Source organism: Bacillus sp. jun7 (genome assembly GCF_051034795.1).
GTDB lineage: Bacteria > Bacillota > Bacilli > Bacillales > Bacillaceae > Bacillus > Bacillus velezensis.
This window is the reverse complement of the sequence record NZ_CP093219.1, coordinates 2,220,001-2,275,488: the sequence shown is the minus strand read 5'-3', so window position 1 is coordinate 2,275,488 and position 55,488 is coordinate 2,220,001. Positions and strand designations below refer to the sequence as shown.

General features: G+C 45.0%; 71 protein-coding genes, 2 rRNA genes, 1 pseudogene and 2 other annotated features (2 of these 76 cut by a window edge). Of the genes and pseudogenes, 71 read left to right on the top strand and 3 right to left on the bottom strand.

Features of this window, described 5'->3' with window-relative positions; translation table 11 throughout:
* The 65 genes and pseudogenes from disA to MJQ52_RS10645 form a co-directional block, all read left to right on the top strand.
* On the top strand, positions 1-658 hold the 3' portion of the coding sequence (gene disA, locus MJQ52_RS10965; RefSeq protein WP_003156401.1) for a DNA integrity scanning diadenylate cyclase DisA. It extends 425 nt beyond the left edge of the window; only the last 658 of its 1,083 coding nucleotides appear in the window; its start codon lies beyond the left edge, outside the window; it ends in the stop codon at positions 656-658.
* A gap of 113 nt (positions 659-771) precedes the next feature.
* Positions 772-1,872, top strand: a complete 1,101-nt coding sequence (locus tag MJQ52_RS10960) for a PIN/TRAM domain-containing protein (RefSeq protein ID WP_003156403.1) — start codon at positions 772-774, stop codon at positions 1,870-1,872.
* A gap of 12 nt (positions 1,873-1,884) precedes the next feature.
* Positions 1,885-2,583 (top strand): 2-C-methyl-D-erythritol 4-phosphate cytidylyltransferase, encoded by a 699-nt coding sequence (gene ispD, locus MJQ52_RS10955; protein ID WP_003156405.1) that lies wholly within the window; start codon positions 1,885-1,887, stop codon positions 2,581-2,583.
* Positions 2,576-3,052 (top strand): 2-C-methyl-D-erythritol 2,4-cyclodiphosphate synthase, encoded by a 477-nt coding sequence (gene ispF / locus MJQ52_RS10950; RefSeq protein ID WP_003156407.1) that lies wholly within the window; start codon positions 2,576-2,578, stop codon positions 3,050-3,052. Before ispD ends, ispF begins: the two co-directional genes overlap by 8 nt.
* A 91-nt stretch (positions 3,053-3,143) precedes the next feature.
* Positions 3,144-4,595 (top strand): glutamate--tRNA ligase, encoded by a 1,452-nt coding sequence (gene gltX, locus MJQ52_RS10945; protein WP_015388783.1) that lies wholly within the window; start codon positions 3,144-3,146, stop codon positions 4,593-4,595.
* A gap of 2 nt (positions 4,596-4,597) precedes the next feature.
* Positions 4,598-4,831, top strand: a binding site (T-box leader).
* Between the two features lie 74 nt (positions 4,832-4,905).
* Positions 4,906-5,559 (top strand): serine O-acetyltransferase, encoded by a 654-nt coding sequence (cysE, locus tag MJQ52_RS10940; protein WP_003156410.1) that lies wholly within the window; start codon positions 4,906-4,908, stop codon positions 5,557-5,559.
* The gene (cysS, locus tag MJQ52_RS10935; protein ID WP_003156411.1) at positions 5,556-6,956 is read left to right on the top strand and encodes a cysteine--tRNA ligase; all 1,401 of its coding nucleotides are present in this window, start codon (positions 5,556-5,558) and stop codon (positions 6,954-6,956) included. The genes cysE and cysS overlap by 4 nt, the downstream gene beginning before the upstream one ends.
* 4 nt (positions 6,957-6,960) lie before the next feature.
* Entirely contained in the window at positions 6,961-7,392 is a 432-nt protein-coding gene (locus MJQ52_RS10930; protein WP_003156412.1) for a Mini-ribonuclease 3, read from the top strand.
* Positions 7,376-8,125: a 23S rRNA (guanosine(2251)-2'-O)-methyltransferase RlmB gene (gene rlmB / locus MJQ52_RS10925; RefSeq protein ID WP_003156413.1), complete on the top strand. Its 750-nt coding sequence runs from the start codon at positions 7,376-7,378 to the stop codon at positions 8,123-8,125. The genes MJQ52_RS10930 and rlmB overlap by 17 nt, the downstream gene beginning before the upstream one ends.
* Before the next feature lie 6 nt (positions 8,126-8,131).
* Entirely contained in the window at positions 8,132-8,644 is a 513-nt protein-coding gene (gene rae1, locus MJQ52_RS10920; RefSeq protein WP_003156414.1) for a ribosome-dependent mRNA decay endonuclease Rae1/YacP, read from the top strand.
* A gap of 62 nt (positions 8,645-8,706) precedes the next feature.
* Positions 8,707-9,363, top strand: a complete 657-nt coding sequence (sigH, locus tag MJQ52_RS10915) for an RNA polymerase sporulation sigma factor SigH (protein WP_003156415.1) — start codon at positions 8,707-8,709, stop codon at positions 9,361-9,363.
* A gap of 85 nt (positions 9,364-9,448) precedes the next feature.
* Positions 9,449-9,598 (top strand): 50S ribosomal protein L33, encoded by a 150-nt coding sequence (rpmG, locus tag MJQ52_RS10910; RefSeq protein ID WP_003156421.1) that lies wholly within the window; start codon positions 9,449-9,451, stop codon positions 9,596-9,598.
* Positions 9,599-9,630: 32 nt separating this feature from the next.
* Complete coding sequence (gene secE / locus MJQ52_RS10905; RefSeq protein ID WP_003156422.1) at positions 9,631-9,810, top strand: preprotein translocase subunit SecE; 180 nt, start codon at positions 9,631-9,633, stop codon at positions 9,808-9,810.
* 164 nt (positions 9,811-9,974) lie between these two features.
* Entirely contained in the window at positions 9,975-10,508 is a 534-nt protein-coding gene (nusG, locus tag MJQ52_RS10900; RefSeq protein ID WP_003156423.1) for a transcription termination/antitermination protein NusG, read from the top strand.
* Between the two features lie 167 nt (positions 10,509-10,675).
* Positions 10,676-11,101, top strand: a complete 426-nt coding sequence (gene rplK, locus MJQ52_RS10895) for a 50S ribosomal protein L11 (RefSeq protein ID WP_003156430.1) — start codon at positions 10,676-10,678, stop codon at positions 11,099-11,101.
* A 94-nt stretch (positions 11,102-11,195) separates the two neighbouring features.
* Positions 11,196-11,894: a 50S ribosomal protein L1 gene (gene rplA, locus MJQ52_RS10890; RefSeq protein WP_003156431.1), complete on the top strand. Its 699-nt coding sequence runs from the start codon at positions 11,196-11,198 to the stop codon at positions 11,892-11,894.
* A gap of 48 nt (positions 11,895-11,942) precedes the next feature.
* Positions 11,943-12,085 (top strand) — a sequence feature (ribosomal protein L10 leader region).
* Between the two features lie 63 nt (positions 12,086-12,148).
* Positions 12,149-12,649 (top strand): 50S ribosomal protein L10, encoded by a 501-nt coding sequence (gene rplJ, locus MJQ52_RS10885; protein ID WP_003156433.1) that lies wholly within the window; start codon positions 12,149-12,151, stop codon positions 12,647-12,649.
* A 41-nt stretch (positions 12,650-12,690) separates the two neighbouring features.
* Entirely contained in the window at positions 12,691-13,062 is a 372-nt protein-coding gene (rplL, locus tag MJQ52_RS10880) for a 50S ribosomal protein L7/L12 (RefSeq protein ID WP_003156436.1), read from the top strand.
* Between the two features lie 91 nt (positions 13,063-13,153).
* A complete protein-coding gene (locus MJQ52_RS10875; protein ID WP_015388780.1) occupies positions 13,154-13,759 on the top strand; it encodes a class I SAM-dependent methyltransferase in 606 nt (201 codons plus the stop codon).
* Between the two features lie 244 nt (positions 13,760-14,003).
* On the top strand, positions 14,004-17,585 hold the full coding sequence (gene rpoB, locus MJQ52_RS10870; RefSeq protein ID WP_003156440.1) for a DNA-directed RNA polymerase subunit beta: 3,582 nt from the start codon (positions 14,004-14,006) through the stop codon (positions 17,583-17,585).
* Between the two features lie 62 nt (positions 17,586-17,647).
* Positions 17,648-21,247 carry a DNA-directed RNA polymerase subunit beta' gene (gene rpoC, locus MJQ52_RS10865; RefSeq protein ID WP_007410398.1) on the top strand — a complete coding sequence of 1,200 codons (3,600 nt, stop codon included), beginning with the start codon at positions 17,648-17,650 and terminating at the stop codon, positions 21,245-21,247.
* A gap of 168 nt (positions 21,248-21,415) precedes the next feature.
* The gene (locus tag MJQ52_RS10860) at positions 21,416-21,664 is read left to right on the top strand and encodes a 50S ribosomal protein L7ae-like protein (RefSeq protein WP_003156443.1); all 249 of its coding nucleotides are present in this window, start codon (positions 21,416-21,418) and stop codon (positions 21,662-21,664) included.
* A 115-nt stretch (positions 21,665-21,779) separates the two neighbouring features.
* Complete coding sequence (gene rpsL, locus MJQ52_RS10855) at positions 21,780-22,196, top strand: 30S ribosomal protein S12 (protein WP_003156445.1); 417 nt, start codon at positions 21,780-21,782, stop codon at positions 22,194-22,196.
* 42 nt (positions 22,197-22,238) lie between these two features.
* Positions 22,239-22,709 carry a 30S ribosomal protein S7 gene (rpsG, locus tag MJQ52_RS10850; RefSeq protein ID WP_003156447.1) on the top strand — a complete coding sequence of 157 codons (471 nt, stop codon included), beginning with the start codon at positions 22,239-22,241 and terminating at the stop codon, positions 22,707-22,709.
* 52 nt (positions 22,710-22,761) lie between these two features.
* Positions 22,762-24,840, top strand: coding sequence for an elongation factor G (gene fusA / locus MJQ52_RS10845; RefSeq protein ID WP_007410399.1), 2,079 nt, complete (start codon positions 22,762-22,764; stop codon positions 24,838-24,840).
* A gap of 119 nt (positions 24,841-24,959) precedes the next feature.
* Positions 24,960-26,150, top strand: a complete 1,191-nt coding sequence (gene tuf, locus MJQ52_RS10840) for an elongation factor Tu (protein ID WP_003156451.1) — start codon at positions 24,960-24,962, stop codon at positions 26,148-26,150.
* A 103-nt stretch (positions 26,151-26,253) separates the two neighbouring features.
* Positions 26,254-27,228: an alpha/beta fold hydrolase gene (locus MJQ52_RS10835; protein ID WP_434181816.1), complete on the top strand. Its 975-nt coding sequence runs from the start codon at positions 26,254-26,256 to the stop codon at positions 27,226-27,228.
* Between the two features lie 226 nt (positions 27,229-27,454).
* Positions 27,455-27,763, top strand: coding sequence for a 30S ribosomal protein S10 (gene rpsJ / locus MJQ52_RS10830; RefSeq protein ID WP_003156464.1), 309 nt, complete (start codon positions 27,455-27,457; stop codon positions 27,761-27,763).
* 39 nt (positions 27,764-27,802) lie between these two features.
* Positions 27,803-28,432 carry a 50S ribosomal protein L3 gene (rplC, locus tag MJQ52_RS10825; protein WP_003156465.1) on the top strand — a complete coding sequence of 210 codons (630 nt, stop codon included), beginning with the start codon at positions 27,803-27,805 and terminating at the stop codon, positions 28,430-28,432.
* 27 nt (positions 28,433-28,459) lie between these two features.
* A complete protein-coding gene (gene rplD / locus MJQ52_RS10820; RefSeq protein ID WP_003156466.1) occupies positions 28,460-29,083 on the top strand; it encodes a 50S ribosomal protein L4 in 624 nt (207 codons plus the stop codon).
* Complete coding sequence (gene rplW, locus MJQ52_RS10815; RefSeq protein WP_003156467.1) at positions 29,083-29,370, top strand: 50S ribosomal protein L23; 288 nt, start codon at positions 29,083-29,085, stop codon at positions 29,368-29,370. Before rplD ends, rplW begins: the two co-directional genes overlap by 1 nt.
* A 31-nt stretch (positions 29,371-29,401) precedes the next feature.
* A complete protein-coding gene (gene rplB, locus MJQ52_RS10810; RefSeq protein WP_003156470.1) occupies positions 29,402-30,235 on the top strand; it encodes a 50S ribosomal protein L2 in 834 nt (277 codons plus the stop codon).
* A gap of 57 nt (positions 30,236-30,292) precedes the next feature.
* Positions 30,293-30,571 carry a 30S ribosomal protein S19 gene (gene rpsS / locus MJQ52_RS10805; protein WP_003156472.1) on the top strand — a complete coding sequence of 93 codons (279 nt, stop codon included), beginning with the start codon at positions 30,293-30,295 and terminating at the stop codon, positions 30,569-30,571.
* Between the two features lie 16 nt (positions 30,572-30,587).
* Positions 30,588-30,929, top strand: a complete 342-nt coding sequence (rplV, locus tag MJQ52_RS10800) for a 50S ribosomal protein L22 (protein ID WP_003156475.1) — start codon at positions 30,588-30,590, stop codon at positions 30,927-30,929.
* 3 nt (positions 30,930-30,932) lie between these two features.
* Positions 30,933-31,589, top strand: coding sequence for a 30S ribosomal protein S3 (gene rpsC / locus MJQ52_RS10795; protein WP_003156476.1), 657 nt, complete (start codon positions 30,933-30,935; stop codon positions 31,587-31,589).
* Position 31,590: 1 nt separating this feature from the next.
* The gene (rplP, locus tag MJQ52_RS10790) at positions 31,591-32,025 is read left to right on the top strand and encodes a 50S ribosomal protein L16 (RefSeq protein WP_003156478.1); all 435 of its coding nucleotides are present in this window, start codon (positions 31,591-31,593) and stop codon (positions 32,023-32,025) included.
* Complete coding sequence (rpmC, locus tag MJQ52_RS10785; protein WP_003156482.1) at positions 32,015-32,215, top strand: 50S ribosomal protein L29; 201 nt, start codon at positions 32,015-32,017, stop codon at positions 32,213-32,215. The genes rplP and rpmC overlap by 11 nt, the downstream gene beginning before the upstream one ends.
* A gap of 22 nt (positions 32,216-32,237) precedes the next feature.
* The gene (gene rpsQ / locus MJQ52_RS10780; protein ID WP_003156484.1) at positions 32,238-32,501 is read left to right on the top strand and encodes a 30S ribosomal protein S17; all 264 of its coding nucleotides are present in this window, start codon (positions 32,238-32,240) and stop codon (positions 32,499-32,501) included.
* Positions 32,502-32,541: 40 nt separating this feature from the next.
* Complete coding sequence (rplN, locus tag MJQ52_RS10775) at positions 32,542-32,910, top strand: 50S ribosomal protein L14 (RefSeq protein ID WP_007410404.1); 369 nt, start codon at positions 32,542-32,544, stop codon at positions 32,908-32,910.
* 36 nt (positions 32,911-32,946) lie between these two features.
* On the top strand, positions 32,947-33,258 hold the full coding sequence (gene rplX / locus MJQ52_RS10770; protein WP_003156486.1) for a 50S ribosomal protein L24: 312 nt from the start codon (positions 32,947-32,949) through the stop codon (positions 33,256-33,258).
* A gap of 26 nt (positions 33,259-33,284) precedes the next feature.
* A complete protein-coding gene (gene rplE / locus MJQ52_RS10765) occupies positions 33,285-33,824 on the top strand; it encodes a 50S ribosomal protein L5 (RefSeq protein WP_003156487.1) in 540 nt (179 codons plus the stop codon).
* A gap of 22 nt (positions 33,825-33,846) precedes the next feature.
* On the top strand, positions 33,847-34,032 hold the full coding sequence (rpsN, locus tag MJQ52_RS10760) for a 30S ribosomal protein S14 (RefSeq protein ID WP_003156488.1): 186 nt from the start codon (positions 33,847-33,849) through the stop codon (positions 34,030-34,032).
* A gap of 31 nt (positions 34,033-34,063) precedes the next feature.
* Positions 34,064-34,462 (top strand): 30S ribosomal protein S8, encoded by a 399-nt coding sequence (gene rpsH, locus MJQ52_RS10755; RefSeq protein ID WP_003156489.1) that lies wholly within the window; start codon positions 34,064-34,066, stop codon positions 34,460-34,462.
* Between the two features lie 30 nt (positions 34,463-34,492).
* Entirely contained in the window at positions 34,493-35,032 is a 540-nt protein-coding gene (gene rplF / locus MJQ52_RS10750; RefSeq protein WP_003156490.1) for a 50S ribosomal protein L6, read from the top strand.
* Between the two features lie 34 nt (positions 35,033-35,066).
* A complete protein-coding gene (rplR, locus tag MJQ52_RS10745) occupies positions 35,067-35,429 on the top strand; it encodes a 50S ribosomal protein L18 (RefSeq protein ID WP_003156492.1) in 363 nt (120 codons plus the stop codon).
* 24 nt (positions 35,430-35,453) lie between these two features.
* Positions 35,454-35,954, top strand: a complete 501-nt coding sequence (gene rpsE, locus MJQ52_RS10740) for a 30S ribosomal protein S5 (protein WP_003328273.1) — start codon at positions 35,454-35,456, stop codon at positions 35,952-35,954.
* A gap of 13 nt (positions 35,955-35,967) precedes the next feature.
* Entirely contained in the window at positions 35,968-36,147 is a 180-nt protein-coding gene (rpmD, locus tag MJQ52_RS10735; protein ID WP_003156497.1) for a 50S ribosomal protein L30, read from the top strand.
* Between the two features lie 30 nt (positions 36,148-36,177).
* Positions 36,178-36,618 carry a 50S ribosomal protein L15 gene (rplO, locus tag MJQ52_RS10730; protein ID WP_003156499.1) on the top strand — a complete coding sequence of 147 codons (441 nt, stop codon included), beginning with the start codon at positions 36,178-36,180 and terminating at the stop codon, positions 36,616-36,618.
* A 1-nt stretch (position 36,619) separates the two neighbouring features.
* Entirely contained in the window at positions 36,620-37,915 is a 1,296-nt protein-coding gene (gene secY, locus MJQ52_RS10725; RefSeq protein WP_003156501.1) for a preprotein translocase subunit SecY, read from the top strand.
* A 51-nt stretch (positions 37,916-37,966) separates the two neighbouring features.
* The gene (locus MJQ52_RS10720) at positions 37,967-38,620 is read left to right on the top strand and encodes an adenylate kinase (RefSeq protein ID WP_007410407.1); all 654 of its coding nucleotides are present in this window, start codon (positions 37,967-37,969) and stop codon (positions 38,618-38,620) included.
* Entirely contained in the window at positions 38,617-39,363 is a 747-nt protein-coding gene (gene map / locus MJQ52_RS10715) for a type I methionyl aminopeptidase (protein WP_094247298.1), read from the top strand. The genes MJQ52_RS10720 and map overlap by 4 nt, the downstream gene beginning before the upstream one ends.
* 64 nt (positions 39,364-39,427) lie before the next feature.
* Positions 39,428-39,710: pseudogene (locus MJQ52_RS10710) on the top strand (KOW domain-containing RNA-binding protein).
* Entirely contained in the window at positions 39,688-39,906 is a 219-nt protein-coding gene (gene infA, locus MJQ52_RS10705) for a translation initiation factor IF-1 (protein WP_003156508.1), read from the top strand. Before MJQ52_RS10710 ends, infA begins: the two are co-directional and overlap by 23 nt.
* A 33-nt stretch (positions 39,907-39,939) precedes the next feature.
* Positions 39,940-40,053, top strand: coding sequence for a 50S ribosomal protein L36 (gene rpmJ / locus MJQ52_RS10700; protein WP_003156543.1), 114 nt, complete (start codon positions 39,940-39,942; stop codon positions 40,051-40,053).
* A gap of 22 nt (positions 40,054-40,075) precedes the next feature.
* The gene (gene rpsM, locus MJQ52_RS10695) at positions 40,076-40,441 is read left to right on the top strand and encodes a 30S ribosomal protein S13 (protein WP_003156545.1); all 366 of its coding nucleotides are present in this window, start codon (positions 40,076-40,078) and stop codon (positions 40,439-40,441) included.
* Between the two features lie 20 nt (positions 40,442-40,461).
* Positions 40,462-40,857: a 30S ribosomal protein S11 gene (gene rpsK / locus MJQ52_RS10690; RefSeq protein WP_003156547.1), complete on the top strand. Its 396-nt coding sequence runs from the start codon at positions 40,462-40,464 to the stop codon at positions 40,855-40,857.
* 176 nt (positions 40,858-41,033) lie between these two features.
* The gene (locus tag MJQ52_RS10685; protein ID WP_003156549.1) at positions 41,034-41,978 is read left to right on the top strand and encodes a DNA-directed RNA polymerase subunit alpha; all 945 of its coding nucleotides are present in this window, start codon (positions 41,034-41,036) and stop codon (positions 41,976-41,978) included.
* Positions 41,979-42,055: 77 nt separating this feature from the next.
* Entirely contained in the window at positions 42,056-42,418 is a 363-nt protein-coding gene (gene rplQ / locus MJQ52_RS10680; protein WP_003156550.1) for a 50S ribosomal protein L17, read from the top strand.
* 131 nt (positions 42,419-42,549) lie between these two features.
* On the top strand, positions 42,550-43,395 hold the full coding sequence (locus tag MJQ52_RS10675) for an energy-coupling factor ABC transporter ATP-binding protein (protein WP_007615256.1): 846 nt from the start codon (positions 42,550-42,552) through the stop codon (positions 43,393-43,395).
* Positions 43,371-44,240: an energy-coupling factor ABC transporter ATP-binding protein gene (locus tag MJQ52_RS10670; RefSeq protein WP_014416754.1), complete on the top strand. Its 870-nt coding sequence runs from the start codon at positions 43,371-43,373 to the stop codon at positions 44,238-44,240. Before MJQ52_RS10675 ends, MJQ52_RS10670 begins: the two co-directional genes overlap by 25 nt.
* The gene (locus MJQ52_RS10665; protein ID WP_014304219.1) at positions 44,237-45,034 is read left to right on the top strand and encodes an energy-coupling factor transporter transmembrane component T family protein; all 798 of its coding nucleotides are present in this window, start codon (positions 44,237-44,239) and stop codon (positions 45,032-45,034) included. Before MJQ52_RS10670 ends, MJQ52_RS10665 begins: the two co-directional genes overlap by 4 nt.
* 12 nt (positions 45,035-45,046) lie before the next feature.
* Positions 45,047-45,790 (top strand): tRNA pseudouridine(38-40) synthase TruA, encoded by a 744-nt coding sequence (gene truA / locus MJQ52_RS10660; RefSeq protein ID WP_015388779.1) that lies wholly within the window; start codon positions 45,047-45,049, stop codon positions 45,788-45,790.
* A 159-nt stretch (positions 45,791-45,949) separates the two neighbouring features.
* Positions 45,950-46,387, top strand: coding sequence for a 50S ribosomal protein L13 (rplM, locus tag MJQ52_RS10655; RefSeq protein WP_003156556.1), 438 nt, complete (start codon positions 45,950-45,952; stop codon positions 46,385-46,387).
* 20 nt (positions 46,388-46,407) lie between these two features.
* Positions 46,408-46,800 (top strand): 30S ribosomal protein S9, encoded by a 393-nt coding sequence (rpsI, locus tag MJQ52_RS10650; RefSeq protein ID WP_003225846.1) that lies wholly within the window; start codon positions 46,408-46,410, stop codon positions 46,798-46,800.
* Between the two features lie 137 nt (positions 46,801-46,937).
* Entirely contained in the window at positions 46,938-47,705 is a 768-nt protein-coding gene (locus tag MJQ52_RS10645; RefSeq protein ID WP_070081275.1) for a class I SAM-dependent methyltransferase, read from the top strand.
* Between the two features lie 13 nt (positions 47,706-47,718).
* Here MJQ52_RS10645 and MJQ52_RS10640 read toward each other — a convergent pair whose 3' ends face one another.
* Positions 47,719-48,192 (bottom strand): DinB family protein, encoded by a 474-nt coding sequence (locus MJQ52_RS10640; RefSeq protein ID WP_071392196.1) that lies wholly within the window; start codon positions 48,190-48,192, stop codon positions 47,719-47,721.
* 130 nt (positions 48,193-48,322) lie between these two features.
* On the opposite strand from MJQ52_RS10640, the gene MJQ52_RS10635 reads away from it, so the two are divergent.
* The 3 genes from MJQ52_RS10635 (at position 48,323) to MJQ52_RS10625 (ending at position 50,672) form a co-directional block, all read left to right on the top strand.
* Positions 48,323-48,766 carry a DUF2521 family protein gene (locus tag MJQ52_RS10635; RefSeq protein WP_003156564.1) on the top strand — a complete coding sequence of 148 codons (444 nt, stop codon included), beginning with the start codon at positions 48,323-48,325 and terminating at the stop codon, positions 48,764-48,766.
* 60 nt (positions 48,767-48,826) lie between these two features.
* Positions 48,827-49,540, top strand: coding sequence for an N-acetylmuramoyl-L-alanine amidase CwlD (gene cwlD / locus MJQ52_RS10630; protein WP_070081277.1), 714 nt, complete (start codon positions 48,827-48,829; stop codon positions 49,538-49,540).
* 79 nt (positions 49,541-49,619) lie between these two features.
* Complete coding sequence (locus tag MJQ52_RS10625; RefSeq protein ID WP_003156567.1) at positions 49,620-50,672, top strand: Mrp/NBP35 family ATP-binding protein; 1,053 nt, start codon at positions 49,620-49,622, stop codon at positions 50,670-50,672.
* Positions 50,673-50,704: 32 nt separating this feature from the next.
* On the opposite strand, the gene gerD is transcribed toward MJQ52_RS10625, so the two are convergent.
* The gene (gerD, locus tag MJQ52_RS10620; RefSeq protein ID WP_007615280.1) at positions 50,705-51,262 is read right to left on the bottom strand and encodes a spore germination lipoprotein GerD; all 558 of its coding nucleotides are present in this window, start codon (positions 51,260-51,262) and stop codon (positions 50,705-50,707) included.
* 107 nt (positions 51,263-51,369) lie between these two features.
* On the opposite strand from gerD, the gene kbaA reads away from it, so the two are divergent.
* Entirely contained in the window at positions 51,370-51,966 is a 597-nt protein-coding gene (gene kbaA, locus MJQ52_RS10615) for a KinB-signaling pathway activation protein (RefSeq protein WP_094247297.1), read from the top strand.
* On the opposite strand, the gene pdaB is transcribed toward kbaA, so the two are convergent.
* The gene (pdaB, locus tag MJQ52_RS10610) at positions 51,967-52,731 is read right to left on the bottom strand and encodes a polysaccharide deacetylase family sporulation protein PdaB (RefSeq protein ID WP_015388776.1); all 765 of its coding nucleotides are present in this window, start codon (positions 52,729-52,731) and stop codon (positions 51,967-51,969) included.
* Positions 52,732-53,072: 341 nt separating this feature from the next.
* Between pdaB and MJQ52_RS10605 the strand changes: the two genes are divergently transcribed.
* A 16S ribosomal RNA gene (locus MJQ52_RS10605) occupies positions 53,073-54,623 on the top strand.
* A gap of 175 nt (positions 54,624-54,798) precedes the next feature.
* Positions 54,799-55,488 (top strand): 23S ribosomal RNA (locus MJQ52_RS10600); it runs 2,240 nt beyond the window's last position.
* Together the 16S and 23S rRNA genes form the textbook arrangement of a ribosomal RNA operon.

Here is a 55,488-nt window from a genome sequence, read left to right as displayed (position 1 = left end):
GAAGTACACACTAAAGGACATAGGTTTTATTTTAACAAAGGCAAATCAGGCCATTCAAACGCTCGAGAAGTATAAAACCATTTTAGACAAAACAATTACGGCTCTAAACGCATTAGAGTTTGAGGAGCTTGTGACATTCAGTGACGTGCTGTCTGTCATGCATCGGTATGAAATGGTGCTCCGAATAAAAAATGAAATCAATATGTATATTAAAGAACTCGGAACGGAAGGCCACTTAATCCGTCTGCAGGTGATTGAACTGATTACGGACATGGAAGAAGAGGCGGCACTTTTCATCAAAGACTATGTCAAAGAAAAAATCAAAGATCCGTTCGTGCTGTTAAAAGAGCTCCAGGATATGTCCAGCTATGATCTGCTGGATGATTCCATTCTGTTTAAACTGCTTGGATACCCGGCTTCTACGAATCTTGATGATTATGTGCTCCCGAGAGGCTACAGGCTGCTGAACAAAATTCCGCGTCTGCCGATGCCGATTGTTGAAAATGTGGTTGAGGCGTTCGGATTTTTGCCAAGCATAACGGAAGCCACTGTAGAAGAGCTTGATGATGTCGAGGGTATCGGCGAAGTGCGCGCCCAAAAAATCAAAAAAGGCTTAAAACGCCTTCAGGAAAAACACTATATAGATAGACAGCTTTAAGTATCGCTTAAACCTGTCGGAATCCGGGTATATTATTGTTAGTTTTTGTTTATTCTGAATTTGTAGGCTCTGACAGTCTGCTGAAAAAATGCTACTTAAAAGGAGGTGGAGGTATGTTAAAACGAATAGTTCAGGCGTTCTTCATTATTGTGGGCGGCGTTGTCGGTATCTTTTTAATACCTGAATTGTTTGTGCTGTCAAATATACAGGACATACCTTTAATAACAAACGCATATACGTCTGCTGCAATTGGTGCTATTATCTTTTTTCTCATCAGTATATGGACGACAGAATATGTGATTAATTGGGTAAAATGGATTGAAGATTCTTTGCTGAGAGCTCCGGTGCCGGATCTGTTATTCGGGAGTCTCGGATTGGTTTTTGGACTTATCATCGCATACCTCATTGTAAACGTGATTCCGCTGGACAATATTCCGTACCGTATATTCAGCACCATCATTCCGGTCTTTCTGGCTTTCTTTCTCGGTTATCTGGGATTCCAAGTCGGATTTAAGAAAAAGGATGAACTGATCAGTCTTTTCTCCATTTCTGCAAGAATGCAGAAGAAAAAGGGAAGTGCTGATGAGGAGCAGGAAGAACAGGATAAAAGGCTGAAAATCTTGGATACAAGTGTTATTATTGATGGGAGAATTGCAGATATTTGTCAGACGGGCTTTTTAGAAGGCGTCATTGTCATTCCTCAATTTGTGCTGGAGGAATTACAGCATATCGCTGATTCTTCAGATGTTTTAAAACGTAACAGAGGACGCCGCGGACTGGATATCTTGAATCGCATTCAAAAGGAACTGGATATTACGGTTGAAATTTATGAAGGCGACTTCGAAGACATTCAGGAGGTTGACAGCAAGCTTGTCAAACTTGCGAAGCTGACATCCGGTGTCGTTGTGACGAATGATTTTAATTTAAATAAAGTATGCGAGCTTCAAAAGGTTGCGGTACTGAATATTAATGACCTTGCAAACGCGGTGAAGCCGGTTGTGCTTCCGGGCGAAGAGATGAATGTGCAGGTGATTAAGGACGGGAAAGAGCATAATCAAGGTGTGGCTTACTTAGATGACGGCACAATGATTGTTGTGGAAGAAGGCCGCAATTATATAGGGAAACATATTGATGTGCTCGTAACCAGCGTACTGCAGACAGCGGCGGGACGAATGATTTTTGCCAAGCCCAAGCTGCTTGAGAAAGCTCTTTAAGAGGGAGTTCATATGGAGTATGTTGTCGTTATTCCGGCTGCCGGACAAGGAAAACGGATGAAGGCCGGGAAAAATAAGCTGTTCATCAGCTTAAAAGGTGCGCCCGTTATTATACACACACTGCGGGTTTTTGAAAGCCACGCACCCTGTCAGAAAATAATCCTGGTGATAAACGAGAGTGAACGGGAAGATTTTCGCCAGCTGCTGGCCCAATTTCCGATTCAGACGGAAATTGAGCTTGTTACCGGAGGTGCGGAGCGTCAGCACAGTGTATACGAAGGACTGAAAGTGATTGATAAGGAATCGGTCGTGCTTGTTCATGACGGAGCGCGCCCGTTTGTCACTCATCAGCATATCGATAAGCTCGTTGAAACAGCAGAGGAGGCGGGAGCGGCTGTCCTGGCTGTTCCTGTGAAAGACACGATAAAACGGGCGGAAGGCTCCCGGGCTGCGGAGACCTTTGATCGTTCAAGCTTGTGGGCCGTTCAAACGCCGCAAGCTTTTCGTCTTTCTTTATTGAAGACGGCGCATATGGAAGCGGAAAACAAAGGCTTCTTAGGTACGGATGACGCCAGCCTCGTCGAGCGTCTTGATGGATATCAGGTGAGTATCGTTGAAGGCAGCTATACCAATATTAAGCTGACAACGCCGGATGACCTGATATTTGCGGAAGCAATCATGAAAGCGGAAAGTGGGAATCATAATGTTTAGAATCGGACAAGGATTTGATGTGCATCAATTAACGGAAGGCCGTCCGCTCATCATCGGCGGAATTGAAATTCCTTATGAAAAGGGACTGCTCGGACATTCAGATGCTGATGTATTGCTGCATACAGTCGCAGACGCGTGTCTTGGAGCGGCAGGTGAAGGAGATATCGGCAAGCATTTCCCGGATACTGATCCGGAATTCAAGGATGCGGATTCTTTTAAGCTGCTTCAGCATGTCTGGAACATTGTAAAAGAAAAAGGGTACGTACTCGGAAATATAGACTGCACGATTATTGCGCAAAAGCCGAAAATGGCGCCGCATATTGATGCTATGAGAAAACGGATAGCGGAAGGCCTTGAGGCGGACGTCTCTCAAGTAAACGTAAAAGCGACGACGACTGAAAAGCTCGGGTTTACCGGAAGAGCCGAAGGAATTGCCGCTCAGGCAACCGTTCTGATTCAAAAAGCCTGATCATTGTTTTGATGCCGGGTCTATTTGGTGGTAGAATAGATACATATATTCGGCTAGAGGCTACAGACGAGATGAAAGGAAGTATTTGAACATGGGAAATGAAGTACGCGTTCGTTATGCACCGAGTCCGACCGGACATTTGCATATCGGTAACGCCAGAACGGCGCTTTTTAACTATTTATTTGCCCGCAGCCAAGGCGGAAAGTTTATTATCCGGATTGAGGATACGGACAAAAAGCGAAATATTGAAGGCGGAGAGCAAAGCCAGCTCAACTATTTGAAATGGCTCGGCATGGACTGGGATGAAAGTGTGGATGTCGGCGGAGAATACGGCCCGTACCGCCAGTCTGAGCGTAACGACATTTACAAAGAGTACTATGAAGAGCTTCTTGAAAAAGGGCTTGCTTATAAATGTTTCTGTACGGAAGAAGAACTTGAGAAAGAACGTGAAGAGCAAATCGCCCGTGGGGAAATGCCGCGCTATTCCGGCAAACACAGAAACCTGACTCAGGAAGAGCAGGAGCAGTTTTTAGCCGAAGGCAGACAGCCGAGCATCCGTTTCCGCGTGCCGGAAGGGAAAATCATCGCATTTAACGATATCGTAAAAGGCGAGATTTCTTTTGAATCAGACGGCATCGGCGACTTTGTCATCGTCAAAAAAGACGGAACACCGACGTATAACTTTGCTGTCGCGATTGACGATTACTTAATGAAAATGACGCACGTGCTCCGCGGTGAGGATCACATTTCAAATACACCGAAACAGATCATGATTTTCCAGGCATTCGGCTGGGATATTCCTGTCTTCGGACATATGACGCTTATCGTAAACGAAAGCCGCAAAAAATTAAGTAAACGTGATGAATCAATTATCCAGTTTATTGAGCAGTATGATGAGCTGGGTTACCTGCCTGAAGCGCTGTTTAACTTTATCGGACTTCTCGGCTGGTCTCCCGTCGGTGAAGAAGAGCTTTTCACAAGAGAACAATTCATTGAAATTTTTGATGTAAATCGTTTGTCTAAGTCACCGGCTCTGTTTGATATGCATAAACTGAAATGGGTCAACAACCAATACGTCAAAGCGCTGGATCTTGATCAAGTGGTTGAGCTGACCCTGCCGCACCTGCAAAAAGCAGGAAAAGTCGGCACTGAGCTTTCTGCCGAAGAACAGGAATGGGTTCGTAAATTAATCTCTCTTTACCATGAGCAATTGAGCTACGGCGCTGAAATTGTCGAGCTGACTGATTTGTTCTTTAAAGATGAGATCGAGTATAATCAAGAGGCAAAAGCCGTTCTGGAAGAAGAACAGGTGCCTGAAGTGCTCAGCGTATTTGCTGCGAAGCTTGAAGAGCTTGAAGAATTTACGCCTGAGCTGATCAAAGCCTCAATCAAAGCTGTTCAGAAAGAAACAGGCCATAAAGGCAAAAAGCTGTTCATGCCGATTCGTGTAGCGGTTACCGGTCAGACACACGGTCCGGAGCTTCCGCAGGCCATTGAGCTGATCGGCAGAGAAACAGCCGTCAGACGCCTGAAAAGCATTTAAATATACGATTGTTGACAGGGAAGAGTATAAAACAATGACCATTACAGAAAGAATCTTCGTCGGCTGAGAGAGATTCATGCGTCATGTTTTAGAAGTGCGCCCTTAAGACCTTTGAAGAACATTTCTGCGGAAATCAGTATTTAAAGGCGGCCGCCGCCGTTACCGGCTTTTAAGTTGGGAAAACAGTGACTTGTTTTTCAAACAGAGTGGAACCGCGCGGTAAAAGCGTCTCTGTCATGTTTACATGCAGAGGCGCTTTTTTTATAGGCGGAAAAACAGACTGGAGCGGGGAGAGAATGGGGGGAAGCATGTGTTTTTTAAAATGCTAAAAGAAGACATAGATACAGTGTTCGATCAAGATCCGGCAGCAAGAAGCTATTTCGAAGTTGTTTTAACTTATTCTGGTTTACATGCTATATGGGCGCATCGGATTGCACATGCTTTATATAAACGGAGATTTTTCTTCCTGGCGCGCCTGATATCACAGATTGCCCGTTTCTTTACCGGAATTGAAATCCATCCCGGCGCGACCATCGGGAGAAGGTTTTTCATTGATCACGGTATGGGGGTCGTCATAGGGGAAACATGTGAAATCGGCAATAACGTGACGGTATTCCAAGGTGTCACTCTTGGTGGGACGGGAAAAGAAAAGGGAAAGCGGCATCCGACCATAAAAGATGATGCTTTAATTGCAACCGGAGCGAAGGTGCTCGGCTCTATTACGGTCGGGCAGGGTTCTAAAGTAGGGGCCGGCTCCGTTGTGCTTCGTGATGTTCCCGACTTTTCGACCGTTGTCGGCATACCGGGGAAAGTCGTCATTCAGAACGGAAGAAAAATCAAACGCGATCTCAATCACCAAGACTTGCCCGATCCGGTTGCTGACCGGTTTAGAGCATTGGAGCAGCAGATTTTTGAACTGCAGGCTGAACTGGAAGATAAAAAAGAAAGGATCAACCAAAAATGACCATTACACTTTATAATACATTGACACGGAAAAAAGAAACATTCGTTCCTCTTGAGGAAGGCAAAGTAAAAATGTACGTGTGCGGACCGACTGTATACAACTATATTCATATCGGAAACGCCCGTCCGGCGATTGTGTATGATACCGTACGCAACTATTTGGAGTATAAAGGATACGATGTTCAATACGTATCGAATTTCACCGATGTTGACGACAAACTGATTAAGGCGGCCAACGAGCTCGGCGAGGACGTCCCGACCGTTTCTGAACGGTTCATTAAAGCGTATTTTGAAGACGTGGGCGCCCTCGGATGCCGGAAAGCGGATCTTCACCCCCGGGTCATGGAAAACATGGACGCCATTATTGAATTTGTCAGCGAGCTGATTAAAAAAGGTTACGCTTATGAATCAGAAGGCGACGTCTATTTCAAAACAAGGGCCTTCGAAGGCTACGGCAAGCTATCTCAGCAATCAATTGATGAACTCAGATCAGGCGCGCGTATCCGTGTCGGCGAGAAGAAAGAGGATGCGCTGGACTTTGCGCTTTGGAAAGCTGCTAAGGACGGAGAAATTTCATGGGATAGCCCTTGGGGAAAAGGCCGCCCGGGCTGGCATATTGAATGCTCCGCAATGGTGAAAAAGTATTTGGGTGACGAAATCGATATTCACGCCGGCGGTCAGGACCTGACATTCCCGCACCATGAAAACGAAATCGCGCAATCTGAAGCATTAACAGGCAAGACATTCGCAAAATACTGGCTTCATAACGGATATATCAATATCGATAATGAGAAAATGTCAAAATCGCTCGGCAACTTTGTTTTGGTGCACGATATCATTAAGCAATATGACCCGCAGCTTTTGAGATTTTTCATGCTGTCCGTTCATTACCGCCACCCGATCAACTATTCGGAAGAGCTGCTTGAGAAAACAAAAAACGCGTTTAACCGCCTGAAGACGGCATACAGTAATTTAAACCATCGTTTGATTAGCAGCACGAATCTGACTGACAATGATGAGGAATGGCTCGCTAAAATCGAAGAGCACCGCACTGCGTTTGAAGAAGCAATGGATGATGATTTTAATACGGCGAATGCGATTTCCGTTTGGTTTGATCTGGCGAAGCTCGCCAATTACTACATGCAGGAAGACAATACGGCGGATCACGTGATTAAAGCCTTTATCAGCATGTTTGACAGAATCGGATCTGTTCTCGGACTTACGCTCGGCGAAGAAGAGCTTGTCGACGAAGAGATTGAAGAGTTGATTGAGAAGAGAAATGAAGCCCGCCGCAATCGCGATTTTGCTTTGTCAGACCAGATTCGCGATCAGCTGAAAAGCATGAATATCATTCTTGAAGATACGGCCCAGGGAACTCGCTGGAAGCGGGGAGAATAAGCGGATGCTTCAATTTGAACAAATCAAAGATTCAAAGCAGTTAAACGGTCTTGCGCTCGCTTATATGGGTGATGCCATTTTTGAAATATACGTCCGGCATCACCTGCTTAAGCAGGGCTTTACGAAACCGAATGACCTTCATAAGAAGGCGAGCCGGATTGTATCGGCAAAATCACAGGCAGACATATTGTTCCGCCTTCAGGACGAATCCTTTTTCACGGAGGAAGAGGAAGCCGTGCTGAGAAGAGGCAGAAACGCGAAATCAGGGACGACGCCTAAAAACACAGATGTACAGACGTACCGCCATAGTACAGCTTTTGAGGCTTTACTCGGATACCTTTTTCTTGAGAAAAGAGAAGAAAGACTGAATCAGCTGATTGCTGAGGCTATACAAGTCGGGACGTCAGGGAGGAAAACAAATGAGTCAGCAACATGATTACGTCATAGGAAAAAACGCTGTGATTGAGACGTTAAAGTCAGATCGCAAGCTGTATAAGTTATGGATGGCGGAAAACACAGTAAAAGGACAGGCGCAGCAAGTTATGGAGCTTGCTAAAAAGCGCGGCGTCACCATTCAATTTGTACCGAGGAAAAAACTCGATCAGATGGTGGAAGGGCAGCATCAGGGTGTCGTCGCCCAGGTGGCGGCATATGAATATGCACAATTAGACGAATTATATAAAAGAGCGGAAGAGAGAAACGAACAGCCTTTCTTTCTCATATTGGACGAGCTGGAAGACCCTCATAATCTCGGTTCCATCATGAGAACGGCTGACGCTGTCGGTGCACACGGCATTGTGATTCCGAAACGCAGAGCGGTCGGACTGACGTCGACGGTCGCAAAAGCTTCGACCGGTGCGATTGAACACATCCCCGTCGTGAAGGTGACCAACCTTGCCCGGACACTTGATGAAATGAAGGAGCGGGGGATTTGGGTCGTCGGAACGGATGCATCCGCCCGGGAAGACTACCGCTCTATGGACGGCAAGATGCCTTTGGCGCTCGTTATCGGAAGCGAAGGCAGAGGAATGGGCCGGCTTGTGAAAGAGAAATGTGATTTTCTCATTAAACTTCCGATGGCCGGAAAAGTCACGTCTCTGAATGCGTCGGTAGCGGCCGGCCTTCTCATGTATGAAGTCTACCGGAAGCGCAATCCTTTAGGGGAATGAAGACAGATGGACATCCTGTTAGTAGACGGATACAACATGATTGGAGCTTGGCCGCAGCTAAAGGATTTAAAAGCGAACAGTTTTGAAGAAGCGAGAGATGTACTGATCCAGAAGATGGCGGAGTATCAGTCCTACACGGGAATCAGAGTCATTGTGGTGTTTGACGCACATCTGGTAAAAGGCATAGAGAAAAAACAAACGAATCACAGAGTCGAAGTGATTTTTACACGGGAGAATGAGACGGCGGATGAGCGGATCGAGAAGCTTGCCCAGGCACTGAATAATATTGCGACACAGATTCATGTCGCAACCTCCGATTATACGGAGCAGTGGGCGATTTTCGGACAGGGGGCTCTCCGCAAATCCGCCCGGGAGCTTCTGAGGGAAGTGGATACGATAGAACGGCGGATTCAAAGGCGGGTTTCAAAGATCACTTCTGAAAAACCACCGGGGAAAATCGAGCTGTCCGAAGAGGTTTTGAAAACGTTTGAAAAGTGGCGCCGAGGCGGTCTGGATTAGGTTGACGCTTTTTCGCCCATTAATGTATAATATTTCTATCTACGTGCGCCGGGGGGATCGCAGTGAATCTACAGAACAGCAAGGGAAAGTTCAACAAAGTGCAATTTTGCCAGTTGGAGGACGAGCAGGTCATTGAAAAGGTTCATGTTGGGGACAGTGATGCGTTAGATTACTTGATTACGAAGTACCGTAATTTTGTACGGGCGAAAGCAAGGTCTTATTTTTTAATAGGGGCCGACAGAGAAGATATTGTACAGGAAGGGATGATAGGCTTATATAAGTCTATCCGAGACTTTAGAGAGGACAAGCTTACTTCATTTAAAGCTTTTGCAGAATTATGCATTACCCGCCAGATTATTACCGCAATAAAGACAGCTACCCGTCAGAAACACATTCCTTTAAATTCCTATGTTTCTTTAGACAAACCTATTTTTGATGAAGAATCTGACAGAACACTGCTTGATGTCATTTCAGGCGCTAAAACGTTAAATCCTGAAGAGATGATTATTAATCAGGAAGAATTTGATGATATCGAAATGAAAATGGGAGAACTGCTGAGCGATCTGGAGAGAAAGGTGCTTGTTCTGTACTTGGACGGAAGAAGTTACCAGGAAATTTCAGATGATTTAAACCGACACGTAAAATCAATCGATAATGCCCTGCAGCGCGTGAAGCGCAAGCTTGAAAAGTATTTGGAAATAAGAGAAATCAGTCTGTAGCGGGTTTCTGTGTCATATTGACAGAATTTTTCTGACTGTGCTATTTTATTAAGATAAATGATTGTTTAGGAAAAGGTGTAACGACATGAGAAAAAAGATTACGCTGGCATGCAAAACATGCGGAAATCGTAATTATACGACAATGAAAAGCTCTGCATCAGCGGCTGAGCGGTTAGAAGTTAAGAAGTACTGCAGCACTTGCAATTCACATACAGCTCATTTAGAAACAAAATAGTGTTCGCTTTTTAAATTGTGGAGGTCTTTTACATGCGCATGATGAGTTTCTTTAAAGATGTTGGGAAAGAAATGAAAAAGGTTAGCTGGCCTAAAGGCAAAGAGTTAACGCGCTATACGATCACGGTGATTTCAACGGTTATCTTTTTTGTTATCTTTTTTGCCCTCCTTGATACAGGAATTTCTCAATTAATTCGTTTAATAGTTGAATAATGATCAGCAATACGTGCTATAATAGATCATAATATCGTTTGCCAAAACCCGTTCAGCGGGTTTTTTATTGTGTTGAAAAAAGGATTCATAGGCTCTGAGCCTATTTTTTGTTTTACACTTCATTTTTAAATGCGGGGAGGGAAGGACTGCAGAGTCCTGATAGAATGGAAAAGAATTGGTATGTTGTTCATACGTATTCCGGTTATGAAAACAAAGTAAAAGCGAACCTTGAAAAACGTGTGGAATCAATGGGAATGCAGGATAAAATTTTCCGCGTTGTCGTCCCTGAAGAGGAAGAGACTGATATTAAGAACGGCAAGAAAAAAGTAGTCAAAAAGAAAGTGTTCCCGGGTTATGTGCTTGTTGAAATCGTCATGACTGATGATTCCTGGTATGTGGTCCGCAACACGCCGGGCGTTACCGGATTCGTCGGATCAGCCGGTTCAGGCTCAAAGCCGACTCCGCTTCTTCCTGGCGAAGCGGAAACCATCTTAAAACGCATGGGCATGGATGAGCGGAAAACCGACATTGATTTTGAATTGAATGAGACAGTCAAAGTCATAGACGGACCTTTCGCCAACTTTACAGGATCAATTGAAGAGATTGATTATGATAAGAGCAAAGTGAAAGTATTCGTTAACATGTTCGGCCGTGAAACGCCGGTTGAGCTGGAATTTACCCAGATCGACAAATTGTAATGTGAAAAAACTTGAAATTGCTATATATTAATGATAATATAGCAAAGGTACGTCTTGGACTAATCCAAGGCAGCTAGCTTGATATTTCGTCATTCATATAAAGAATGAAACCTTGAGTGGGAGGGTTTACCCTATTACCACATCACGGACTTAAGGAGGTGTGTCTCGTGGCTAAAAAAGTAGTAAAAGTTGTAAAATTGCAAATTCCTGCTGGAAAAGCTAACCCAGCGCCGCCAGTTGGACCTGCACTAGGTCAAGCCGGTGTAAATATCATGGGATTCTGTAAGGAGTTTAACGCTCGTACAGCTGACCAAGCTGGTTTAATCATTCCTGTTGAAATTTCGGTTTACGAAGACCGTTCATTTACATTTATTACAAAAACTCCGCCTGCTGCAGTATTGCTTAAAAAAGCAGCTGGAATTGAGTCTGGTTCTGGTGAACCAAACCGTAATAAAGTGGCAACCGTTAAGCGCGATAAGGTTCGCGAAATCGCTGAAACGAAAATGCCTGACTTAAACGCAGCAGACGTTGAAGCGGCAATGCGCATGGTTGAAGGTACTGCCCGCAGTATGGGTATCGTTATCGAGGATTAATTTGTTTCTTGTCGGGTTGCGAGTTTTCACAAGTTCGCAACCCTTATTCGTGGGAGGTTATTCCGCTATAACCACATAAGGAGGAAATTTTAAAATGGCTAAAAAAGGTAAAAAGTACGTTGAAGCTGCGAAGCTTGTAGACCGTGCGAAAGCTTACGACGTCGCTGAAGCAGTGGCGCTTACTAAAAAAACAAACACAGCTAAATTCGACGCTACAGTTGAAGTTGCTTTTCGTTTAGGGGTTGACCCTCGTAAAAACGATCAGCAAATCCGCGGTGCAGTTGTACTTCCTAACGGAACTGGTAAAACTCAGCGCGTGCTTGTATTCGCTAAAGGCGAAAAAGCAAAAGAAGCTGAAGCTGCCGGTGCAGACTACGTCGGCGATTCTGATTACATCGCGAAAATCCAGCAAGGCTGGTTCGAATTCGATGTAATCGTTGCGACTCCTGACATGATGGGTGAAGTCGGTAAAATCGGCCGTGTGCTTGGACCAAAAGGTCTTATGCCAAACCCTAAAACAGGAACTGTTACATTCGAAGTAGAAAAAGCAATCGGCGAAATCAAAGCTGGTAAAGTAGAATACCGCGTTGACAAAGCTGGTAACATCCATGTTCCGATCGGAAAAGTTTCTTTCGAGGATGAAAAACTTGTTGAGAACTTCACAACAATGTATGATACAATCCTGAAAGCAAAACCGGCTGCGGCTAAAGGTGTTTACGTGAAAAACGTTGCCGTTACTTCTACTATGGGCCCTGGTGTCAAAGTAGACGCTTCTACTTTCAACGTAAAATAATATTTGACTTTAGATCAGCATTCTGATATGATTCAAAATGTTGTAAAATATAATATGTCATTTATACCGTAGACAGCAGGGGCCGTTGAGGCTTAATATCCTGCCGAGGTGTATATATATCACAGCTATTACGTTACGTATGCTTGTATATACAGCCTCCATGTCCACATGGAGGCTTTTTATATGAAATCGTCGTCACAGTCGTGATCACCTAGCGGTATAAGTGTTACACAAAATCTACAGGAGGTGTAACCATGAGCAGCGCAATTGATACAAAAAAAGTTGTTGTTGAAGAGATTGCTTCTAAACTGAAAGAAAGCAAATCAACGATCATCGTTGACTACCGCGGACTTAACGTTTCTGAAGTAACTGAACTCCGTAAACAGCTTCGCGAAGCTAACGTAGAGTTCAAAGTGTACAAAAACACAATGACTCGCCGTGCGGTTGAACAAGCTGAACTTGATGGTTTGAATGATGTCTTAACTGGACCGAATGCGATCGCATTCAGTACTGAAGATGTTGTCGCTCCGGCAAAAGTTCTTAACGAGTTCGCGAAAAATCACGAAGCTCTGGAAATCAAAGCGGGCGTTATCGAAGGAAAAGTATCTTCTGTTGAAGAAGTGAAAGCTCTTGCTGAACTTCCTTCACGCGATGGCTTACTTTCTATGTTGCTTAGCGTACTTCAAGCTCCAGTTCGCAACCTTGCACTTGCGGCTAAAGCAGTTGCAGACCAAAAGGAAGAACAAGGCGCTTAATCTGATTTTACCCTAAAATAAAACAAATGGAGGAATTTCAAATGGCTTTAAATATCGAAGAAATCATTGCTTCCGTTAAAGAAGCAACTGTACTTGAATTGAACGACCTAGTAAAAGCAATCGAAGAAGAATTTGGCGTAACTGCTGCTGCTCCTGTAGCTGTAGCTGGCGGAGCTGCTGCTGGCGGCGCTGCTGAAGAGCAAAGCGAATTCGACCTTATCCTTGCTGGTGCAGGTTCTCAGAAAATCAAAGTTATCAAAGTTGTTCGTGAAATCACTGGTCTTGGCTTGAAAGAAGCTAAAGAACTTGTTGACAACACTCCAAAACCACTTAAAGAAGGTATTGCGAAAGAAGAAGCTGAAGAGCTTAAAGCTAAACTTGAAGAAGTTGGCGCTTCTGTAGAAGTTAAGTAATCTTCACTTGCCTGTAGGGGAAGCTCGCTTTTATGAGGCGGGCTTTTTCTTTGCTTTTCTTTAAGTGCAATTAAAAAAGGAGGTTCTAATAATGAGTGAACACTATTATTCAGAAAAACCTTCAGTTAAAAGCGATAAACAGACATGGTCATTTACACTGCGGAACAGATCTTATACATTCACAAGTGACAGCGGCGTTTTCTCGAAAAAGGAAGTTGATTTCGGTTCGCGTGTCTTAATTGAAGCGTTTGAAGAGCCGGAGATCGATGGTGACTTCCTGGATGCAGGCTGCGGTTACGGCCCGATCGGTCTGTCGCTCGCCGGTGCATTTACAGACCGGACCGTGCACATGATTGACGTGAATGAAAGAGCCGTAGAGCTGTCAAATGAAAATGCAGAAAAAAACGGAATAAAAAACGTTCGGATTTATCAGAGTGATTTATTTTCAAATATTGATTCTGCTCAAACATTTGCTTCTATTATTACAAACCCCCCAATCCGCGCCGGAAAAAAAGTTGTCCATGCCATTTTTGAAAAAAGCGCTGAGCATTTAAGGGCTTCAGGTGAATTGTGGATCGTTATACAGAAAAAACAGGGCGGGCCTTCTGCCATTGAAAAACTGAAGGAGCTTTTTGACGAAGTTTCTGTGGTTCAAAAAAAGAAAGGCTATTATATCATAAAAGCAAAAAAAGTTTGACTTGAATTTTCAGCTATGTTAATATTGTAAAATGCCAATGTATATATTTTGCATGATATGCTCAAATAATCATAGTGCATGTATAAATTATACAAACATGGAAATGCTAATAAAATCGGTATTTGTTTTTGGATGTGGTTTTCTTAATTAGAAACCCTTTTTTCTTTTGTCTTGTAAAAGTATTTCTTTATCGTAAGAGATGCTTATTACACATATAATACGCATGATTTGAGGGGTGAATCAGTTGACAGGTCAACTAGTTCAGTATGGACGACACCGCCAGCGCAGAAGCTATGCTCGCATTAGCGAAGTGTTAGAATTACCAAATCTCATTGAAATTCAAACCTCTTCTTATCAGTGGTTTCTTGATGAGGGTCTTAGAGAGATGTTTCAAGACATATCACCAATTGAGGATTTCACTGGTAACCTCTCTCTAGAGTTCATTGACTACAGTTTAGGAGATCCTAAGTATCCCGTTGAAGAGTCAAAAGAACGTGATGTGACTTACTCAGCTCCGCTAAGAGTGAAGGTTCGTTTAATTAACAAAGAAACTGGAGAGGTAAAAGACCAGGATGTCTTCATGGGTGATTTCCCTATTATGACAGATACCGGTACTTTTATCATCAACGGTGCAGAACGTGTTATCGTATCTCAGCTTGTTCGGTCTCCAAGTGTATATTTCAGTGGTAAAGTAGACAAAAACGGTAAAAAAGGTTTTACCGCGACTGTCATTCCAAACCGTGGCGCATGGTTAGAATACGAAACTGATGCGAAAGATGTTGTGTATGTCCGCATTGATCGCACACGTAAGTTGCCGGTTACGGTTCTTTTGCGTGCTCTCGGCTTCGGTTCCGACCAAGAGATTCTCGATCTCATTGGTGAGAACGAATATCTCCGCAATACACTGGATAAGGACAACACCGAAAACAGTGACAAAGCGCTTCTTGAAATCTATGAGCGCCTTCGTCCCGGAGAGCCGCCTACAGTAGAAAACGCAAAAAGCTTGCTGGATTCCCGTTTCTTCGATCCGAAGCGATACGACCTTGCGAATGTAGGACGCTATAAAATTAATAAAAAGCTTCATATCAAGAACCGCCTGTTTAACCAGCGCCTTGCAGAAACACTGGTGGATCCGGAAACTGGTGAAATTCTCGCTGAAAAAGGGCAGATTCTTGACAGAAGAACACTTGATAAAGTACTGCCATACTTAGAAAATGGAATCGGCTTCAGAAAGCTTTATCCTAACGGCGGCGTTGTCGAGGATGAAGTGATGCTTCAATCCATTAAAATCTATGCTCCTACTGATGCAGAAGGAGAGCAGACGATCAATGTGATCGGCAATGCTTACATCGAAGAGGCGATTAAAAACATTACGCCTGCTGATATTATTTCTTCTATCAGCTACTTCTTCAACCTCCTGCACGGAGTGGGCGACACTGATGATATCGACCATCTCGGAAACCGCCGTCTGCGTTCTGTAGGTGAGCTCCTGCAAAACCAATTCCGTATCGGTTTAAGCCGGATGGAACGTGTCGTACGTGAAAGAATGTCTATTCAAGACACGAATACAATTACGCCGCAGCAGCTGATTAACATCAGACCTGTTATTGCGTCTATTAAAGAGTTCTTCGGAAGCTCACAGCTTTCTCAATTCATGGATCAGACGAACCCGCTTGCTGAATTGACGCACAAACGCCGTCTGTCAGCTCTCGGACCGGGCGGTTTGACACGTGAGCGCGCAGGTATGGAAGTACGTGACGTTCACTACTCTCACTACGGCCGTATGTGTCCGATTGAAACGCCTGAGGGCCCTAACATCGGTTTGATCAACTCATTGTCATCATTTGCGAAAGTAAACCGCTTTGGTTTCATTGAGACGCCATACCGCCGCGTTGATCCTGAAACAGGAAAAGTAACGCCTAGAATCGACTACCTGACTGCTGATGAAGAGGATAACTATGTCGTAGCCCAAGCGAATGCTAAGCTGAGCGATGACGGTTCTTTCTTGGATGACAGCATCGTAGCGCGTTTCAGAGGGGAAAACACCGTTGTAGCCCGCAACCGCGTGGATTACATGGACGTATCTCCTAAACAGGTTGTATCTGCTGCGACAGCATGTATTCCGTTCTTGGAAAACGATGACTCGAACCGCGCCCTCATGGGAGCGAACATGCAGCGTCAGGCTGTGCCTTTGATGCAGCCGGAAGCTCCGATCGTCGGAACGGGTATGGAATACGTATCCGGTAAAGACTCCGGTGCAGCCGTTATTTGTAAACACCCTGGTATCGTAGAACGGGTGGAAGCGAAAAACGTATGGGTGCGCCGCTATGAAGAAATTGACGGTCAAAAAGTAAAAGGCAACCTGGATAAGTACAGCTTGCTGAAATTCGTCCGCTCCAACCAAGGTACGTGCTACAACCAGCGTCCGATCGTCAGTGTCGGCGATGAAGTAGTCAAAGGAGAAATCCTTGCTGACGGACCTTCAATGGAGCTTGGTGAACTTGCTCTCGGCCGCAACGTAATGGTCGGCTTCATGACATGGGACGGTTACAACTATGAGGATGCCATCATCATGAGTGAACGCCTTGTGAAAGATGATGTATACACATCTATTCACATTGAAGAATATGAATCAGAAGCACGTGATACAAAGCTTGGACCGGAAGAGATCACCCGCGATATTCCAAACGTAGGGGAAGACGCGCTTCGCAACCTTGATGACCGCGGAATTATCCGTATCGGCGCGGAAGTCAACGACGGAGACCTTCTCGTAGGTAAAGTAACGCCTAAAGGTGTAACTGAGCTTACGGCTGAAGAACGCCTTCTTCATGCGATCTTTGGAGAAAAAGCGCGTGAAGTCCGTGATACTTCTCTCCGTGTGCCTCACGGCGGCGGCGGAATTATCCACGACGTAAAAGTCTTCAACCGTGAAGACGGCGACGAACTTCCTCCGGGAGTGAACCAGCTTGTACGCGTATATATCGTTCAGAAACGTAAGATTTCTGAAGGTGATAAAATGGCCGGACGTCACGGAAACAAAGGGGTTATCTCGAAGATTCTTCCTGAAGAAGATATGCCTTACCTTCCTGACGGCACGCCGATCGATATCATGCTTAACCCGCTGGGTGTACCATCACGTATGAATATCGGTCAGGTATTAGAACTTCACATGGGTATGGCTGCCCGCTACCTCGGCATTCACATCGCGTCACCTGTATTTGACGGCGCGCGTGAAGAAGATGTGTGGGAAACACTTGAAGAAGCAGGCATGTCAAGAGACGCTAAAACAGTTCTTTATGACGGCCGTACGGGAGAACCGTTCGACAACCGTGTATCTGTCGGAATCATGTACATGATCAAACTGGCGCACATGGTTGATGATAAACTTCATGCCCGTTCTACAGGTCCTTACTCACTTGTTACGCAGCAGCCTCTCGGCGGTAAAGCCCAATTCGGCGGACAGCGTTTCGGTGAGATGGAGGTTTGGGCGCTTGAAGCTTACGGCGCAGCTTACACGCTTCAAGAAATCCTGACTGTGAAGTCTGATGACGTGGTCGGACGTGTGAAAACATATGAAGCCATCGTCAAAGGCGACAATGTTCCAGAGCCTGGTGTTCCGGAATCATTCAAAGTATTGATCAAAGAGCTTCAAAGCTTAGGTATGGACGTAAAAATCCTCTCAGGCGATGAAGAAGAAATAGAAATGAGAGATCTAGAAGACGAGGAAGATGCGAAACAGGCTGACGGCCTTGCATTATCAGGTGATGAAGCGCCGGAAGAAACAGCATCTCCAGACGTTGAACGTGACGCAGTAACGAAAGAATAGTCTCTGATTGATAAAGGCAAGTGACATCGGTTAATCCGAAGATAAAAAGGGAGGTAGGCCCCTTGCTAGATGTGAACAATTTTGAGTATATGAACATCGGTCTTGCTTCACCGGATAAAATCCGTTCATGGTCTTTTGGTGAAGTGAAAAAGCCTGAAACGATAAACTATCGTACGTTGAAACCTGAAAAGGACGGCCTGTTCTGCGAACGCATTTTCGGACCGACTAAGGACTGGGAATGTCATTGCGGCAAGTACAAGCGGGTTCGTTATAAAGGCGTAGTTTGTGACCGTTGCGGAGTTGAAGTAACGCGGGCTAAAGTCCGTCGTGAGAGAATGGGGCATATTGAACTGGCTGCCCCGGTTTCTCACATTTGGTATTTCAAAGGTATTCCGAGCCGTATGGGTCTTGTATTGGATATGTCACCGCGTGCGCTGGAAGAAGTTATTTACTTTGCTTCTTACGTCGTAACTGACCCGGCCAATACACCGCTCGAAAAGAAACAGCTTTTATCTGAAAAGGAATACCGTGCGTATCTGGATAAGTACGGAAACAAATTCCAAGCCTCTATGGGTGCGGAAGCCATTAATAAACTTCTGCAGGACATCGACCTTGTCAAAGAAGTTGATATGTTAAAAGAAGAGCTGAAGACTTCTCAAGGACAGCGCCGTACACGTGCGATCAAACGCCTTGAAGTGCTTGAAGCCTTCCGTAATTCAGGAAACAAGCCGTCTTGGATGATCCTCGACGTGCTTCCGGTTATTCCGCCTGAATTAAGACCGATGGTTCAGCTTGACGGCGGACGTTTCGCAACGTCTGACCTGAACGACCTTTACCGTCGTGTCATCAACCGTAATAACCGTTTAAAACGTCTGTTAGACCTCGGCGCGCCAAGCATCATCGTTCAGAACGAAAAACGTATGCTTCAGGAAGCAGTCGACGCTCTGATTGACAACGGACGCCGCGGCCGTCCGGTTACCGGACCGGGTAACCGTCCGCTTAAATCTCTTTCTCATATGCTGAAAGGGAAACAAGGGCGTTTCCGTCAGAACCTTCTCGGTAAACGTGTAGACTACTCAGGCCGTTCCGTTATCGTCGTAGGCCCGCACCTGAAAATGTATCAGTGCGGTTTGCCGAAGGAAATGGCGCTTGAGCTCTTCAAGCCTTTCGTCATGAAAGAGCTTGTTGAAAAAGGCCTTGCTCACAATATCAAGAGCGCAAAACGCAAAATCGAACGCGTGCAGCCTGAAGTATGGGATGTACTTGAATCTGTCATTAAGGAGCATCCGGTCTTACTGAACCGTGCCCCTACTCTTCACAGATTAGGTATCCAGGCTTTCGAACCGACGCTTGTTGAAGGACGCGCCATCCGTCTTCACCCGTTAGTATGCACAGCTTATAACGCTGACTTTGACGGTGACCAAATGGCGGTTCACGTACCTTTATCAGCTGAGGCTCAAGCTGAGGCGCGCATTCTGATGCTTGCGGCCCAAAACATCTTGAACCCTAAAGATGGTAAACCGGTTGTTACGCCGTCTCAGGATATGGTATTAGGAAACTACTACCTGACGCTTGAGCGCGCTGGAGCAGTCGGCGAGGGTATGGTTTTCAAAAATACGGACGAAGCGCTTCTTGCTTATCAAAACGGTTATGTTCACCTTCATACGAGAGTAGCTGTTGCAGCGAACTCCCTTAAGAATGTGACATTTACTGAAGAACAGCGTTCAAAATTGTTAATTACAACTGTCGGTAAGCTCGTCTTCAATGAAATTCTTCCGGAATCATTCCCTTACATGAATGAACCAACGAAGAGCAACATTGAAGAGAAGACACCTGACCGTTTCTTCTTAGATAAAGGTGCTGACGTAAAAGCTGTGATTGCTGAGCAGCCGATCAACGCACCGTTTAAAAAAGGCATTTTGGGTAAAATCATCGCGGAAATCTTTAAACGATTCCATATCACGGAAACGTCTAAAATGCTTGACCGCATGAAAAACCTCGGTTTCAGATATTCAACGAAAGCCGGCATCACAGTAGGGGTTTCTGATATCGTCGTTCTCGATGATAAACAGGAAATCCTTGAAGAAGCACAAAGCAAAGTGGATAATGTTCTGAAACAGTTCAGACGCGGTTTAATCACCGAAGAAGAACGTTATGAAAGAGTCATTTCAATTTGGAGTTCAGCGAAAGATGTTATCCAAGGCAAACTGATGAAATCATTAGACGAAGTCAACCCGATCTACATGATGAGTGACTCAGGAGCCCGTGGTAACGCATCTAACTTTACACAGCTTGCGGGTATGCGCGGTCTGATGGCCAACCCGGCTGGACGAATCATTGAATTGCCGATTAAATCAAGTTTCCGTGAAGGTCTGACAGTATTGGAGTACTTTATCTCCACTCACGGTGCGCGTAAAGGTCTTGCCGATACCGCCCTTAAAACTGCTGACTCAGGTTACCTTACACGCCGTCTTGTTGATGTTGCGCAGGATGTTATCATTCGTGAAACAGATTGCGGAACAGACCGCGGTATTCTTGCAAAACCGCTCAAAGAAGGCACGGAAATCATCGAGCGTCTGGAAGAGCGTCTGATCGGACGTTTCGCCAGAAAACAGATCAAACATCCTGAAACGGGTGCTGTGCTCATTAACGAAAATGAATTGATCGATGAAGATAAAGCGCTGGAAATCGTTGAAGCCGGAATCGAAGAAGTGTGGATCCGTTCCGCGTTCACATGTAACACTCCTCATGGTGTATGTAAACGATGCTACGGACGAAACCTTGCAACCGGAACTGATGTTGAAGTCGGCGAAGCAGTAGGTATTATCGCCGCTCAATCTATCGGTGAGCCTGGAACACAGTTAACGATGCGTACGTTCCACACAGGCGGGGTTGCCGGAGACGATATCACACAAGGTCTTCCGCGTATCCAAGAGCTTTTCGAAGCGCGTAATCCTAAAGGTCAAGCGACGATTTCTGAGATTGACGGTACAATTGCCGAAATCAATGAAGTCCGCGACAAACAGCAGGAGATTGTTGTTCAGGGCGCTGTTGAGACCCGTTCATACACGGCACCTTACAACTCACGCCTGAAAGTGGCTGAGGGTGATCAGATTACCCGCGGTCAAGTGCTGACAGAAGGTTCAATCGATCCGAAAGAACTTCTTAAAGTCACTGACCTGACGACGGTTCAGGAATATCTTCTGCATGAGGTTCAGAAGGTTTACCGTATGCAGGGGGTTGAAATCGGCGATAAACACGTAGAAGTAATGGTTCGCCAGATGCTTCGCAAAGTCCGTGTAATCGATGCCGGAGATACTGATGTTCTCCCTGGCACATTGCTTGATATTCACCAATTTACAGAAGCGAACAAAAAAGTGCTGCTTGAAGGCAATCGACCTGCTACAGGCCGTCCTGTCCTTCTCGGTATCACGAAAGCTTCACTCGAGACGGATTCATTCTTGTCTGCCGCATCATTCCAGGAAACAACACGCGTTCTTACAGATGCTGCGATTAAAGGCAAGCGCGATGAACTTCTCGGCCTGAAAGAGAATGTTATCATCGGTAAACTGGTTCCTGCCGGTACCGGTATGATGAATTACAGAAAAGTAAAACCTGTTTCAAACGTTCAGCCTTCGGAAGATATGGTTCCGGCTGAATAACAGAAACTGCTGCAGGAAAGGCTGTTTCGACAGCTTTTCCTCAGTATTACAATTATTCTGGCGGGGGACTGCACTAAAAAATGTCATACGTTGTTGACATCCGTCCCGCAGAGTGATAATATAACCAAGGTGCTCGAAATAAAACCTGTTACTTTGGAGGATATGTTTATGTCTTATGATAAAGTATCACAGGCCAAATCAATTATTATTGGTACGAAGCAAACAGTGAAAGCTCTAAAACGAGGTTCAGTGAAGGAAGTCGTCGTGGCAAAAGACGCGGATTCAGTTCTTACGGCTGGCGTTATCCAGCTTGCAAAGAACCAAAATACCGCTGTCTGTATGGTGGATTCCATGAAAAAGCTCGGCAAAGCCTGCGGAATTGAAGTGGGAGCAGCAGCTGTTGCCATTATGTTATAGCGTACTTTTTGTTTTTATATAAGATATCAGTCTTGTGTAAAGACATTGTTTTTTGCCTAATGATGAACCACCTGGGTATGTGGGTTATAAAACGTAATGAAGGGAGGAACACAACATGCCTACAATTAATCAGCTAATTCGCAAGGGACGCGTGAGCAAAGTTGAAAACTCTAAGTCACCTGCACTAAACAAAGGATACAACAGCTTTAAAAAAGAGCACACTAACGTATCTTCTCCACAAAAACGCGGGGTATGTACTCGTGTGGGTACAATGACACCGAAAAAACCGAACTCAGCACTTCGTAAATATGCTCGTGTTCGTTTGACTAACGGAATCGAGGTTACTGCCTACATTCCTGGTATCGGTCACAACCTGCAAGAGCACAGCGTTGTACTGATCCGCGGCGGACGTGTAAAAGACTTACCGGGGGTACGCTACCACATCGTTCGTGGCGCGCTTGATACTGCCGGAGTTGAAAACCGTGCGCAAGGCCGTTCTAAATACGGTACGAAACGTCCTAAAGCAAAGTAATCAAATAATAAATCATTAAAACTATGAAGGGAGGATATTCAGATGCCACGTAAAGGTCCTGTAGCAAAAAGAGATGTTTTACCTGATCCGCTTTACAACTCTAAGCTGGTATCCCGCCTGATCAACAAAATGATGATCGACGGTAAAAAAGGTAAATCTCAAACAATCCTATACAAGTCATTCGATATCATTAAAGAACGCACTGGCAATGATGCAATGGAGGTTTTCGAACAAGCATTGAAAAACATCATGCCTGTACTTGAAGTAAAAGCACGCCGTGTAGGTGGAGCTAACTACCAAGTGCCTGTAGAAGTTCGTCCTGAACGCCGTACAACTCTTGGTCTTCGCTGGTTGGTTAACTATGCGCGTCTTCGCGGAGAAAAAACAATGGAAGAGCGCCTGGCTAACGAAATTCTTGATGCAGCTAACAACACTGGTGCTGCCGTTAAGAAACGTGAAGACACTCACAAGATGGCAGAAGCGAACAAAGCATTTGCTCACTACCGCTGGTAGGATTCATATAATCAAAATAATAATTCCCTAATAAGGAAGGAGAAATTACCCAATGGCAAGAGAGTTCTCCTTAGAAAAAACTCGTAATATCGGGATCATGGCTCACATCGATGCCGGTAAAACGACTACTACAGAACGGATCTTGTTCTACACAGGCCGTATCCACAAAATTGGCGAAACTCACGAAGGTGCTTCGCAAATGGACTGGATGGAGCAGGAACAAGAACGCGGTATCACAATCACTTCTGCAGCAACGACTGCACAGTGGAAAGGTTACCGTGTAAACATCATCGATACACCGGGACACGTAGACTTCACAGTTGAAGTTGAACGTTCACTCCGTGTACTTGATGGTGCGGTTGCCGTACTTGATGCTCAATCAGGTGTTGAGCCTCAGACAGAAACAGTATGGCGCCAAGCAACAACTTACGGAGTACCGCGTGTTGTATTTGTCAACAAAATGGACAAAATCGGCGCAGACTTCCTTTACTCTGTAGGCACTTTAAGAGACCGTCTTCAAGCTAACGCTCACGCAATTCAATTGCCGATCGGCGCTGAAGACAACTTCGAAGGTATCATCGACTTAGTAGAAAACGTTGCGTATTTCTACGAAGATGACCTTGGAACTCGTTCAGATGCGAAAGAAATCCCTGAAGAGTACAAAGAGCAAGCTGAAGAGCTTCGCAGCAGCCTGATTGAAGCTGTAGCTGAGCTTGATGAAGAGCTTATGGAAAAGTACCTTGAAGGTGAAGAAATCACTATCCCTGAACTGAAAGCTGCTATCCGTAAAGGTACACTGAATGTTGAATTCTACCCTGTACTTGTTGGTTCTGCTTTCAAAAACAAAGGTGTTCAGCTTGTACTTGATGCTGTTCTTGACTACCTTCCTGCGCCAACTGATGTTGCTGCAATCAAAGGTGTACGTCCTGACACAGATGAAGAGATCGTTCGTCATTCTTCTGATGAAGAGCCGTTCTCTGCACTTGCATTTAAAGTTATGACTGACCCTTATGTCGGTAAGCTGACATTCTTCCGCGTATATTCCGGTACACTTGATTCCGGTTCATATGTAAAGAACTCTACAAAAGGCAAGCGTGAGCGCGTAGGACGTATCCTTCAAATGCACGCTAACAGCCGTGAAGAGATCTCTACTGTTTACGCTGGAGACATCGCAGCTGCTGTAGGTCTAAAAGATACTTCTACTGGAGATACTCTATGTGATGAAAAGGATCTTGTAATCCTTGAATCAATGGAATTCCCAGAGCCTGTTATCGACGTAGCGATTGAGCCTAAATCAAAAGCTGACCAAGATAAAATGGGTATCGCTTTAGCGAAACTTGCTGAAGAAGATCCTACATTCCGTACACAAACAAACCCTGAAACGGGTCAAACAATCATCTCTGGTATGGGTGAGCTTCACCTTGATATCATTGTTGATCGTATGAAGCGTGAGTTCAAAGTTGAAGCTAACGTTGGTGCTCCTCAAGTTGCGTACCGTGAGACATTCCGTACCGGTGCAAAAGTTGAAGGTAAATTCGTACGTCAATCAGGCGGACGCGGTCAGTTCGGTCACGTTTGGATCGAATTTGAACCGAACGAAGAAGGCGCTGGCTTTGAATTCGAAAACGCAATCGTCGGTGGTGTTGTTCCTCGTGAATACATCCCAGCCGTACAAGCAGGTCTTGAAGACTCTCTTGAAAATGGTGTCCTAGCCGGATTCCCGCTAATCGACATCAAGGCGAAACTTTTTGATGGATCTTACCATGATGTTGACTCAAACGAAATGGCGTTTAAAGTCGCTGCTTCTATGGCATTGAAAAATGCAGTCAGCAAATGTAACCCAGTTCTTCTTGAACCAATCATGAAAGTTGAAGTTGTTATTCCTGAAGAATACATGGGAGACATCATGGGTGATGTTACTTCTCGTCGCGGACGCGTAGAAGGTATGGAAGCTCGCGGTAACGCTCAAGTTGTGCGTGCGATGGTACCTCTTGCTGAAATGTTCGGTTACGCTACTGCCCTTCGTTCTAACACGCAAGGACGCGGTACGTTCACAATGTTCATGGATCACTACGAAGAAGTGCCGAAGAGCATCGCTGAAGAAATTATCAAAAAAAATAAAGGCGAATAATTGATTTTGCCACTTAACTCAAGTATAACTACTATTGTAAGATGAGGAAGTGAGAGCTTGCTTTCACTTTCTATCACTCTATACATTACTAATTAAAAGCTCTTAAGGAGGATTTTAGAATGGCTAAAGAAAAATTCGACCGTTCCAAATCACATGCCAATATCGGTACAATTGGACACGTTGACCATGGTAAAACAACATTAACTGCTGCTATCTCAACAGTACTTCATAAGAAATCTGGTAAAGGTACAGCTATGGCGTACGATCAAATTGATGGTGCTCCAGAAGAACGTGAGCGCGGTATCACAATCTCTACTGCACACGTTGAGTACGAAACTGACACTCGTCACTATGCACACGTTGACTGCCCAGGACACGCTGACTATGTTAAAAACATGATCACTGGTGCTGCGCAAATGGACGGAGCTATCCTTGTAGTATCTGCTGCTGATGGCCCAATGCCGCAAACTCGTGAGCACATCCTTCTTTCTAAAAACGTTGGTGTACCATACATCGTAGTATTCCTTAACAAATGCGACATGGTAGACGACGAAGAGCTTCTTGAGCTTGTTGAAATGGAAGTTCGCGATCTTCTTAGCGAATACGACTTCCCTGGTGATGATGTACCAGTTGTTAAAGGTTCTGCTCTTAAAGCTCTTGAAGGCGATGCTGAGTACGAAGAAAAAATTCTTGAACTTATGGCTGCAGTTGATGAGTACATCCCAACTCCAGAACGCGACACTGAAAAACCATTCATGATGCCAGTTGAGGACGTATTCTCAATCACTGGTCGTGGTACAGTTGCTACTGGCCGTGTAGAACGCGGACAAGTTAAAGTCGGTGACGAAGTTGAAATCATCGGTCTTCAAGAAGAAAACAGCAAAACAACTGTTACAGGTGTTGAAATGTTCCGTAAGCTTCTTGACTACGCTGAAGCTGGAGACAACATCGGTGCACTTCTTCGCGGTGTAGCTCGTGAAGACATCCAACGTGGACAAGTACTTGCTAAACCAGGTACAATCACTCCACACAGCAAATTCAAAGCTGAAGTTTACGTTCTTTCTAAAGAAGAGGGTGGACGTCATACTCCATTCTTCTCTAACTACCGTCCTCAGTTCTACTTCCGTACAACTGACGTAACTGGTATCATCAATCTTCCAGAAGGCGTAGAAATGGTTATGCCTGGAGATAACACTGAAATGATCGTTGAACTTATCTCTACAATCGCTATCGAAGAAGGAACTCGTTTCTCTATTCGTGAAGGCGGACGTACAGTTGGTTCAGGCGTTGTTTCTACAATCACTGAGTAATCGACTCGTTCATTAATGCGGGGTCCCTTATGGGGCCTCGTTTTTTTGTTTCCCCGCTGATTCCATGTATAATAGAACGTATACAAATTTTAGGAGAAGACCGATGGACGATAACTTCAAGAAAACCAATCGTATTTCAATGCTTCAGCAATTGCTGATTAATGGCAGTGAACAAACCATTATGATTAATGGTGATGACAGGAGTAATCCGCTGCTTTTGTTTTTGCACGGCGGTCCCGGCACGCCTCAAATCGGCTATGCGAGAAAATACCAGAATAAGCTGGAAAAGCATTTCACCGTTGTGAACTGGGATCAGAGAGGGGCGGGTCTCTCTTATTCAAAGGAAATTCCGGGTTCATCTATGACTTTGGATCAGCTGACAGCTGACACCATTCAGCTGACCGAACGCTTATGCGAGCAATTCAGCAGGCAAAAAATATATATCGCCGGCTATTCGTGGGGCTCAGTTCTGGCGCTTCATGTTCTTCAAGAGAAACCTGATTTGTATTATGCGTATATCGGTATCAGTCAGGTGGTTAATATTCAAAAGGAAGAAACGGAAGCTTACCGGCTGATGATGGAATGGAGCAGGCAACACAAACATATCCTGCTGGAAAAGACGCTGAGCTTTATCGGAGCACCTCCATGGGAGAAAATGCTGCAGCGAACGTTGTTTCTGCTTTGTATCGAGATGAGGGGAGGGGGCTTTACCCATCATCCGATCGGCGCTCTTAAAGCAGGGGGGCGAATGCTGTTTGGTGAACCGTACGGTGTGAGAGGGAGCTTCTTAGCCGCGCGGGGACAAATGTTCAGCCTGAAACACCTGTGGGAGGATCTCATTTCCTTTGATGCAGGGGAATCAGTTTCTTCTATTGTAATACCGTGCTGTTTTATGTCAGGGAGATACGATTTGACGGTTCCGGGGACGACTTCTTATGAATATTATCAGAAGGTTGATGCGCCGTATAAAGAATGGCATTGGTTTGAGAACTCAGCCCATTCGCCTCACTTGGAGGAACCGGATCGCTTTGCCGAAGTTCATCGTTCCATCTCTGAAAGAAAACAGTCATATCCTTGATTAATCATGGTATCACCTGTATAATAATCAAAGTGTGAAAACCACAAGGTTCTTTAAATAAACCTTGCAACATGCGTCTATTTTCTGTATAATAGTGTATGTTGGTCTTTGACTGCGATGAAGTGAGAGGTTGCTGACACACCCGGCCGCTTTGCCATGGCAAGGTGATCAGGTTTTTCTCACGGAGAACTGTCTAACGTGATGTAGGCGAAAAGGAGGGAAAATAATGGCAAAACAAAAAATTCGTATTCGTTTAAAAGCATATGATCATAGAATCCTTGATCAATCTGCAGAGAAGATTGTTGAAACGGCAAAACGTTCTGGTGCCAGCGTATCTGGTCCGATTCCGTTGCCAACTGAAAAATCAGTTTACACAATCCTTCGTGCGGTGCACAAATACAAAGATTCTCGTGAGCAATTTGAAATGCGTACACATAAACGTTTAATCGACATTGTGAACCCAACACCACAAACTGTTGATGCTCTCATGCGATTAGACTTACCATCTGGTGTCGATATCGAAATCAAACTTTAATTCTAAAATATAGAATGATCTTAATAGGAGGTGTGACGAATGACCAAAGGAATCTTAGGAAGAAAAATTGGTATGACGCAAGTATTCGCAGAGAACGGTGATCTTATCCCGGTAACTGTTATTGAAGCAGCTCCAAACGTTGTTCTTCAAAAGAAAACAGCTGAAAATGATGGCTATGAAGCGATCCAGCTTGGTTTTGACGATAAGCGCGAAAAGCTTTCAAACAAACCGGAAAAAGGACACGTTGCAAAAGCGGAAACTGCTCCTAAGCGCTTCGTTAAAGAATTACGCGGCGTGGATATGGATGCGTATGAAATTGGTCAGGAAGTCAAGGTTGAAATTTTCTCTGCAGGAGAAATCGTAGATGTAACAGGAGTATCTAAAGGTAAAGGTTTCCAAGGTGCAATCAAGCGCCACGGACAATCTCGCGGACCTATGTCTCACGGTTCACGCTACCACCGTCGTCCTGGTTCAATGGGACCTGTAGATCCTAACCGTGTATTCAAAGGTAAACTATTACCTGGACGCATGGGCGGAGATCAAATCACTGTCCAAAACCTTGAAGTCGTAAAAGTAGATGCTGAGCGCAATCTTCTTTTGATTAAAGGTAACGTACCTGGTGCGAGAAAAGCTTTAATCACTGTTAAAAGTGCTGTTAAATCTAAATAAGTCTCTTAGGAAAGGAGGAAATTGATCATGCCAAAAGTAGCATTATACAACCAAAACGGTTCTACTGCTGGTGATATCGAATTAAACGCTTCTGTATTTGGAATTGAGCCAAATGAGAGCGTAGTATTCGACGCTATTCTTATGCAAAGAGCTTCCTTACGTCAAGGATCTCACAAAGTAAAAAATCGTTCTGAAGTACGCGGCGGAGGTCGCAAACCATGGCGTCAAAAAGGTACAGGTCGTGCCCGTCAAGGTTCAATCCGTTCACCGCAATGGCGCGGAGGTGGTGTCGTATTCGGCCCAACACCACGCAGCTATTCTTACAAATTACCTAAAAAAGTTCGCCGCTTGGCAATCAAATCAGTATTGTCTTCTAAAGTGAACGACAACAACATTATTGTTCTTGAAGATCTTACTCTTGATACGGTTAAAACAAAAGAAATGGCAGCTGTCCTTAAAGGATTATCTGTTGAGAAAAAAGCTTTAATCGTAACTGCGGATGCAAACGAAGCAGTATCTCTTTCTGCACGCAACATCCCTGGAGTTACAGTTGTTCAAGCTAACGGAATCAACGTGTTAGACGTTGTCAACCACGAGAAGCTTCTGATTACAAAAGCTGCGGTTGAAAAAGTAGAGGAGGTGCTTGCATAATGAAAGATCCTCGTGATGTTCTTAAGCGCCCCGTCATTACTGAACGTTCTGCTGATTTAATGACTGAAAAGAAATATACTTTTGAAGTTGATGTAAGAGCTAATAAAACAGAAGTGAAAGATGCAGTTGAAAGTATCTTTGGAGTGAAAGTTGACAAAGTCAACATCATGAACTACAAAGGGAAATCAAAACGTGTCGGCCGCTATACTGGTATGACTAGCCGTCGCAGAAAAGCGATCGTAAAACTTACTGCAGACAGCAAAGAAATCGAAATTTTTGAAGCTTAATTATCTGTAAAAAGAAGGAGGGAAATTCAAAATGGCGATTAAAAAGTATAAACCGACCTCTAACGGACGTCGTGGCATGACAACTTCAGATTTTGCTGAAATCACGACTGACCAGCCGGAAAAATCCTTGCTTGCGCCCCTTCACAAAAAAGGCGGACGTAACAACCAAGGTAAATTGACTGTACGTCACCAAGGTGGCGGACACAAACGCCAATACCGTGTTATCGACTTCAAACGCGATAAAGATGGTATACCTGGACGCGTTGCTACAGTTGAGTACGATCCAAACCGTTCAGCTAACATTGCACTAATCAACTATGTAGACGGAGAAAAACGTTACATTCTTGCACCAAAAGGAATTCAAGTAGGTACTGAAATCATGTCCGGCCCTGAAGCTGACATCAAAGTAGGTAACGCACTTCCGCTTATCAACATCCCTGTTGGTACAGTTGTGCATAACATTGAATTAAAACCTGGTAAAGGCGGACAGCTTGTACGTTCAGCTGGTACATCTGCTCAGGTTCTTGGTAAAGAAGGCAAATACGTTCTTGTACGTCTTAACTCTGGTGAAGTTCGCATGATCCTTTCTGCTTGCCGCGCTTCTATCGGTCAAGTAGGTAACGAGCAGCACGAACTTATCAACGTTGGTAAAGCAGGACGCTCTCGCTGGAAAGGCATCCGCCCTACAGTCCGCGGTTCTGTAATGAACCCTAACGATCACCCGCACGGTGGTGGTGAAGGTCGCGCGCCAATCGGACGTAAATCACCAATGTCTCCTTGGGGCAAACCGACTCTTGGATTCAAGACACGTAAGAAAAAGAACAAATCTGATAAATTTATCGTACGTCGTCGTAAAAATAAATAACGGGGTTGTCTACGGTTCATTTCGGACCGTAGTGCAATCACGAAGGGAGGTTCCAAAATGGCTCGCAGCTTGAAAAAAGGACCATTTGTCGATGGACACTTGATGACAAAAATCGAGAAATTAAATGAAACGGACAAGAAACAAGTTGTAAAAACTTGGTCTCGCCGTTCAACTATTTTCCCACAATTTATCGGTCACACTATCGCAGTATATGACGGACGTAAACACGTGCCTGTATTCATTTCTGAAGACATGGTAGGCCACAAGTTGGGCGAATTCGCACCGACTCGTACTTACAAAGGCCACGCCAGTGACGATAAAAAAACAAGACGCTAAGAGAGGAGGCTTTTAAATGCAAGCTAAAGCTGTTGCAAGAACAGTCCGTATTGCTCCTCGTAAAGCACGTCTAGTAATGGACCTGATTCGAGGTAAGCAAGTAGGCGAAGCAGTATCTATCTTGAACCTAACTCCGAGAGCTGCTTCTCCGATCATCGAAAAAGTTTTAAAATCTGCTATCGCAAATGCTGAGCACAACTACGAGATGGACGCTAACAATCTGGTTATTTCTCAGGCATTTGTTGACGAAGGCCCAACGTTAAAAAGATTCCGCCCGCGTGCTATGGGACGTGCGAGCCAAATCAACAAACGTACGAGCCACATTACAATCGTTGTATCAGAAAAGAAGGAGGGATAAGTAGTGGGTCAAAAGGTAAATCCAGTCGGTCTTCGTATCGGAGTCATTCGTGATTGGGAATCTAAGTGGTACGCTGGTAAAGATTACGCTGACTTCCTGCACGAAGATTTAAAAATTCGTGAATTCATTAGCAAACGCCTTTCTGACGCTTCTGTTTCTAAAGTAGAAATCGAGCGTGCAGCAAACCGCGTTAACATTACGATCCACACTGCTAAGCCTGGTATGGTAATCGGTAAAGGCGGATCTGAAGTTGAAGCACTTCGTAAAGCCCTTAACAGCCTTACTGGCAAGCGTGTACACATTAACATTCTTGAAATCAAAAGAGCAGATCTTGATGCTCAGCTTGTAGCTGACAACATCGCTCGTCAACTAGAAAACCGTATTTCTTTCCGCCGTGCGCAGAAACAACAAATCCAACGCACTATGCGTGCTGGAGCACAAGGTGTGAAAACAATGGTTTCCGGCCGTCTTGGCGGAGCTGATATCGCTCGTTCTGAATACTACAGTGAAGGAACTGTTCCATTGCACACTTTACGTGCTGACATCGACTATGCAACATCTGAAGCTGACACAACTTACGGTAAGCTTGGTGTAAAAGTCTGGATCTATCGTGGAGAGGTTCTTCCTACTAAGAAGAAAACTGAGGAAGGAGGAAAATAATATGTTATTACCAAAACGCGTTAAATATCGCAGAGAGCATCGCGGAAAAATGCGCGGTCGCGCTAAAGGCGGTACTGAAGTACATTTTGGTGAGTACGGTATCCAGGCTCTTGAAGCTTCTTGGATCACGAACCGCCAAATCGAAGCTGCACGTATTGCGATGACTCGTTACATGAAACGTGGCGGTAAAGTTTGGATTAAAATTTTCCCTTCAAAACCTTACACTGCTAAACCGCTTGAGGTACGGATGGGTTCCGGTAAAGGGGCTCCTGAAGGCTGGGTAGCTGTTGTAAAACCGGGCAAAGTTTTATTTGAAATTTCTGGTGTGTCTGAAGAGGTAGCTCGTGAAGCTCTTCGTCTTGCATCTCACAAATTGCCAATTAAAACGAAGTTCGTAAAACGTGAAGAAATTGGTGGTGAATCAAATGAAAGCTAATGAAATTCGTGACCTTACCACTGCTGAAATTGAACAAAAAGTAAAGTCTCTTAAAGAAGAACTTTTCAATCTTCGCTTTCAATTAGCGACAGGACAACTTGAAAATACTGCTCGCATTCGTGAAGTGCGCAAAGCTATCGCGCGCATGAAAACTGTGATTCGTGAAAGAGAAATTGCTGCCAACAAATAATCACTGAGGGGAGGTCGTGAGCATGAGCGAACGTAACCAACGCAAAGTTTACCAAGGCCGTGTTGTTTCTGACAAAATGGATAAAACCATCACTGTTGTTGTTGAAACATACAAAAAGGATCCTATTTACGGTAAACGCGTAAAATACTCAAAGAAATTCAAAGCACATGATGAAAATAACCAAGCTAAAATCGGAGACATCGTAAAGATCATGGAAACTCGTCCATTATCTGCAACTAAGCGTTTTCGTCTAGTAGAAGTTGTCGAAGAAGCTGTTATTATCTAATAAAGTTCGGAATTCTTTTTCCGAAGGGAGGTAACAAATAATGATTCAACAAGAGACTCGTTTAAAAGTTGCTGACAACTCCGGTGCGCGTGAGGTACTTACTATTAAAGTTCTTGGCGGTTCTGGACGTAAAACGGCTAACATTGGTGATGTAATTGTTTGCACGGTTAAACAAGCAACACCAGGAGGCGTTGTCAAAAAAGGTGAAGTCGTAAGAGCTGTTATCGTTCGCACAAAAAGCGGAGCACGCAGAACTGACGGATCATACATCAGCTTCGATGAGAATGCATGTGTTATCATCCGTGACGACAAGAGCCCGCGTGGAACTCGTATCTTCGGACCGGTTGCCCGTGAATTACGTGAAAACAACTTCATGAAAATTGTTTCTCTGGCTCCAGAAGTTATCTAATGAAATAAATGCCTTACTCAAGGAGGTGCGATCAGGATGCATGTGAAAAAAGGCGATAAAGTAATGGTTATCTCTGGTAAAGATAAAGGCAAACAAGGTACGATCCTTGCTGCTTTCCCTAAAAAGGACCGCGTTCTAGTTGAGGGCGTAAACATGGTGAAGAAGCACTCTAAACCAACTCAAGCAAACCCTCAAGGCGGTATTTCTAATCAAGAGGCGCCAATTCATGTATCAAACGTTATGCCGCTCGATCCTAAAACAGGTGAAGTGACTCGCGTAGGATACAAAGTGGAAGATGGCAAAAAAGTTCGTGTTGCAAAAAAATCTGGGCAAGTCTTAGATAAATAGTATTTAAAGGAAGGGAGGTCTATCTCATGAACCGCCTTAAAGAAAAGTACAATAAAGAAATTTCACCTGCTTTAATGACGAAGTTCAACTACGACTCTGTTATGCAGGTGCCAAAAATCGAAAAAATCGTAATCAACATGGGTGTCGGTGATGCTGTTCAAAACGCAAAAGCAATCGACAGTGCTGTTGAAGAATTAACGTTTATCGCAGGTCAAAAACCTGTCGTTACTCGTGCGAAGAAATCAATTGCTGGATTCCGTCTTCGTGAGGGAATGCCTATCGGTGCGAAAGTAACTCTTCGCGGAGAGCGCATGTATGATTTCCTTGATAAACTTATTTCTGTATCTTTACCGCGTGTACGTGACTTCCGCGGGATTTCTAAGAAATCTTTCGACGGTCGCGGAAACTACACTCTTGGTATCAAAGAACAGTTAATCTTCCCTGAAATTGACTACGATAAAGTAACAAAGGTTCGCGGAATGGACATCGTTATCGTAACGACTGCTAACTCTGACGAAGAGGCTCGTGAGCTATTAACTCAAGTAGGTATGCCGTTCCAGAAATAATCAATGAAAGGGAGGCGAAATCGTGGCTAAAAAGTCAATGATTGCGAAACAACAACGTACACCAAAGTTTAAAGTGCAAGAGTACACTCGCTGTGAACGCTGCGGACGTCCGCACTCAGTCATTCGTAAATTTAAACTTTGCCGTATTTGTTTCCGTGAGCTTGCATATAAAGGACAAATTCCTGGCGTGAAAAAAGCCAGCTGGTAATCCCCAAGAATGGGAAGGAGGTAATTATATAATGGTTATGACAGATCCAATTGCAGATATGCTGACTCGTATTCGCAATGCAAACATGGTACGTCATGAGAAGCTTGAAATTCCTGCTTCTAAATTGAAAAGAGAAATTGCTGACATTTTAAAGCGTGAAGGTTTCATTCGTGACGTTGAGTTCGTAGAAGACAGCAAACAAGGTATCATCCGCGTTTTCTTGAAATACGGACAAAACAACGAGCGCGTTATCACTGGTCTTAAAAGAATCAGCAAACCAGGTTTGCGTGTATACGCTAAATCAAATGAAGTACCTCGCGTACTTAACGGTCTTGGAATCGCGATTATTTCTACATCACAAGGTGTTTTAACGGACAAAGAAGCCCGTGCAAAACAAGCTGGTGGAGAAGTTCTAGCATACGTTTGGTAAGAAGTTTAACAAGAATGGAGGTGTTTTAGTATGTCTCGTGTAGGGAAAAAACTGCTTGAGATCCCTTCTGGAGTTACAGTAACGCTGAACGAAGGCAACACTGTAGCTGTAAAAGGACCAAAAGGAGAATTAACTCGTACTTTCCATCCTGATATGGAAATCAAAATTGAGGACAACGTGCTTACAGTTACTCGTCCTTCTGATCACAAAGAGCACCGTGCGCTGCATGGTACGACTCGCAGTCTGCTTGGAAACATGGTTGAAGGCGTATCTAAAGGATTTGAAAGAGGTTTGGAATTAGTCGGTGTCGGTTATCGTGCGGCTAAATCCGGAAACAAACTTGTTTTAAACGTTGGATACTCTCACCCTGTTGAGATCGTTCCTGAAGAGGGCATCGAAATCGAAGTTCCTTCTCAAACTAAAGTAGTTGTAAAAGGTACAGACAAAGAGCGTGTAGGAGCTATCGCTGCTAACATCCGCGCTGTACGTTCTCCAGAGCCTTACAAAGGTAAAGGAATCCGCTACGAAGGTGAAGTTGTTCGCCGTAAAGAAGGTAAATCTGCTAAGTAAGACCGCTTAAAGTGAAGAAAGGAGTGACCTAAGGATGATTACGAAAACTAGCAAAAATGCTGCTCGTCAAAAAAGACATGCCCGTGTTCGTGCTAAACTTTCAGGCACAGCTGAAAGACCTCGTCTGAATGTGTTCCGTTCAAACAAACACATTTATGCTCAAATCATCGATGATGTAAATGGTGTTACACTTGCTAGTGCCTCTACTCTCGATAAAGATTTGAACGTGGAAAGCACTGGTGACAGCGCTGCTGCTGCTAAAGTCGGTGAACTCGTTGCGAAACGCGCTTCTGAGAAAGGTGTTTCTGACGTAGTATTTGACCGCGGCGGATACTTATACCATGGACGTGTAAAAGCTCTGGCCGATGCAGCTCGTGAAGCCGGACTGAAATTTTAATAAAAAAAGGAGGGACACATGATTATGCGTCGTATTGACCCAAGCAAATTAGAGTTAGAAGAACGCTTAGTTACGGTTAACCGCGTAGCGAAAGTTGTTAAAGGTGGTCGTCGTTTCCGTTTCGCAGCTCTAGTCGTTGTCGGTGACAAAAACGGTCACGTAGGTTTCGGTACTGGTAAAGCACAAGAAGTACCTGAAGCAATCCGCAAAGCTGTTGAAGATGCGAAAAAGAATTTGATTGAAGTACCAATGGTTGGAACTACGATTCCACACGAAATCATCGGACGTTTCGGTGCAGGCAATATCTTGTTGAAACCTGCTTCTGAAGGTACTGGAGTTATCGCTGGAGGCCCTGTACGTGCGGTACTTGAGCTTGCTGGCGTTGCTGATATCCTTTCTAAGTCTTTAGGTTCTAACACACCGATCAACATGATCCGTGCAACACTTCAAGGTTTAAGTGAGCTTAAACGTGCCGAAGACGTTGCGAAGCTTCGTGGAAAATCTGTAGAAGAACTGTTAGGATAAGGAGGGAACATTAATGGCTAAATTAGAAATTACCCTCAAACGCAGTGTAATCGGTCGCCCGGAAGATCAGCGCGTTACTGTAAGAACACTTGGTTTAAAGAAAACAAACCAAACTGTCGTTCATGAAGATAACGCTGCGATCCGCGGTATGATTAATAAAGTTTCTCATCTAGTTTCTGTTAAAGAACAATAAAAATAAATTATAGGCTAAGGAGGTGTCCTAATGAAACTTCATGAATTAAAGCCTTCAGAAGGTTCACGTAAAGTACGCAATCGCGTAGGTCGTGGTATTGGTTCTGGTAACGGTAAAACAGCTGGTAAAGGTCACAAAGGTCAAAACGCTCGTTCTGGCGGCGGTGTACGCCCTGGATTCGAGGGGGGACAAATGCCTTTATTCCAACGTCTTCCTAAGCGCGGTTTTACAAACATCAACCGTAAGGAATACGCTATTGTGAACGTAGACAAATTGAACGGTTTTGCGGAAGGAACGGAAGTCACTCCTGAACTTCTTCTTGAGACTGGTGTTATTAGCAAACTTAATGCAGGAGTAAAGATTCTTGGCAACGGTAAATTAGAGAAAAAATTAACTGTAAAAGCCAATAAATTCTCTGCTTCTGCGAAAGAAGCTGTTGAAGCTGCTGGCGGTACAGCTGAGGTGATCTAACTTGTTTAAGACAATCTCCAACTTTATGCGTGTGAGTGATATTCGGAATAAAATCATTTTTACATTACTCATGCTTATCGTCTTTCGCATAGGTGCGTTTATCCCTGTGCCATATGTAAATGCTCAGGCGTTGCAGACACAAAGTTCGATGGGGGTTTTTGATCTCCTTAACACATTTGGCGGCGGTGCGCTTTATCAGTTCTCCATTTTTGCGATGGGAATTACGCCTTACATCACTGCTTCGATCATCATTCAGCTGCTTCAGATGGATGTTGTGCCGAAGTTTACCGAGTGGTCTAAGCAAGGTGAAGTCGGCCGCCGTAAATTAGCTCAGTTCACGAGATATTTTACGATTGTGCTTGGTTTTATCCAGGCATTAGGTATGTCTTACGGGTTTAACAACCTGGCAAACGGTATGCTGATTGAAAAATCCGGCATATCGACATATCTGATTATTGCTTTAGTACTCACTGGAGGAACTGCTTTTTTAATGTGGCTGGGAGAACAAATTACTTCCAATGGAGTAGGTAACGGAATTTCGATCATCATCTTCGCGGGGATTGTGGCTAGTATTCCGAAAACTGTTGGGCAGATTTATGAGACTCAATTTGTCGGCAGCAGCGATCAGCTGTTTATTCATATTGTAAAAATCGCTTTACTGGTGATTGCGATTTTGGCCGTTATTGTTGGTGTTATTTTCATTCAGCAGGCCGTACGCAAAATCGCGATTCAATATGCAAAAGGGCAAGGTCGTTCACCTGTTGGCGGAGGCCAGTCAACTCACCTTCCGCTTAAAGTGAATCCGGCAGGGGTTATTCCGGTAATCTTTGCGGTTGCGTTCCTTATTACGCCGCGTACTATCGCGTCATTTTTCGGAGAAAACGATGTGACAAAGTGGATTCAAGCCAACTTTGACAATACACATCCGGTGGGCATGACGGTTTATGTCGCATTAATTATCGCCTTTACGTACTTCTATGCTTTTGTGCAGGTAAACCCTGAACAAATGGCTGATAACCTTAAAAAACAGGGTGGCTATATCCCGGGGGTTCGTCCAGGGAAAATGACTCAAGATAGAATTACGAGCATTTTGTATCGACTTACGTTTGTGGGTTCTATATTCTTAGCCGTGATTTCCATTCTTCCTATCTTTTTCATTCAATTCGCTGGATTGCCTCAAAGTGCACAGATTGGCGGAACATCATTGTTAATTGTCGTCGGGGTAGCCTTGGAGACAATGAAGCAGCTGGAGAGCCAGTTAGTGAAACGTAATTACCGAGGATTTATGAAAAATTAGAGGACTGGTTTTAACCATTCCTCTAAATAAGAGAGGACGGGGGAAATCCGAATGAACTTAGTCTTAATGGGACTTCCTGGAGCCGGTAAAGGCACACAGGGAGAACGAATTGTTGAGGATTATGGGATACCTCATATCTCAACGGGAGATATGTTCCGTGCTGCTATGAAAGAAGAAACACCACTCGGGCTCGAAGCAAAGTCTTATATTGATAAAGGCGAGCTCGTACCGGACGAAGTCACAATCGGCATTGTCAAAGAAAGACTCGGCAAAGATGATTGTGAAAGAGGTTTTCTTCTGGACGGATTTCCGCGAACAGTCGCTCAGGCTGAAGCTCTTGAAAACATTCTTGAGGAATACGGCAAGCCGATTGATTATGTCATTAACATTAAAGTAGACAAAGACTCTTTAATGGAACGTTTGACTGGACGCAGAATTTGCAGTGTTTGCGGCACAACCTATCATTTGGTTTTCAATCCGCCGAAAACGCCGGGTGTTTGTGATAAAGACGGAGGAGACCTTTATCAACGGGCAGATGATAATGAGGAAACCGTCTCAAAACGGCTTGAGGTCAACATGAAGCAGACTCAGCCTTTACTCGATTTTTATTCTGAGAAAGGGTATCTTGTCAACGTCAATGGCCAGCAGGACATTAACGACGTGTACAAAGATGTGAAAGAGCTTCTTGGAGGATTGAGCAAATGATTATCTGTAAGACCCCTCGTGAGCTTAGCATCATGCGGGAAGCAGGGCGAATCGTGGCTTTGACTCATGAAGAGATGAAAAAGCACATTAAACCAGGAATCTCGACAAAAGAATTGGATCAAATTGCCGAACGTTTTATTGAGAAGCAGGGTGCAATCCCATCTTTTAAGGGGTATAATGGGTTTCGCGGGAGCATCTGTGTATCAGTTAATGAAGAACTCGTTCACGGAATTCCCGGTAAAAGGGTTTTGCGTGACGGTGACATTATCAGCATTGATATCGGTGCTAAATTAAATGGTTATCATGGTGACTCTGCTTGGACATATCCGGTAGGAAACATCAGTGATGATGATAAACGACTGCTGGAAGTGACAGAGGAGTCTTTATATAAAGGCTTGAAGGAAGCAAAACCAGGTGAACGTTTGTCGAATATTTCCCACGCAATACAAACGTATGTCGAAAAGGAGCAGTTTTCAGTTGTTAGGGAGTATGTCGGACATGGTGTTGGTCAAGACTTGCATGAGGATCCGCAAATTCCTCATTACGGTCCGCCAAACAAAGGACCTAGGCTGAAGCCTGGTATGGTTCTCGCTATAGAACCGATGGTTAACGCTGGCAGCCGATATGTGAAAACATTGGCTGATAACTGGACGGTTGTAACGGTAGATGGGAAAAAGTGTGCTCATTTTGAACATACGATTGCGATTACGGAAACGGGTTTTGATATACTGACAAAAGTCTAGATGATGAAATGAATTCCATGACACATGTTTTTCATTCCGCACTTGGGCAGATTGTAGGTTTACAATTGGTCGGAAGAAAAACCGGCTAGCTGCTGTCATCGGAATGAAGACTCATCATCGTGTACTAAAGCAGACGGAGAAAAGCGTACATTTCATTCTCCTTAGAAAAAGAATATCAATCATTCACCCTTTATGATTGCGTATCTCCGGAAGTTCAGAACAGTATAAACGAAACAGGGCGTGTGACAAACGGATAACTGAGATTTTCTCTTTTGAAATTTGTCAGAGAGCAAGTTACTGATTTGAAGAAGGGAGAACACTTGAATGGCGAAAGACGATGTAATTGAAGTGGAAGGTACGATTGTCGAAACACTGCCAAACGCGATGTTCAAAGTTGAACTCGAAAATGGCCATACGGTTTTGGCTCACGTATCTGGTAAAATCCGCATGCACTTCATTCGCATTTTACCTGGAGACAAAGTTACGGTAGAATTATCTCCATATGACTTAACTCGTGGCAGGATTACGTACCGTTACAAATAAAGCACTCCGGAAACTGAAGGAGGTTGGAAACACATGAAAGTGAGACCATCAGTTAAACCAATCTGCGAGAAATGTAAAGTTATTCGCAGAAAAGGAAAAGTAATGGTGATCTGTGAAAATCCAAAGCATAAACAAAAACAAGGATAATTAATAAGGAGGTGCCCAGAGAATGGCTCGTATTGCTGGTGTAGATATCCCACGTGACAAACGTGTTGTTATTTCTTTAACATATGTCTTCGGAATTGGCCGCACAACGGCTCAGCAAGTCTTGAAAGAGGCTGGTGTTTCTGAAGATACTCGTGTGCGTGATCTTACTGAAGAAGAACTTGGTAAAATCCGTGATGTTATTGACAAACTGAAAGTAGAAGGTGACCTTCGCCGTGAAGTTTCTCTTAACATCAAGCGTCTGATCGAAATCGGAAGCTACCGCGGAATCCGCCATCGCAGAGGTTTGCCTGTTCGCGGACAAAACTCTAAAAACAATGCGCGTACTCGTAAAGGTCCGCGTCGTACTGTAGCTAACAAGAAAAAATAAGTAAGGGAGGTACCTAAACAATGGCTGCTGCTCGTAAACAAAACACGCGTAAACGTCGCGTGAAAAAGAATATTGAGTCAGGAATCGCTCATATTCGTTCAACTTTCAACAACACGATCGTTACGATCACTGATACTCATGGTAATGCTATTTCTTGGTCAAGTGCCGGAGCTCTAGGATTCAGAGGTTCTCGTAAATCGACTCCTTTTGCTGCGCAAATGGCTGCTGAAACAGCTGCTAAAGGTTCAATCGAACACGGACTTAAAACTCTTGAAGTAACTGTTAAAGGACCAGGTTCTGGCCGTGAAGCTGCAATCCGTGCTTTACAAGCTGCCGGACTTGAAGTTACAGCTATCAGAGACGTAACTCCTGTTCCTCATAATGGATGCCGTCCACCAAAACGTCGCCGCGTGTAATTTGTTTGTATAGATTTTGTGTCCCTGTCAATAATGGGTTATGATACAGTTATTTATGAAACGAATGCACCGACTCGTTGCCTGAGCACATACGGGACTAAACAATGGGGAATTTCGGATGGAATCTCATATGATTCTATTCGAGGTTTCGACGTTTTGAAGGAGGGTTTTAAGTAATGATCGAGATTGAAAAACCAAAAATCGAAACGGTTGAAATCAGCGACGATGCCAAATTTGGTAAGTTTGTCGTAGAGCCGCTTGAGCGTGGATATGGTACAACTCTGGGTAACTCCTTACGTCGTATCCTCTTATCCTCACTCCCTGGTGCCGCTGTAACATCGATCCAGATAGATGGTGTACTGCACGAATTCTCGACAATCGAAGGCGTTGTGGAAGATGTTACAACGATAATCTTGCACATTAAAAAGCTTGCATTGAAAATCTACTCTGATGAAGAGAAGACGCTTGAAATTGATGTACAGGGCGAAGGAACTGTCACAGCAGCTGATATTACACACGACAGCGATGTTGAAATCCTTAATCCGGATCTTCATATCGCGACTCTTGGTGAGAATGCGAGTTTCCGAGTTCGCCTTACTGCACAAAGAGGACGTGGGTATACACCTGCTGATTCGAACAAAAGAGACGATCAGCCAATCGGCGTGATTCCGATCGATTCAATCTTTACGCCAGTTTCTCGTTTATCTTATCAGGTAGAAAACACTCGTGTAGGCCAGGTTGCAAACTATGACAAACTTACACTTGATGTTTGGACTGACGGAAGCACTGGACCGAAGGAAGCAATTGCTCTCGGTTCAAAGATTTTAACTGAACACCTTAATATATTCGTCGGTTTAACTGACGAAGCTCAGCATGCTGAAATCATGGTTGAAAAAGAAGAGGACCAAAAAGAAAAAGTTCTTGAAATGACGATTGAGGAACTTGATCTTTCTGTCCGTTCTTACAACTGCTTGAAGCGTGCGGGCATTAACACGGTTCAAGAACTTGCGAACAAGACGGAAGAAGATATGATGAAAGTTCGCAACCTGGGACGCAAATCACTTGAAGAAGTGAAAGCGAAACTTGAAGAACTTGGACTCGGCCTTCGCAAAGACGATTGATCTAGTTTCCATGTGAACTAGGATTTTCGTGTGTTTTTTAATTAGAAACAGCATTCCATTAAAGGAGGGGACATCACATGTCATACAGAAAACTAGGACGTACGAGTTCACAGCGTAAAGCTATGCTTCGTGATCTTACAACAGATTTGATCATCAACGAAAGAATTGAAACAACTGAAACACGTGCGAAAGAACTTCGCTCTGTTGTTGAAAAGATGATCACTCTTGGTAAGCGCGGTGACTTGCATGCTCGTCGTCAAGCTGCTGCATACATTCGCAACGAGGTTGCTAATGAAGAAAATAACCAAGATGCACTTCAAAAATTATTCTCTGACATTGCAACTCGTTACGAGGAGCGCCAAGGCGGATACACACGTATTATGAAGCTTGGTCCTCGCCGTGGTGACGGTGCACCAATGGCAATCATCGAATTGGTTTAATCACATATTTTTGTGTATCTAAAGAAGGGCGGGACAGTTTCTAACTGGATCTATGCCCTTTTTTTAGATATCAGAACTTTTTATCATGAGACAGAAAAGCAGAGCTATAGCTGAGAGGAGGTCAGGCGCCCGTGGATCAAAAACAGCTTATATCCGTAAAAGACATTCTATTCCGCTACCGCAAAGATGCAGAAAGACCGGCGCTGGACGGTGTGAGTCTGGAGGTATATGAAGGAGAATGGCTTGCTATCGTAGGTCACAACGGTTCAGGGAAGTCGACTTTGGCCAGAGCGCTGAACGGGCTGATTTTGCCTGAGGCCGGAGAAATTGAAGTCGGCGGCATCAAGCTGACTGAGGATACCGTGTGGGATGTGCGAAAAAAAATAGGGATGGTCTTTCAGAATCCCGATAACCAATTTGTCGGAACGACTGTTCGCGATGATGTGGCTTTTGGTTTAGAAAACAATGGTGTTCCGCGCGAAGAAATGATTGAGAGAGTAGATTGGGCTGTCACACAAGTCAATATGCAGGATTTTCTTGATCAAGAGCCGCACCATCTCTCCGGAGGTCAAAAACAAAGAGTGGCGATCGCGGGAATTATTGCCGCGCGTCCTGATATTATGATTTTGGATGAAGCGACATCCATGCTTGACCCGATTGGGAGAGAAGAAGTCCTTGATACTGTCAGACGCTTAAAAGATCAGGGCATGGCCACCGTCATTTCGATAACACATGACCTGGAAGAAGCCGCAAGGGCGGACAGGATCATTGTGATGAACGGCGGCAGGAAATATGCAGAGGGCACGCCTGAAGAGATTTTTAAATTAAATGAAGACTTGGTTCGCATCGGTCTTGATTTGCCTTTCTCATTCCAGCTCAGCCTGCTTTTGAAAGAAAGCGGACTGGCGTTAACGAAAAACCATCTGACTCAGGAAGGGCTGGTGAATGAGCTGTGGACATTAAAATCAAAGATGTAGAACACCGCTATCAAATGAAGACACCGTTTGAACGGCTTGCTCTGTATGATATCAATGCCGTGATAAAAGAGGGCAGCTACGTTGCCGTCATCGGGCATACAGGGTCGGGCAAATCGACGCTCCTGCAGCATTTAAACGGTTTGCTGAAACCGACTAAAGGACAGCTTGAGCTCGGGAGCACGATTCTGGCAGCCGGTAAAAAAAATAAAGACCTTAAGACTTTGCGAAAAAAAGTCGGAATCGTTTTCCAATTTCCCGAACATCAGCTGTTTGAAGAGACTGTGCTGAAGGACATCGCATTCGGACCGATGAATTTCGGTGTAAAAAAAGAAGACGCTGAACGGAAAGCAAAAGAAATGCTGGGGCTTGTGGGCCTTCCGGAAGACATTTTGGATCGTTCACCGTTCGAGCTCAGCGGCGGCCAGATGCGCAGAGTGGCGATTGCCGGCGTTCTCGCGATGGAGCCGGAAGTGCTGGTTTTGGATGAACCGACGGCCGGTCTTGATCCGAGAGGGCGCCAGGACATTATGGACATGTTCTATGCGCTTCATCAGCGGGGAAACCTGACTACCGTTCTCGTCACCCACAGCATGGAGGACGCCGCCCGCTATGCTGACGAAATGATCGTCATGCACAAAGGAACCATTAAAGCGACGGGGAGTCCGCGTGACTTGTTTGTAAAAGGTGAAGAGATGGCCGAAATGGGACTGGATCTTCCTGAGTCGGTGAAGTTTCAGAGACGGCTTGAGAAGGCTCTCGGAGTCAAGTATGAGAAACCCATGCTGACCCTGCAGGATGCCGCCAGTGAAATTAAGGCTTTCTTTCAGGAGGAAAAGGACCAATGATGGACAGCATGATTATCGGAAAGTATGTTCCCGGATCATCGCTTATTCACCGATTGGACCCGCGAACAAAACTTGTCAGCATCTTTCTTTTTGTATGTATCGTTTTTTTGGCAAACAACGTACAGACGTACGCTTTGCTCGGTTTGTTTACATTCGGGGTGATCGCCTTAACACGAGTGCCGTTCAGCTTTTTGCTGAAGGGACTTAAGCCGATTATCTGGATTGTGGCGTTTACCTTTTTATTACACATTTTCATGACGCATGAAGGATCTGTCATTTTTCAGCTTGGCTGGTTTAAAGTGTATGAGGGCGGACTTATACAGGGGATTTTTATCTCCCTCCGTTTCGTTTACCTTATCTTTATGACGACGCTGCTGACGCTGACAACAACGCCGATTGAAATAACGGATGGAATGGAGCAGCTCCTGAATCCTTTTAAAAAGGTGAAGCTGCCTGTACACGAACTCGCATTGATGATGTCGATATCATTGCGATTTATCCCGACATTAATGGAAGAGACAGATAAAATCATGAAGGCGCAAATGGCGAGGGGTGCGGACTTTACAAGCGGCCCGGTGAAAGACAGAATCAAAGCGGTTGTTCCGCTGCTTGTCCCGCTGTTTGTCAGCGCCTTTAAACGCGCGGAAGAGCTTGCGGTCGCTATGGAGGCGAGAGGCTACCAGGGCGGTGAGGGGAGAACGAAATACAGAAAGCTCGTCTGGACCGGAAAGGATACCGGAGCTATTCTGCTCATCATCGTATTAGCCGTGTTATTGTTTTTCTTAAGAAGTTAGAGGTGCTGCTGAATGAGAGTGAAATGTACCATTGCTTATGACGGGCATTTATTTAACGGATATCAGGTTCAGCCTGGAAAGCGGACCGTTCAAAGTGAATTGGAAAAAGCGCTGGCCGTCATCCATAAAACGGACGGCAGGGTGCCTGTCATCTCATCCGGCCGCACGGACAGCGATGTTCATGCTGCCGGGCAGGTCATTCATTTTGATACGCCGCTGTCCATCCCGGCTGAGAAATGGCCGTTTGCGCTCAATGCCCTGCTGCCAGATGATATTGCCGTCAAAACAGCAGAGATTGCGGATGATGGGTTCCATGCACGATTTAGCGCGGTCCAAAAGGAATATCGCTACTTTGTATATACGGAGAAACACCCGGACGTATTTAAACGACATTACGCTTACCATTTTGCATATCAGCTTAATGTGCAGAAAATGAGGGAAGCTTCAAGGCACCTCATCGGGACACATGATTTCACAAGCTTTTGCGCGGCTGATACCGCGGTTCAGGATAAGGTCAGAACGATTTACGAGCTGGATTGGACTGAGACCGGAGACGGCCTGCAGATGCGGATCACCGGAAACGGTTTTCTCTATAATATGGTCAGAATCATTGCCGGAACGTTATTGGATACAGGAGCTGGAAAATTTTCTCCCGATGATGTAAAAGCAATGCTCGAAGCGAAGGATCGCGAAGCCGCGGGGCGCACCGCACCGGGGCACGGGCTGTATTTATGGAGCGTTTGCTATGACAACTAAACCAGGTGTAACATTTTCTTGACAGAGTCTGCATAAAGTTATAAGATATCATATGGTATGTATTTCAACCCCACGATAAGCCCCGGAACTTATTGTGTTGTGAAATAGAACGTAACAGAAGTTTATGAAAAAATGACAGATCATTTAGGAGGGAATTAAATGCGTACAACACCTATGGCTAACGCAAGTACTATTGAACGCAAGTGGTTGGTTGTTGATGCAGCAGGCAAGACTTTAGGACGTCTTTCTACAGAAGTTGCATCTATCCTTCGCGGGAAACACAAACCGACTTACACACCGCACGTTGATACTGGAGATCATGTGATCATCATCAACGCTGAAAAAATCGAGTTAACTGGTAAAAAGTTAACTGATAAAATCTACTACCGTCACACAATGCACCCAGGCGGTCTGAAATCAAGAACAGCTCTTGAAATGCGTACAAACTACCCTGAGAAAATGCTTGAGCTTGCTATCAAAGGCATGCTTCCAAAAGGTTCTCTAGGTCGTCAAATGTTCAAGAAATTGAACGTATACCGTGGTTCTGAGCATCCACATGAAGCACAAAAACCTGAAGTTTACGAACTTCGCGGTTAATTAAAAAGGAGGTTACCAATTTGGCACAGGTTCAATATTACGGTACTGGCCGTCGTAAAAGTTCTGTAGCGCGTGTGCGCTTAGTTCCAGGAGAAGGTCGTATCGTCGTTAATAATCGTGAAATCAGCGAGCACATTCCATCTCCGGCTCTAATCGAAGATATCAAACAACCATTAACTTTAACTGAAACAGCTGGTACTTATGATGTTTTAGTAAACGTACATGGAGGCGGCTTATCTGGTCAAGCTGGAGCAATCCGTCACGGTATCGCTCGTGCTTTGCTTGAAGCAGATCCAGAATATCGTGCAACACTTAAACGTGCTGGTCTTCTGACTCGTGACGCCCGTATGAAAGAACGTAAAAAATACGGTCTTAAAGGCGCTCGTCGTGCACCTCAGTTCTCAAAACGTTAATCGTTTTGGATGGCAAAAACCACAACTTCTTGGTTGTGGTTTTTTTGTATTTTTTTCTCATATCGAAGAGGTTATCCGATGTTTTTCTAGAATTGTTTGTTATACTCTATTCATTACCAATAAGGAGCGCAGTTATAATGAATAAGTTAGTCATACATAACAGCAAGGCATGGGATAAAAAAGTCGAAACAGGCAATGAATGGACGGTTGCGGTTGATTCTCATACGATTGGTGAAGCGAAAAAAGGCAATTGGAGCATCAGAATGACCCCCGGGAAAGATGTGCCGGCGGATTGGTTTCCGCCCATAGACGGTCTGAAGGTTCTTTGTCTTGCTTCAGGAGGAGGACAGCAAGGTCCGGTCCTTGCTGCTGCAGGAGCGGACGTCACCATCTTTGACAATTCGGAAAAACAGCTTGCGCAAGACAGAATGGTTGCCGAGCGGGACGATCTTACGCTTCGGACTGTCAAAGGCAGCATGAATGATCTGAGCTGTTTTGATGATGAGACATTTGATTTTATCGTGCACCCAGTATCGAATTGCTTTGTTGATACGGTTCTTCCGGTATGGAAAGAAGCTCATCGCGTATTGAAAAAAGGCGGGTCTTTAGTCTCCGGTTTTGTAAATCCCGTCGTGTTCTTATTTGATATGGATTTAGAGCAGGAAGGCGTACTAAAAGTAAAGTATTCCATTCCGTTTTCGGATGAAAAAGATCTGAGTAAGAAAAAGGTAAAGGAACTTATTGATAATCATGAAGCGCTTGAATTCGGCCATACGCTGGAGGATCAAATTAAAGGCCAGATTGACGCAGGCTTTATGGTTGCCGGTTTTTACGAGGACAAAGGCGGCCTCGTGCTGGATGAATACATTAATACATACTCCGTAACAAGAAGCATTAAAATATAAAAACGGCATCCCGTCAGAGGTGCTGTTTTTTTGCGGCTTTTTCCTGCGGACGGCTGATCACATTAGCCGAAACCGGTTCTATTCCAATTTCTCTGGCCCAAACCGACAGTTGTCCCATATGGTGAATCTCATGCGCAAGGATGTGGCGGAGAATATCTTCTTTAGGAAAGGTTTGGTCCATCCAGTCCGGCTTAACAAGATCCGCCCCTTTGCGGGAGACCGCATGAATAACATCCTCTCGATACTGTTCAGACAGCTTTCTGAGATCCTGAATGCTCGTATAGTCAGACTCAGCGGGTAAAACATCATCTTTACCTAAAATGGCACGAGCCCAGCTGATCTCGACATCAATGATATGAAATAAAGTCCGCAAGATGCTCTCCATTCCGCCCGTCCGGGTTTTCGTCAATTCCTCCCGGCTCAGCTTTTCACATATCATAAGCCACTCGTCACGCACCGTCCAATTGTATTGAAACAGCTTTTTCATCACGTCACCTCAGCTCTTTATTCTTCCAGTTAACATGAAACTCCTTCATTTGGGAGGATTTCCACTATCAACAAAGCATGCTTTTTCCCTTTTCCTTTCAAAATAACAGTAAAAAGGAGCGTGGCTGGCAATGGCAGAAGTATTATCTTTTTCAGACGTGAAACGGCAGAAGGATTATGAGCTTGAGAAGAGTTTACTAAAGGAGCTGTCACTGACGCAGATCATTCAGTCCGTAAAAGCATGTCTTACCCCTTTGTTTCCCTTTCTTCAAGACGAAAACGGCATTCTGAGTGAAGGATGCATAGATTTTGCAATTGAAGCGTATTTATTAGGCGGCAGGTTCGGCGTCTTTGGCTATTATGGCGAGTCTTTGCAGAGGGCAAACGCCCGTTCGGCTGAAGAAGAGGAAGAACTGACGGCCGATTTTTTTGAATATCTTTGCAATTGGACGCATGAGCAATATTCTTCCGTTGAACAAAAAGAAATCTATGAAGCGTCCTGCCGGTTTATCAACAGCTGGTGGACGGAAGGATTTCTGCAAAGGGAAAAACAATGTAAGCTCCGCATGAGGTAATCATAATTTCTTCCCTTGTCCCATACTTATTAATAACGGGGACAAGCGGGAGGGGAAGATATGACAAAAAAGCTGAAATGGCTCGGTTTTTTACTTGGCTTTATCATATTATTGTGTTTATTCCGGTTTCAATTCCATAATGATGATTCCTGGCGGCCGTGGAGCCTGCCGCTGAGCGGGAAAATCATCTATCTCGATCCGGGACACGGCGGGCCGGACGGAGGCGCCACGGGAGGCAGTCACCTTGAAAAGGACATTACTCTCGAAGTGGCCTCCAGGGTCAGAGACTATTTGCAGGAGCAGGGAGCTTTGGTCATTATGACGCGGGAGACGGATACTGATTTAGCTCCTGAAGGGACGAGAGGCTACAGCCGACGCAAAGCGGAAGATCTGAGAAAGCGCGTGGAGATCATCAACCGTTCAGAGGCGGAGCTTTATATCAGCATTCATCTGAACGCCATACCGTCACCGAGATGGAGCGGCGCCCAAAGCTTCTACTATGGAAAATACGAAGAGAATGAAAAAGTGGCAAAATATATACAGGACGAATTGAGAATCAATTTGGAGAATACAACGAGAAAGGCAAAACGGATACACGGCATTTACTTAATGCAGAATGTAACCAAACCGGGCGCGCTGGTGGAAATCGGATTTCTGTCCAATCCCGCGGAAGCGAAAAGGCTCGGCCAGCCTAAATATCAGGACAAAATCGCTTCTTCCGTGTATAAGGGCGTATTGAGATACTTCACAGAGAAAGGAGACCCTCCCGAGTAAGGAGGGTTTTTCGCCGATTCTGCGTTTAATATATGGTATAATACCATTTGTAAACGAATACACAAAGGGTGAGGGTTCGATGATAAGAGAAGATGAAGTAAGAAATATAGTCGGAAACATGCGCGAACCTTTTCTTCATAGACCGCTGGGAGAATTGGATGCCATTAAAGAAGTAAAGGTCAAGCCGGAAAAACGGCATGTCAGTGTAAAAATTGCATTGGCAAAAACGGGGACGGCTGAACAGATGGGCATTCAGCAGGAAATCGTATCCGTTTTGAAAGAAGCGGGTGCGGAAACTGTCGGACTGCGGTTTGAAGAGCTGCCGGAAGAAACATTGGCAAAATTCAGCCGGCCTGCTGCTGAAAGCGAAACTCTGCTGAATAGGAAACATCCGCCGGTCTTTCTTGCGGTGGCAAGCGGAAAAGGCGGTGTCGGCAAATCAACGGTTTCCGTCAACCTGGCCATTTCTCTTGCGCGGCTCGGCAAAAAAGTCGGCTTGATCGACGCGGATATATACGGATTCAGCGTGCCGGACATGATGGGTATTACCGTTCGCCCGACAGTTGAAGGAGAAAAACTGCTTCCTGTCGAAAGATTTGGAGTAAAGGTTATGTCGATGGGCTTTTTCGTCGAAGAAAACGCTCCGGTTGTGTGGAGAGGGCCGATGCTGGGCAAGATGCTGAATAACTTCTTCCATGAGGTTGACTGGGGAGAGGTTGACTATATCGTTCTCGATCTGCCGCCCGGCACGGGTGATGTGGCGCTCGATGTACACACGATGCTTCCGAGCTGCAAAGAGATTATCGTATCGACGCCGCACCCTACAGCCGCATTTGTAGCGGCGAGAGCGGGTTCTATGGCGATTAAGACCGATCATGAAGTTGTAGGGGTCATTGAAAATATGGCTTATTATGAAAGTGCAAAAACCGGCGAGAGAGAATATGTGTTCGGTCAAGGCGGGGGAGACAAGCTTGCAGAGGAATTGCAGGTGCCGCTGCTTGGCAGAATTCCTTTAAAACAGCCTGATTGGGACAAGGACCAGTTTGCGCCTTCTGTCTATGACAGAAGTCATCCGATCGGGGAAATTTATATGGGAATCGCCCAGAAAGTCATTGAAAAAACAGCTGAATAAAAAAGGGGCCGGGATCAACACGGCCCGGCCTTTTATTGGCTTTCTTTTTCAGAGCTTGAAGCCGCTTTTTTCAATTCATCCTCGAATTGCTTTTTGAAAAGCGGGCTGGAAAGTGTCTCTGTAATTACATCTTCTAAGTAACTGCGGAACTTTTGGCTTTTCACCAGCTCATAGTATTTTTTATCCATGCCGGGGTCCTGCATGATCTGCATAAAACTTTTCTGATAATCAGGGTCTTTCATCAGTTTTTTTATGATTTTTTCGTGCTCGGGCTGAAGCGTTTTTGCAAAGCTCTCGGCGAACTTTGAGTCTTCAAAGATGGTTTTCCAGAACTCCGCCCCTTTTTTAGAGGTGAGGGTTTTCTCTATTGTGCCTTTAATGGCATTTTGATCAATCACCAATGCCTCATTCATCGCATCATCATTTAATATTTCCTTAATTGCTTTTTTTCCATCATCTGTCTTTAATATATCAACAACCATTTTTTTAGTCTGGTCATAATCCATATCCGCTGCTTGGTCTTTTGGAGCACAAGCTGTTACAGATAATACAACAAAACAGCTTATCAATAGCGTTTTGGCTTTTGACATGCATAAGCTCCTTCCTTACTTGTACTTATTTTTAATATGATTCATCGGAATGGATTTATACATAACAAAATATCGCTGAACGCGATTGTCAGGGGGATGAATAAGAGATGAAAAGCCGCGGGCTTGTTCGATTTTTCTTTTCGATTTTAGCTGTGGGCGCTCTTATTACAAGCGTCGTGGGATTTGCACTGAAGTGGGGGGAGTACAAGGGGTTCTTTCTGAATTTTGAGGCCGGTCAGATTTTCTCCGTTCTGATCTGGTTTATCGGGGTAGGCATGATTTTCAGTGTGATCAGCCAGATGGGATTCTTCGTTTTTCTGACAGTGCACCGGTTTGCCCTTGAAATTCTCAGATCAAACTCGCTTTGGAATCTGCTTCAGCTGTTTATCATTCTGTTTGTCGCTTTTGATTTAATGTACGTCAGATTTTTGTTTTTCGGTAAGCGGGATGACTCGATTGCGGGGTTTGTCTGGCTGCCGCTGGCTCTGCTTGCCGTCGGCCTGTTGACGGCGTATATAAAACAAAAGCAGTCCTCAAAAAATACGTTCGTTTCATCATTATTTTTAATGGTCGTTATTACAGCGCTTGAATGGGTTCCTGCGCTAAGAGTGAATAATGAGGACTGGCTTTATTTGATGCTGATTCCGCTGATGGGCTGCAATGCGTTTCAGCTGTTAATGCTGCCGAAGTTTGCCCAGAGGTAGTTATTTCACTTCTGATGACTTGACGTCAGTATTTGCGATCAGGTCGCCGACTGTCACGTTTTTCAGTCCTTTTTGCTTTAAATTGTGAATGATGGCGGGGAGCGCTTCTTCGGTCTGTGTTGCTGAATCAGAGGCGTGCAGCAGGACAATGTCGCCGCCTTTTATATGACTGTTTACATTTTCAATGATTTTATCAGGACCGGGATTTGTCCAATCCTGCGAGTTAACGCTGTAATGAACCACTGAATAGCGGTACTGCTGTGCAATGGCAAGAACCTTTTTATTAAATTGTCCGGTCGGCGGGCGGAGTAAATGAACATTCTTCACACCCAGCTTTTTAAATGCGGTCTGGGCCCGGAGGATGTCTTTTTTTATTTCATTGTCCTCTAGGTTGGTATAATTCTTATACGCATATCCCATGCTGCCGATTTGATGTCCGTCTTTTACCATACGTTCAACTGTGTCCGGGTGCCGTTCCGCCCAAGAAGCTGACAGAAAAAAAGTGGCGTTTTTAATACCGTTTGCTTTTAGCGCATTCAGAATCGGAACCGCTTTTTCGTCGCCCCAGCTGATATCGAATGTTAATGCGACTTCGCCCGCTTTCGTTTCCCCTTTTGAAATAGCCTTCGGGCCGCTATCAGTTAAAAATACAGGAAGGGGGACGGCTCTCTGTATATAAAAAAAGCTGGCTGCTGCAAATGCGGCAATGATAATAATAAGCAGCTGTTTTATCCTTCTGATGTGCCACACGTAGAAGTGGTTCACTGATGACGCCTCCTTATCTTGTCCATGCTTGATTACATCGTATGCCGCGGCGGAGATGAATATAACGAAATACGTTTCAAAAAAAAACGAAAAAAACACTTGCTAAATTCAGCGAATGCATGGTATATTATTAAACGTCGCTGATGGACAGCAGACAACAACAAAAAGCTTCGAAAACAACTTAAAAAAAGTTGTTGACACAAAAGAAGCTGAGTGGTAAGATAATAAAGCTGCTTCAACAAGCGGTAATGATCTTTGAAAACTAAACAAGACAAAACGTACCTGTTAATTCAAAGTTTTAAATAAATCGCACAGCGATGTGCGTAGTCAGTCAAACTACTTTATCGGAGAGTTTGATCCTGGCTCAGGACGAACGCTGGCGGCGTGCCTAATACATGCAAGTCGAGCGGACAGATGGGAGCTTGCTCCCTGATGTTAGCGGCGGACGGGTGAGTAACACGTGGGTAACCTGCCTGTAAGACTGGGATAACTCCGGGAAACCGGGGCTAATACCGGATGGTTGTTTGAACCGCATGGTTCAGACATAAAAGGTGGCTTCGGCTACCACTTACAGATGGACCCGCGGCGCATTAGCTAGTTGGTGAGGTAACGGCTCACCAAGGCGACGATGCGTAGCCGACCTGAGAGGGTGATCGGCCACACTGGGACTGAGACACGGCCCAGACTCCTACGGGAGGCAGCAGTAGGGAATCTTCCGCAATGGACGAAAGTCTGACGGAGCAACGCCGCGTGAGTGATGAAGGTTTTCGGATCGTAAAGCTCTGTTGTTAGGGAAGAACAAGTGCCGTTCAAATAGGGCGGCACCTTGACGGTACCTAACCAGAAAGCCACGGCTAACTACGTGCCAGCAGCCGCGGTAATACGTAGGTGGCAAGCGTTGTCCGGAATTATTGGGCGTAAAGGGCTCGCAGGCGGTTTCTTAAGTCTGATGTGAAAGCCCCCGGCTCAACCGGGGAGGGTCATTGGAAACTGGGGAACTTGAGTGCAGAAGAGGAGAGTGGAATTCCACGTGTAGCGGTGAAATGCGTAGAGATGTGGAGGAACACCAGTGGCGAAGGCGACTCTCTGGTCTGTAACTGACGCTGAGGAGCGAAAGCGTGGGGAGCGAACAGGATTAGATACCCTGGTAGTCCACGCCGTAAACGATGAGTGCTAAGTGTTAGGGGGTTTCCGCCCCTTAGTGCTCGCGACTAACGCATTAAGCACTCCGCCTGGGGAGTACGGTCGCAAGACTGAAACTCAAAGGAATTGACGGGGGCCCGCACAAGCGGTGGAGCATGTGGTTTAATTCGAAGCAACGCGAAGAACCTTACCAGGTCTTGACATCCTCTGACAATCCTAGAGATAGGACGTCCCCTTCGGGGGCAGAGTGACAGGTGGTGCATGGTTGTCGTCAGCTCGTGTCGTGAGATGTTGGGTTAAGTCCCGCAACGAGCGCAACCCTTGATCTTAGTTGCCAGCATTCAGTTGGGCACTCTAAGGTGACTGCCGGTGACAAACCGGAGGAAGGTGGGGATGACGTCAAATCATCATGCCCCTTATGACCTGGGCTACACACGTGCTACAATGGACAGAACAAAGGGCAGCGAAACCGCGAGGTTAAGCCAATCCCACAAATCTGTTCTCAGTTCGGATCGCAGTCTGCAACTCGACTGCGTGAAGCTGGAATCGCTAGTAATCGCGGATCAGCATGCCGCGGTGAATACGTTCCCGGGCCTTGTACACACCGCCCGTCACACCACGAGAGTTTGTAACACCCGAAGTCGGTGAGGTAACCTTTATGGAGCCAGCCGCCGAAGGTGGGACAGATGATTGGGGTGAAGTCGTAACAAGGTAGCCGTATCGGAAGGTGCGGCTGGATCACCTCCTTTCTAAGGATTTTAACGGAATATAAGACCTTGGGTCTTATAAACAGAACGTTCCCTGTCTTGTTTAGTTTTGAAGGATCATTTGATTCTTCGAGATGTTGTTCTTTGAAAACTAGATAACAGAAGTAATTCACATTCAATTAGTAATGCAAGATATCACGTAGTGATTCTTTTTAACGGTTAAGTTAGAAAGGGCGCACGGTGGATGCCTTGGCACTAGGAGCCGATGAAGGACGGGACGAACACCGATATGCTTCGGGGAGCTGTAAGCAAGCTTTGATCCGGAGATTTCCGAATGGGGAAACCCACCACTCGTAATGGAGTGGTATCCATATCTGAATACATAGGATATGAGAAGGCAGACCCGGGGAACTGAAACATCTAAGTACCCGGAGGAAGAGAAAGCAAATGCGATTCCCTGAGTAGCGGCGAGCGAAACGGGACCAGCCCAAACCAAGAGGCTTGCCTCTTGGGGTTGTAGGACACTCTGTACGGAGTTACAAAAGAACGAGGTAGATGAAGAGGTCTGGAAAGGCCCGCCATAGGAGGTAACAGCCCTGTAGTCAAAACTTCGTTCTCTCCTGAGTGGATCCTGAGTACGGCGGAACACGTGAAATTCCGTCGGAATCCGGGAGGACCATCTCCCAAGGCTAAATACTCCCTAGTGACCGATAGTGAACCAGTACCGTGAGGGAAAGGTGAAAAGCACCCCGGAAGGGGAGTGAAAGAGATCCTGAAACCGTGTGCCTACAAGTAGTCAGAGCCCGTTAACGGGTGATGGCGTGCCTTTTGTAGAATGAACCGGCGAGTTACGATCCCGTGCAAGGTTAAGCAGAAGATGCGGAGCCGCGACGAAAGCGAGTCTGAA

Bases quoted from the DNA above. Each gene is read 5' to 3' on its own strand.
- MJQ52_RS10960 (WP_003156403.1), top strand. From the start codon at position 772: ATGTTAAAACGAATAGTTCAGGCGTTCTTCATTATTGTGGGCGGCGTT.
- ispD (WP_003156405.1), top strand. From the start codon at position 1,885: ATGGAGTATGTTGTCGTTATTCCGGCTGCCGGACAAGGAAAACGGATG.
- ispF (WP_003156407.1), top strand. From the start codon at position 2,576: ATGTTTAGAATCGGACAAGGATTTGATGTGCATCAATTAACGGAAGGC.
- gltX (WP_015388783.1), top strand. From the start codon at position 3,144: ATGGGAAATGAAGTACGCGTTCGTTATGCACCGAGTCCGACCGGACAT.
- cysS (WP_003156411.1), top strand. From the start codon at position 5,556: ATGACCATTACACTTTATAATACATTGACACGGAAAAAAGAAACATTC.
- MJQ52_RS10930 (WP_003156412.1), top strand. From the start codon at position 6,961: ATGCTTCAATTTGAACAAATCAAAGATTCAAAGCAGTTAAACGGTCTT.
- rlmB (WP_003156413.1), top strand. From the start codon at position 7,376: ATGAGTCAGCAACATGATTACGTCATAGGAAAAAACGCTGTGATTGAG.
- rae1 (WP_003156414.1), top strand. From the start codon at position 8,132: ATGGACATCCTGTTAGTAGACGGATACAACATGATTGGAGCTTGGCCG.
- rpmG (WP_003156421.1), top strand. From the start codon at position 9,449: ATGAGAAAAAAGATTACGCTGGCATGCAAAACATGCGGAAATCGTAAT.
- secE (WP_003156422.1), top strand. From the start codon at position 9,631: ATGCGCATGATGAGTTTCTTTAAAGATGTTGGGAAAGAAATGAAAAAG.
- nusG (WP_003156423.1), top strand. From the start codon at position 9,975: ATGGAAAAGAATTGGTATGTTGTTCATACGTATTCCGGTTATGAAAAC.
- rplA (WP_003156431.1), top strand. From the start codon at position 11,196: ATGGCTAAAAAAGGTAAAAAGTACGTTGAAGCTGCGAAGCTTGTAGAC.
- rplJ (WP_003156433.1), top strand. From the start codon at position 12,149: ATGAGCAGCGCAATTGATACAAAAAAAGTTGTTGTTGAAGAGATTGCT.
- rplL (WP_003156436.1), top strand. From the start codon at position 12,691: ATGGCTTTAAATATCGAAGAAATCATTGCTTCCGTTAAAGAAGCAACT.
- MJQ52_RS10875 (WP_015388780.1), top strand. From the start codon at position 13,154: ATGAGTGAACACTATTATTCAGAAAAACCTTCAGTTAAAAGCGATAAA.
- MJQ52_RS10860 (WP_003156443.1), top strand. From the start codon at position 21,416: ATGTCTTATGATAAAGTATCACAGGCCAAATCAATTATTATTGGTACG.
- rpsL (WP_003156445.1), top strand. From the start codon at position 21,780: ATGCCTACAATTAATCAGCTAATTCGCAAGGGACGCGTGAGCAAAGTT.
- rpsG (WP_003156447.1), top strand. From the start codon at position 22,239: ATGCCACGTAAAGGTCCTGTAGCAAAAAGAGATGTTTTACCTGATCCG.
- fusA (WP_007410399.1), top strand. From the start codon at position 22,762: ATGGCAAGAGAGTTCTCCTTAGAAAAAACTCGTAATATCGGGATCATG.
- tuf (WP_003156451.1), top strand. From the start codon at position 24,960: ATGGCTAAAGAAAAATTCGACCGTTCCAAATCACATGCCAATATCGGT.
- MJQ52_RS10835 (WP_434181816.1), top strand. From the start codon at position 26,254: ATGGACGATAACTTCAAGAAAACCAATCGTATTTCAATGCTTCAGCAA.
- rpsJ (WP_003156464.1), top strand. From the start codon at position 27,455: ATGGCAAAACAAAAAATTCGTATTCGTTTAAAAGCATATGATCATAGA.
- rplC (WP_003156465.1), top strand. From the start codon at position 27,803: ATGACCAAAGGAATCTTAGGAAGAAAAATTGGTATGACGCAAGTATTC.
- rplD (WP_003156466.1), top strand. From the start codon at position 28,460: ATGCCAAAAGTAGCATTATACAACCAAAACGGTTCTACTGCTGGTGAT.
- rplW (WP_003156467.1), top strand. From the start codon at position 29,083: ATGAAAGATCCTCGTGATGTTCTTAAGCGCCCCGTCATTACTGAACGT.
- rplB (WP_003156470.1), top strand. From the start codon at position 29,402: ATGGCGATTAAAAAGTATAAACCGACCTCTAACGGACGTCGTGGCATG.
- rpsS (WP_003156472.1), top strand. From the start codon at position 30,293: ATGGCTCGCAGCTTGAAAAAAGGACCATTTGTCGATGGACACTTGATG.
- rplV (WP_003156475.1), top strand. From the start codon at position 30,588: ATGCAAGCTAAAGCTGTTGCAAGAACAGTCCGTATTGCTCCTCGTAAA.
- rplP (WP_003156478.1), top strand. From the start codon at position 31,591: ATGTTATTACCAAAACGCGTTAAATATCGCAGAGAGCATCGCGGAAAA.
- rpmC (WP_003156482.1), top strand. From the start codon at position 32,015: ATGAAAGCTAATGAAATTCGTGACCTTACCACTGCTGAAATTGAACAA.
- rpsQ (WP_003156484.1), top strand. From the start codon at position 32,238: ATGAGCGAACGTAACCAACGCAAAGTTTACCAAGGCCGTGTTGTTTCT.
- rplN (WP_007410404.1), top strand. From the start codon at position 32,542: ATGATTCAACAAGAGACTCGTTTAAAAGTTGCTGACAACTCCGGTGCG.
- rplX (WP_003156486.1), top strand. From the start codon at position 32,947: ATGCATGTGAAAAAAGGCGATAAAGTAATGGTTATCTCTGGTAAAGAT.
- rplE (WP_003156487.1), top strand. From the start codon at position 33,285: ATGAACCGCCTTAAAGAAAAGTACAATAAAGAAATTTCACCTGCTTTA.
- rpsH (WP_003156489.1), top strand. From the start codon at position 34,064: ATGGTTATGACAGATCCAATTGCAGATATGCTGACTCGTATTCGCAAT.
- rplF (WP_003156490.1), top strand. From the start codon at position 34,493: ATGTCTCGTGTAGGGAAAAAACTGCTTGAGATCCCTTCTGGAGTTACA.
- rplR (WP_003156492.1), top strand. From the start codon at position 35,067: ATGATTACGAAAACTAGCAAAAATGCTGCTCGTCAAAAAAGACATGCC.
- rpsE (WP_003328273.1), top strand. From the start codon at position 35,454: ATGCGTCGTATTGACCCAAGCAAATTAGAGTTAGAAGAACGCTTAGTT.
- rpmD (WP_003156497.1), top strand. From the start codon at position 35,968: ATGGCTAAATTAGAAATTACCCTCAAACGCAGTGTAATCGGTCGCCCG.
- rplO (WP_003156499.1), top strand. From the start codon at position 36,178: ATGAAACTTCATGAATTAAAGCCTTCAGAAGGTTCACGTAAAGTACGC.
- MJQ52_RS10720 (WP_007410407.1), top strand. From the start codon at position 37,967: ATGAACTTAGTCTTAATGGGACTTCCTGGAGCCGGTAAAGGCACACAG.
- map (WP_094247298.1), top strand. From the start codon at position 38,617: ATGATTATCTGTAAGACCCCTCGTGAGCTTAGCATCATGCGGGAAGCA.
- infA (WP_003156508.1), top strand. From the start codon at position 39,688: ATGGCGAAAGACGATGTAATTGAAGTGGAAGGTACGATTGTCGAAACA.
- rpmJ (WP_003156543.1), top strand. From the start codon at position 39,940: ATGAAAGTGAGACCATCAGTTAAACCAATCTGCGAGAAATGTAAAGTT.
- rpsM (WP_003156545.1), top strand. From the start codon at position 40,076: ATGGCTCGTATTGCTGGTGTAGATATCCCACGTGACAAACGTGTTGTT.
- rpsK (WP_003156547.1), top strand. From the start codon at position 40,462: ATGGCTGCTGCTCGTAAACAAAACACGCGTAAACGTCGCGTGAAAAAG.
- MJQ52_RS10685 (WP_003156549.1), top strand. From the start codon at position 41,034: ATGATCGAGATTGAAAAACCAAAAATCGAAACGGTTGAAATCAGCGAC.
- rplQ (WP_003156550.1), top strand. From the start codon at position 42,056: ATGTCATACAGAAAACTAGGACGTACGAGTTCACAGCGTAAAGCTATG.
- MJQ52_RS10665 (WP_014304219.1), top strand. From the start codon at position 44,237: ATGATGGACAGCATGATTATCGGAAAGTATGTTCCCGGATCATCGCTT.
- truA (WP_015388779.1), top strand. From the start codon at position 45,047: ATGAGAGTGAAATGTACCATTGCTTATGACGGGCATTTATTTAACGGA.
- rplM (WP_003156556.1), top strand. From the start codon at position 45,950: ATGCGTACAACACCTATGGCTAACGCAAGTACTATTGAACGCAAGTGG.
- MJQ52_RS10645 (WP_070081275.1), top strand. From the start codon at position 46,938: ATGAATAAGTTAGTCATACATAACAGCAAGGCATGGGATAAAAAAGTC.
- MJQ52_RS10640 (WP_071392196.1), bottom strand. From the start codon at position 48,192: ATGAAAAAGCTGTTTCAATACAATTGGACGGTGCGTGACGAGTGGCTT.
- MJQ52_RS10635 (WP_003156564.1), top strand. From the start codon at position 48,323: ATGGCAGAAGTATTATCTTTTTCAGACGTGAAACGGCAGAAGGATTAT.
- cwlD (WP_070081277.1), top strand. From the start codon at position 48,827: ATGACAAAAAAGCTGAAATGGCTCGGTTTTTTACTTGGCTTTATCATA.
- MJQ52_RS10625 (WP_003156567.1), top strand. From the start codon at position 49,620: ATGATAAGAGAAGATGAAGTAAGAAATATAGTCGGAAACATGCGCGAA.
- gerD (WP_007615280.1), bottom strand. From the start codon at position 51,262: ATGTCAAAAGCCAAAACGCTATTGATAAGCTGTTTTGTTGTATTATCT.
- kbaA (WP_094247297.1), top strand. From the start codon at position 51,370: ATGAAAAGCCGCGGGCTTGTTCGATTTTTCTTTTCGATTTTAGCTGTG.